General features: G+C 71.2%; 55 protein-coding genes and 1 pseudogene (2 of these 56 running past the window's edge). 27 read left to right on the forward strand and 29 right to left on the reverse strand.

The window, feature by feature from the left end:
- Window positions 1–652, reverse strand: partial view of a 2-hydroxyacid dehydrogenase gene (locus FF100_RS06645; RefSeq protein WP_139034754.1) — the 5' portion only. The gene continues 350 nt to the left of window position 1, outside the view; the window shows 652 of its 1,002 coding nt (coding positions 1–652); it begins with the start codon at window positions 650–652; its stop codon lies off the left edge, out of view.
- A 297-nt stretch (window positions 653–949) separates the two neighbouring features.
- Between FF100_RS06645 and FF100_RS06650 the strand changes: the two genes are divergently transcribed.
- Complete coding sequence (locus FF100_RS06650; protein WP_139034755.1) at window positions 950–1,606, forward strand: SH3 domain-containing protein; 657 nt, start codon at window positions 950–952, stop codon at window positions 1,604–1,606.
- Between the two features lie 184 nt (window positions 1,607–1,790).
- On the opposite strand, the gene irrA is transcribed toward FF100_RS06650, so the two are convergent.
- The gene (gene irrA, locus FF100_RS06655) at window positions 1,791–2,291 is read right to left on the reverse strand and encodes an iron response transcriptional regulator IrrA (RefSeq protein WP_048430708.1); all 501 of its coding nucleotides are present in this window, start codon (window positions 2,289–2,291) and stop codon (window positions 1,791–1,793) included.
- A 235-nt stretch (window positions 2,292–2,526) separates the two neighbouring features.
- On the opposite strand from irrA, the gene fabA reads away from it, so the two are divergent.
- From fabA to FF100_RS38310, 4 genes are all read left to right on the forward strand, one after another.
- Entirely contained in the window at window positions 2,527–3,081 is a 555-nt protein-coding gene (gene fabA, locus FF100_RS06660; protein WP_139034756.1) for a 3-hydroxyacyl-[acyl-carrier-protein] dehydratase FabA, read from the forward strand.
- A gap of 194 nt (window positions 3,082–3,275) precedes the next feature.
- On the forward strand, window positions 3,276–4,502 hold the full coding sequence (gene fabB / locus FF100_RS06665; RefSeq protein ID WP_139034757.1) for a beta-ketoacyl-ACP synthase I: 1,227 nt from the start codon (window positions 3,276–3,278) through the stop codon (window positions 4,500–4,502).
- Between the two features lie 102 nt (window positions 4,503–4,604).
- A complete protein-coding gene (fabI, locus tag FF100_RS06670; protein WP_139034758.1) occupies window positions 4,605–5,432 on the forward strand; it encodes an enoyl-ACP reductase FabI in 828 nt (275 codons plus the stop codon).
- Between the two features lie 150 nt (window positions 5,433–5,582).
- Window positions 5,583–5,837 (forward strand): lysozyme inhibitor LprI family protein, encoded by a 255-nt coding sequence (locus FF100_RS38310; RefSeq protein WP_139034759.1) that lies wholly within the window; start codon window positions 5,583–5,585, stop codon window positions 5,835–5,837.
- A 150-nt stretch (window positions 5,838–5,987) separates the two neighbouring features.
- Here FF100_RS38310 and FF100_RS06680 read toward each other — a convergent pair whose 3' ends face one another.
- On the reverse strand, window positions 5,988–6,680 hold the full coding sequence (locus FF100_RS06680; protein ID WP_139034760.1) for a L,D-transpeptidase: 693 nt from the start codon (window positions 6,678–6,680) through the stop codon (window positions 5,988–5,990).
- A 223-nt stretch (window positions 6,681–6,903) separates the two neighbouring features.
- Here FF100_RS06680 and FF100_RS06685 point away from each other — a divergent pair, with 223 nt between their 5' ends.
- Complete coding sequence (locus tag FF100_RS06685) at window positions 6,904–7,407, forward strand: DUF427 domain-containing protein (protein ID WP_139034761.1); 504 nt, start codon at window positions 6,904–6,906, stop codon at window positions 7,405–7,407.
- Between the two features lie 21 nt (window positions 7,408–7,428).
- Here FF100_RS06685 and FF100_RS06690 read toward each other — a convergent pair whose 3' ends face one another.
- From FF100_RS06690 to FF100_RS06715, 6 genes are all read right to left on the reverse strand, one after another.
- Window positions 7,429–8,478, reverse strand: coding sequence for an HD-GYP domain-containing protein (locus FF100_RS06690; protein WP_139034762.1), 1,050 nt, complete (start codon window positions 8,476–8,478; stop codon window positions 7,429–7,431).
- Window positions 8,479–8,653: 175 nt separating this feature from the next.
- Window positions 8,654–9,148 (reverse strand): RrF2 family transcriptional regulator, encoded by a 495-nt coding sequence (locus FF100_RS06695; protein ID WP_139034763.1) that lies wholly within the window; start codon window positions 9,146–9,148, stop codon window positions 8,654–8,656.
- An 8-nt stretch (window positions 9,149–9,156) separates the two neighbouring features.
- A complete protein-coding gene (dut, locus tag FF100_RS06700) occupies window positions 9,157–9,666 on the reverse strand; it encodes a dUTP diphosphatase (protein ID WP_171070070.1) in 510 nt (169 codons plus the stop codon).
- Window positions 9,663–10,532 carry an aldolase/citrate lyase family protein gene (locus tag FF100_RS06705; protein WP_139034764.1) on the reverse strand — a complete coding sequence of 290 codons (870 nt, stop codon included), beginning with the start codon at window positions 10,530–10,532 and terminating at the stop codon, window positions 9,663–9,665. Before FF100_RS06705 ends, dut begins: the two co-directional genes overlap by 4 nt.
- 130 nt (window positions 10,533–10,662) lie before the next feature.
- Window positions 10,663–11,283 carry an alpha/beta hydrolase gene (locus tag FF100_RS06710; RefSeq protein WP_246101943.1) on the reverse strand — a complete coding sequence of 207 codons (621 nt, stop codon included), beginning with the start codon at window positions 11,281–11,283 and terminating at the stop codon, window positions 10,663–10,665.
- Window positions 11,284–11,347: 64 nt separating this feature from the next.
- Window positions 11,348–11,962, reverse strand: a complete 615-nt coding sequence (locus FF100_RS06715) for a GntR family transcriptional regulator (protein ID WP_246101944.1) — start codon at window positions 11,960–11,962, stop codon at window positions 11,348–11,350.
- 169 nt (window positions 11,963–12,131) lie between these two features.
- Between FF100_RS06715 and FF100_RS06720 the strand changes: the two genes are divergently transcribed.
- Genes FF100_RS06720 through FF100_RS06735 form a run of 4 tightly spaced genes read left to right on the forward strand, consistent with a single transcriptional unit; the run spans window position 12,132 to window position 16,294 of the window.
- Entirely contained in the window at window positions 12,132–13,463 is a 1,332-nt protein-coding gene (locus FF100_RS06720; RefSeq protein WP_139034766.1) for an MFS transporter, read from the forward strand.
- Window positions 13,464–13,480: 17 nt separating this feature from the next.
- A complete protein-coding gene (locus FF100_RS06725) occupies window positions 13,481–14,161 on the forward strand; it encodes a DUF2848 domain-containing protein (RefSeq protein WP_139034767.1) in 681 nt (226 codons plus the stop codon).
- Between the two features lie 7 nt (window positions 14,162–14,168).
- Window positions 14,169–15,008: a hypothetical protein gene (locus FF100_RS06730; protein ID WP_139034768.1), complete on the forward strand. Its 840-nt coding sequence runs from the start codon at window positions 14,169–14,171 to the stop codon at window positions 15,006–15,008.
- The gene (locus FF100_RS06735) at window positions 15,005–16,294 is read left to right on the forward strand and encodes an amidase (protein ID WP_139034769.1); all 1,290 of its coding nucleotides are present in this window, start codon (window positions 15,005–15,007) and stop codon (window positions 16,292–16,294) included. The genes FF100_RS06730 and FF100_RS06735 overlap by 4 nt, the downstream gene beginning before the upstream one ends.
- Window positions 16,295–16,476: 182 nt before the next feature.
- On the opposite strand, the gene FF100_RS06740 is transcribed toward FF100_RS06735, so the two are convergent.
- A complete protein-coding gene (locus tag FF100_RS06740; RefSeq protein WP_139034770.1) occupies window positions 16,477–16,662 on the reverse strand; it encodes a DUF3606 domain-containing protein in 186 nt (61 codons plus the stop codon).
- A 233-nt stretch (window positions 16,663–16,895) separates the two neighbouring features.
- Here FF100_RS06740 and FF100_RS06745 point away from each other — a divergent pair, with 233 nt between their 5' ends.
- The 4 genes from FF100_RS06745 to FF100_RS06760 all read left to right on the forward strand — a co-directional run bounded on the left by FF100_RS06745 (window position 16,896) and on the right by FF100_RS06760 (window position 21,024).
- Window positions 16,896–17,966: an asparaginase gene (locus FF100_RS06745; RefSeq protein WP_139034771.1), complete on the forward strand. Its 1,071-nt coding sequence runs from the start codon at window positions 16,896–16,898 to the stop codon at window positions 17,964–17,966.
- A 354-nt stretch (window positions 17,967–18,320) separates the two neighbouring features.
- Complete coding sequence (locus FF100_RS06750; RefSeq protein WP_139034772.1) at window positions 18,321–19,079, forward strand: SDR family NAD(P)-dependent oxidoreductase; 759 nt, start codon at window positions 18,321–18,323, stop codon at window positions 19,077–19,079.
- 12 nt (window positions 19,080–19,091) lie between these two features.
- Entirely contained in the window at window positions 19,092–19,970 is an 879-nt protein-coding gene (locus FF100_RS06755) for a beta-keto acid cleavage family enzyme (RefSeq protein ID WP_139034773.1), read from the forward strand.
- A gap of 265 nt (window positions 19,971–20,235) precedes the next feature.
- Window positions 20,236–21,024 (forward strand): lytic murein transglycosylase, encoded by a 789-nt coding sequence (locus tag FF100_RS06760; RefSeq protein ID WP_139034774.1) that lies wholly within the window; start codon window positions 20,236–20,238, stop codon window positions 21,022–21,024.
- Between the two features lie 369 nt (window positions 21,025–21,393).
- Here FF100_RS06760 and FF100_RS06765 read toward each other — a convergent pair whose 3' ends face one another.
- The 6 genes from FF100_RS06765 to glmU all read right to left on the reverse strand — a co-directional run bounded on the left by FF100_RS06765 (window position 21,394) and on the right by glmU (window position 28,308).
- Complete coding sequence (locus FF100_RS06765) at window positions 21,394–22,521, reverse strand: DUF2778 domain-containing protein (RefSeq protein WP_139034775.1); 1,128 nt, start codon at window positions 22,519–22,521, stop codon at window positions 21,394–21,396.
- Window positions 22,522–22,816: 295 nt separating this feature from the next.
- Complete coding sequence (gene glmS, locus FF100_RS06770) at window positions 22,817–24,643, reverse strand: glutamine--fructose-6-phosphate transaminase (isomerizing) (RefSeq protein ID WP_139034776.1); 1,827 nt, start codon at window positions 24,641–24,643, stop codon at window positions 22,817–22,819.
- Between the two features lie 223 nt (window positions 24,644–24,866).
- On the reverse strand, window positions 24,867–25,421 hold the full coding sequence (locus FF100_RS06775; protein ID WP_139034777.1) for a fasciclin domain-containing protein: 555 nt from the start codon (window positions 25,419–25,421) through the stop codon (window positions 24,867–24,869).
- Window positions 25,422–25,547: 126 nt separating this feature from the next.
- Window positions 25,548–26,252 carry an anti-sigma factor gene (locus FF100_RS06780; RefSeq protein WP_139034778.1) on the reverse strand — a complete coding sequence of 235 codons (705 nt, stop codon included), beginning with the start codon at window positions 26,250–26,252 and terminating at the stop codon, window positions 25,548–25,550.
- Window positions 26,249–26,854, reverse strand: a complete 606-nt coding sequence (locus FF100_RS06785; RefSeq protein WP_139034779.1) for a sigma-70 family RNA polymerase sigma factor — start codon at window positions 26,852–26,854, stop codon at window positions 26,249–26,251. The genes FF100_RS06780 and FF100_RS06785 overlap by 4 nt, the downstream gene beginning before the upstream one ends.
- Before the next feature lie 116 nt (window positions 26,855–26,970).
- Window positions 26,971–28,308 (reverse strand): bifunctional UDP-N-acetylglucosamine diphosphorylase/glucosamine-1-phosphate N-acetyltransferase GlmU, encoded by a 1,338-nt coding sequence (gene glmU / locus FF100_RS06790; RefSeq protein WP_139034780.1) that lies wholly within the window; start codon window positions 28,306–28,308, stop codon window positions 26,971–26,973.
- A 208-nt stretch (window positions 28,309–28,516) separates the two neighbouring features.
- On the opposite strand from glmU, the gene FF100_RS06795 reads away from it, so the two are divergent.
- Together FF100_RS06795 and mdoH are read left to right on the forward strand one after the other, a co-directional pair.
- On the forward strand, window positions 28,517–30,100 hold the full coding sequence (locus FF100_RS06795; protein WP_139034781.1) for an OpgD/OpgG family glucan biosynthesis protein: 1,584 nt from the start codon (window positions 28,517–28,519) through the stop codon (window positions 30,098–30,100).
- Window positions 30,076–32,247, forward strand: coding sequence for a glucans biosynthesis glucosyltransferase MdoH (gene mdoH, locus FF100_RS06800; protein WP_139034782.1), 2,172 nt, complete (start codon window positions 30,076–30,078; stop codon window positions 32,245–32,247). The genes FF100_RS06795 and mdoH overlap by 25 nt, the downstream gene beginning before the upstream one ends.
- A 158-nt stretch (window positions 32,248–32,405) precedes the next feature.
- Here the strand turns inward: mdoH and FF100_RS06805 are convergent, their stop codons facing one another.
- Window positions 32,406–33,110, reverse strand: a complete 705-nt coding sequence (locus FF100_RS06805) for a class I SAM-dependent methyltransferase (protein WP_139034783.1) — start codon at window positions 33,108–33,110, stop codon at window positions 32,406–32,408.
- A gap of 104 nt (window positions 33,111–33,214) precedes the next feature.
- Between FF100_RS06805 and FF100_RS06810 the strand changes: the two genes are divergently transcribed.
- The 4 genes from FF100_RS06810 to FF100_RS36940 all read left to right on the forward strand — a co-directional run bounded on the left by FF100_RS06810 (window position 33,215) and on the right by FF100_RS36940 (window position 35,877).
- Window positions 33,215–33,862 (forward strand): GntR family transcriptional regulator, encoded by a 648-nt coding sequence (locus FF100_RS06810; protein WP_139034784.1) that lies wholly within the window; start codon window positions 33,215–33,217, stop codon window positions 33,860–33,862.
- Window positions 33,863–33,965: 103 nt separating this feature from the next.
- The gene (locus FF100_RS06815; RefSeq protein WP_139034785.1) at window positions 33,966–34,523 is read left to right on the forward strand and encodes a biotin transporter BioY; all 558 of its coding nucleotides are present in this window, start codon (window positions 33,966–33,968) and stop codon (window positions 34,521–34,523) included.
- Window positions 34,520–35,512 (forward strand): biotin synthase BioB, encoded by a 993-nt coding sequence (gene bioB, locus FF100_RS06820; RefSeq protein ID WP_139034786.1) that lies wholly within the window; start codon window positions 34,520–34,522, stop codon window positions 35,510–35,512. Before FF100_RS06815 ends, bioB begins: the two co-directional genes overlap by 4 nt.
- A 227-nt stretch (window positions 35,513–35,739) precedes the next feature.
- The gene (locus FF100_RS36940; protein ID WP_171070072.1) at window positions 35,740–35,877 is read left to right on the forward strand and encodes a hypothetical protein; all 138 of its coding nucleotides are present in this window, start codon (window positions 35,740–35,742) and stop codon (window positions 35,875–35,877) included.
- 690 nt (window positions 35,878–36,567) lie between these two features.
- On the opposite strand, the gene FF100_RS06825 is transcribed toward FF100_RS36940, so the two are convergent.
- From FF100_RS06825 to FF100_RS06845, 6 genes and pseudogenes are all read right to left on the reverse strand, one after another.
- Window positions 36,568–37,788, reverse strand: coding sequence for a DUF2336 domain-containing protein (locus tag FF100_RS06825; protein ID WP_139034787.1), 1,221 nt, complete (start codon window positions 37,786–37,788; stop codon window positions 36,568–36,570).
- A gap of 49 nt (window positions 37,789–37,837) precedes the next feature.
- A complete protein-coding gene (locus FF100_RS06830; protein ID WP_139034788.1) occupies window positions 37,838–38,866 on the reverse strand; it encodes a transglycosylase SLT domain-containing protein in 1,029 nt (342 codons plus the stop codon).
- 177 nt (window positions 38,867–39,043) lie between these two features.
- Window positions 39,044–39,226 (reverse strand): annotated as a pseudogene (locus tag FF100_RS38595) (type II toxin-antitoxin system RelE/ParE family toxin); the annotation flags it as partial.
- Window positions 39,227–39,241: 15 nt separating this feature from the next.
- Complete coding sequence (locus FF100_RS06835; RefSeq protein ID WP_342778985.1) at window positions 39,242–39,604, reverse strand: ribbon-helix-helix domain-containing protein; 363 nt, start codon at window positions 39,602–39,604, stop codon at window positions 39,242–39,244.
- Window positions 39,605–39,709: 105 nt separating this feature from the next.
- Complete coding sequence (locus FF100_RS06840) at window positions 39,710–40,336, reverse strand: flavin reductase family protein (RefSeq protein ID WP_139034789.1); 627 nt, start codon at window positions 40,334–40,336, stop codon at window positions 39,710–39,712.
- A gap of 98 nt (window positions 40,337–40,434) precedes the next feature.
- Entirely contained in the window at window positions 40,435–40,998 is a 564-nt protein-coding gene (locus FF100_RS06845) for a nitroreductase family protein (RefSeq protein ID WP_139034790.1), read from the reverse strand.
- Between the two features lie 182 nt (window positions 40,999–41,180).
- Here FF100_RS06845 and FF100_RS06850 point away from each other — a divergent pair, with 182 nt between their 5' ends.
- The 5 genes from FF100_RS06850 (at window position 41,181) to FF100_RS06870 (ending at window position 47,365) form a co-directional block, all read left to right on the forward strand.
- Window positions 41,181–43,622 (forward strand): YfhO family protein, encoded by a 2,442-nt coding sequence (locus FF100_RS06850; protein WP_139034791.1) that lies wholly within the window; start codon window positions 41,181–41,183, stop codon window positions 43,620–43,622.
- The gene (locus tag FF100_RS06855; protein WP_139034792.1) at window positions 43,594–44,508 is read left to right on the forward strand and encodes a hypothetical protein; all 915 of its coding nucleotides are present in this window, start codon (window positions 43,594–43,596) and stop codon (window positions 44,506–44,508) included. The genes FF100_RS06850 and FF100_RS06855 overlap by 29 nt, the downstream gene beginning before the upstream one ends.
- A gap of 168 nt (window positions 44,509–44,676) precedes the next feature.
- Window positions 44,677–45,219: a TadE/TadG family type IV pilus assembly protein gene (locus FF100_RS06860; RefSeq protein WP_139034793.1), complete on the forward strand. Its 543-nt coding sequence runs from the start codon at window positions 44,677–44,679 to the stop codon at window positions 45,217–45,219.
- Entirely contained in the window at window positions 45,219–45,935 is a 717-nt protein-coding gene (locus tag FF100_RS06865) for a TadE/TadG family type IV pilus assembly protein (RefSeq protein ID WP_139034794.1), read from the forward strand. Before FF100_RS06860 ends, FF100_RS06865 begins: the two co-directional genes overlap by 1 nt.
- Complete coding sequence (locus tag FF100_RS06870) at window positions 45,929–47,365, forward strand: pilus assembly protein TadG-related protein (RefSeq protein WP_139034795.1); 1,437 nt, start codon at window positions 45,929–45,931, stop codon at window positions 47,363–47,365. Before FF100_RS06865 ends, FF100_RS06870 begins: the two co-directional genes overlap by 7 nt.
- A 309-nt stretch (window positions 47,366–47,674) precedes the next feature.
- Here the strand turns inward: FF100_RS06870 and thrS are convergent, their stop codons facing one another.
- The 3 genes from thrS to FF100_RS06885 all read right to left on the reverse strand — a co-directional run bounded on the left by thrS (window position 47,675) and on the right by FF100_RS06885 (window position 50,683).
- On the reverse strand, window positions 47,675–49,687 hold the full coding sequence (gene thrS, locus FF100_RS06875; protein ID WP_139034796.1) for a threonine--tRNA ligase: 2,013 nt from the start codon (window positions 49,685–49,687) through the stop codon (window positions 47,675–47,677).
- 235 nt (window positions 49,688–49,922) lie between these two features.
- Window positions 49,923–50,240, reverse strand: a complete 318-nt coding sequence (gene yidD / locus FF100_RS06880) for a membrane protein insertion efficiency factor YidD (protein ID WP_139034797.1) — start codon at window positions 50,238–50,240, stop codon at window positions 49,923–49,925.
- Window positions 50,237–50,683: an iron-sulfur cluster assembly scaffold protein gene (locus FF100_RS06885; RefSeq protein ID WP_139034798.1), complete on the reverse strand. Its 447-nt coding sequence runs from the start codon at window positions 50,681–50,683 to the stop codon at window positions 50,237–50,239. The genes yidD and FF100_RS06885 overlap by 4 nt, the downstream gene beginning before the upstream one ends.
- A gap of 314 nt (window positions 50,684–50,997) precedes the next feature.
- Between FF100_RS06885 and folE the strand changes: the two genes are divergently transcribed.
- Together folE and hisI are read left to right on the forward strand one after the other, a co-directional pair.
- Window positions 50,998–51,657: a GTP cyclohydrolase I FolE gene (folE, locus tag FF100_RS06890; RefSeq protein ID WP_139034799.1), complete on the forward strand. Its 660-nt coding sequence runs from the start codon at window positions 50,998–51,000 to the stop codon at window positions 51,655–51,657.
- Window positions 51,654–52,091, forward strand: a complete 438-nt coding sequence (hisI, locus tag FF100_RS06895; RefSeq protein ID WP_139034800.1) for a phosphoribosyl-AMP cyclohydrolase — start codon at window positions 51,654–51,656, stop codon at window positions 52,089–52,091. Before folE ends, hisI begins: the two co-directional genes overlap by 4 nt.
- Before the next feature lie 100 nt (window positions 52,092–52,191).
- Here hisI and FF100_RS06900 read toward each other — a convergent pair whose 3' ends face one another.
- The 3 genes from FF100_RS06900 to FF100_RS06910 form a co-directional block, all read right to left on the reverse strand.
- Entirely contained in the window at window positions 52,192–52,608 is a 417-nt protein-coding gene (locus FF100_RS06900; RefSeq protein WP_139034801.1) for a gamma-glutamylcyclotransferase family protein, read from the reverse strand.
- A 10-nt stretch (window positions 52,609–52,618) separates the two neighbouring features.
- Window positions 52,619–54,622, reverse strand: a complete 2,004-nt coding sequence (locus tag FF100_RS06905; protein WP_139034802.1) for an acetyl-CoA carboxylase biotin carboxylase subunit — start codon at window positions 54,620–54,622, stop codon at window positions 52,619–52,621.
- A gap of 128 nt (window positions 54,623–54,750) precedes the next feature.
- On the reverse strand, window positions 54,751–55,006 hold the 3' portion of the coding sequence (locus tag FF100_RS06910; protein WP_139034803.1) for a hypothetical protein. 194 nt of this gene lie beyond the right edge of the window; 256 of the gene's 450 nt are visible here — the last part of the coding sequence; the start codon falls outside the window, past its right edge — the gene reads right to left on this strand; the stop codon is at window positions 54,751–54,753.

Below are 55,006 nucleotides of genomic sequence, written 5' to 3' on the forward strand. Positions count from 1 at the left end.
GCGGGCAGTTGACCGACACGATGTCGACCCGCGCCAGCATCTGGTCGAGGGATTCCCAGTAGGTCGCCTCGAGGTCGCTCTCGATCTTGGCGGCGACCCGGCGGCGGTTGTGGTAGTGGATCGACAGGCCGAAGGCCTTGGCGCGCCGTGCCAGCGCCTGGCCGATGCGGCCCATGCCGACGATGCCGAGGCGCTTGCCGGTGATGCGGCGGCCGAGCATCCAGGTCGGCGACCAGCCGCCGCTCCAGGCATCGTCCGGGATGATCCGGGCCCCCTCGGTGACCCGGCGCGCCACCGAGAGGATCAGCGCCATCGTCATGTCGGCGGTGTCCTCGGTCAGCACGCCCGGCGTGTTGGTGACCGTGATGCCGCGCTGGAGCGCCACCCCGACGTCGATGTGGTCGACGCCGTTGCCGAAATTGGCGATCAGTCGCAGGTTCGGCCCGGCCTGGGCGAGGAGCGAGGCGTCGATCTCGTCGGTAACCGTCGGCACCAGCACGTCGGCCTCCTGCAGGGCCTGCGCCAGGGCGCCGCCGGTGAGCGGCGCATCCTCGTGGTTGAGACGCGCGTCGAACAATTCGCGCATCCGCGTCTCCACGACGTCCGGCAGGCGCCGGGTGACCACCACGAGCGGCTTGCGCTTCAACGACATGATCCCTCCCTCGCCCGCGGGCGACACGGCGTCCGGCCGGTCCCTGCGTGACACGCGATACGACGCTCTGCGCCACGATAGGCGACGCGGCGACCCGGCGGAAAGCCCCGCCTTGGTGTGAGCCACAGGCGCCGATACGCTCCGTTAACCATGGTCCGGCGATACGAGCCGGACGACGATCCTCCGGGGCGTACCCGTGCCTTCACCGGGTATTCCCTTGCGGGCCTCTCTAGCAGAGGCCGACCGGAAGACAATCCGCGCCGCGGCCGCCGCCGCGGGATGGGAGACCGACCGCCGATGCGCCATCCGCACCCGTTCGGCAGGCTCGCGTTGGCAGCCCAACGCCTTGCCCGCGCCACGCCTCGACCGATCGCCGCCCTGTGCCGCCACACCGGCGTCGCGGCGCTGATCCTCGGCGCCCTGGCGAGCCCGGCCGCCGCCGCGCCGCCGGCCCCCGCCGCCAATTCCCCCGCCGGCGAGATCGGGGTCACGATCGGCCCGGCGACAAAGCTGCCGCTGCCGCGCTACGTCAGCCTGAAGACCGACCGGGTGAACCTGCGCGAGGGGCCGTCCAAGGACCACCGCACCCTGTGGGTGTTCCAGCGCGCCGGCCTGCCGGTCGAGATCATCGCCGAGTACGAGACCTGGCGCCGCATCCGCGATTCCGAGGGCACGGAGGGCTGGGTGCTGCACTCGCTGCTCTCGGGCCGGCGCACCGCCGTGGTGCTCAATCGCGGCGCCGACAAGGGCGCGCCGGTGCCGCTCTACGACCGGGCCGACGCGGGGAGCGGCGTGGTCGCCCAGCTCCAGGCCGGGGTGATCGGCAGCGTGAAATCCTGCGACAAGACCTGGTGCCGCCTCGTCGTGGCGCTGCCGCAGAAGCGCGGCGACGTCGACGGCTACATGCGCCAGGACCGGCTCTGGGGCGTCTATCCGGACGAGAAGGTGGACTGATAGCGCCGCCCCTTCGAACGCCCTCGTGCGAAGGTGCAAGGCAAGCCCGAACGGGCGTCGGCGCCGATGCGCCGGACGCCTTCGCATCGACGGGGCGATGGGAAGGCGCGAGGGTAGGAGACGCGAAAAGGGCCGCGCCCCCCTGGGAGCGCGGCCCTCTCGAAACCCCGTGCCGCGGCTCGGATCAGGCTCGGCCGGTGCGGCGGCGCAGGCGCACGATCACCTCGACGCCGGCGATCTCCATGCCCTCGGGGGCCTGGGGCAGCGAGTCGACGGTGATGCCGCAATCCGGCATGTCGAGCACCTGGCCCTCCTCTTCCAGGAAGAAGTGGTGGTGCTCGCTCGGGTTGGTGTCGAAATAGGCTTTGGACCCGTCCAGCGCGAGCTGGCGCAGCAGGCCGGCCTCGGTGAACTGGTGCAGGGTGTTGTAGACGGTGGCGAGGGACACCGGGACCTTGGCCCGCATCGCCTCGTCGTAGAGCATTTCGGCGGTCAGGTGACGGTCGCCCTTGCCGAACAGCAGCCAGCCGAGGGAGAGGCGCTGGCGGGTCGGACGCAGGCCGGCGCGGCGCAGGCGGTCGCGCAGCTCCGAGAGCGGGCAGCCGCGCCGCTGGCCGGCGGCGCCGGTCTCGAGGGCCGGGACGCGGGCGCCGAGGACGGCGCGCAGGGGCGACAGATCGTTCATCAGCGGAACTATCGACTCGTTAGACGGCGACAATGATACTCGCCGTTATAGGCGTCCCGCCCCGGCCCCGCAACCCGACCACGGCCGTTCCGGCGCAGATCAGAAGCGTTACAGACTAGGGCCTTCGCCCGGCTTTGAACAGTCCCGGGCCCTGTGTTAACGAGGCGCCACCCGCCGCGGCCCGCCTCCTTGCCGGAGCGTCAGCGGCATCCCGCACGAGGAAATCGCCCCCGACATGTCCGCCGACCAGACCTCCGCCCCCGACGCCCCGAGCCGGCCCTCGCATTTCTCCTACGAGGACCTGCTGGCCTGCGGCCGCGGCGAGATGTTCGGCGTCGGCAACGCCCAGCTGCCGCTGCCGCCGATGCTGATGTTCGACCGCATCACCTCGATCGGCCGCGACGGCGGCGCCTTCGGCAAGGGCCACGTCGTGGCCGAGCTCGACGTGCGGCCCGACCTCTGGTTCTTTCCCTGCCACTTCCAGGGCGATCCCGTGATGCCGGGCTGCCTCGGCCTCGACGCCCTGTGGCAGATGGTCGGCTTCCATCTCGGCTGGCTCGGCTCGCCGGGCCGCGGCCGGGCGCTCGGCGTCGGCGAGGTCAAGTTCAGCGACCAGGTGCTGCCGAGCGTCAAGAAGGTGGTGTACGGCGTCGACCTGAAGCGGGTGCGCCAGGGCCGCCTGGTGCTCGGCATCGCCGATGGCTGGCTCGAGGCCGACGGCCGCCGCATCTACGAGGCGCAGGACCTGCGCGTCGGGCTGTTCCAGGCCGCTTCCCCCGCCGGCGGCTGACGCCGACCGCCCCGGCGACGGGGCCAGTCCGGCTGACCCGTCGGCAGCCGGTCGAACGGATCGCCCGGACCCTTTCCCCGGATGGGCGGTTGAGATTAGTGCGCGGTGCGCCTAGGTGACACCCGCGGGCCAACGGCCGCCCGCGGGCGTCGACGGGCTTGTCCGTGGCGCCGCTCCGGAGGGTTCCGACGATCATGAGGCGTGTGGCAATCACCGGGATGGGCATCGTCTCGTCCATCGGCAATTCCACCCAGGAGGTGCTGGCGTCGCTGCGCGAGGCGCGGTCCGGCATCGTCCGCGCCGAGGACTTCGCGGCCCACGGCTTCCGCAGCCAGGTCCAGGGCGCGCCGACCCTCAACGCCGAGGAGGTGGTCGACCGCCGCGCGATGCGCTTCCACGGCGGCGGCACCGCCTGGAACCACGTCGCGATGGAGCAGGCGATCCGCGACGCGGGGCTGGAACAGGCCGAAATCTCGCACGAGCGCACCGGCATCATCATGGGCTCCGGCGGTCCGTCGACCCGCGCCCTGGTGGAAGCCGCCGACATCGCCCGCGCCAAGGGGCCGAAGCGCGTCGGGCCCTTCGCGGTGCCGAAGGCGATGTCCTCGACGGCGTCCGCCACGCTCGCGACCTGGTTCAAGATCCGGGGCGTGAACTACTCGATCTCGTCGGCCTGCGCGACCTCGAACCACTGCATCGGCAACGCCGCCGAGATCATCCAGGGCGGGCGCCAGGACATCATCTTCGCCGGCGGCTGCGAGGAGCTGGACTGGACCCTGTCGGTCCTGTTCGACGCGATGGGCGCCATGTCCTCGAAGTACAACGAGACCCCGGCCCGGGCCTCGCGCGCCTACGACAAGGCTCGCGACGGCTTCGTGATCGCCGGCGGCGCCGGCGTGCTGGTGCTCGAGGAACTGGAGCATGCCCGTGCCCGCGGCGCGCGGATCTACGGCGAGGTCGCGGGCTACGGCGCCACGTCCGACGGCCACGACATGGTGGCCCCGTCCGGCGAGGGCGCGGTGCGCTGCATGCGCCAGGCGATCGAGGGCCTGAAGGGTGCGAAGATCGACTACATCAATCCGCACGCCACCTCGACCCCCGTCGGCGACGACAAGGAGATCGAGGCCATCCGCGAGGTGTTCGGCACCGGCGACAATTGCCCGCCGATCGCCGCCACCAAGTCGCTGACCGGCCATTCGCTCGGCGCCACCGGCGTGCAGGAGGCGATCTACTCGCTCCTGATGATGAACAACGGCTTCATCTGCGAGAGCGCGCATATCGACGAGCTCGATCCGGCCTTCGCCGACATGCCGATCCTGCGCGCCCGCAAGGACGACGCACAGCTCGGCCACGTGCTCAGCAACTCGTTCGGCTTCGGCGGCACCAACGCCACGCTGGTGCTCAAGCACGTCGACGCCTGATCCGAGGGACCTGGAGCCAAGGGCCCTGTTCCACGGAACGTGGACAGGACCCGGCCCGACGCGTAAAGGCCCGGTCCACCGAACAACAGCGGAGGATCGGGCGTGACGGGTTTGATGGCAGGCAAGCGCGGGCTCGTGATGGGCGTCGCGAACGACCACTCCATCGCCTGGGGCATTGCCCGGGCCCTGGCGGGCCAGGGTGCCGAACTGGCCTTCACCTACCAGGGCGAGGCGCTCGGCCGCCGGGTCGGGCCGCTGGCACAGACCCTCGGCTCCTCCCTCGTCGTCCCCTGCGACGTCGAGGATCTGGCCAGCGTCGACGCGACCTTCGCCGCCCTCGACGAGGCCTGGCCCGAGGGGCTCGACTTCGTCGTCCACGCCATCGGCTTCTCCGACAAGGCGCAGCTGAAGGGCCGCTACGTCGACGCCACCACCCGGGAGAATTTTTCCCGCACGATGGTGATCTCCTGCTTCTCGTTCACGGAAGTGGCCCAGCGGGCGGCCAAGCGCATGCGCCCCGGCGGCGCGCTCCTGACGCTGACCTACGGCGGCGCGACCCGCGTCATGCCGAACTACAACGTCATGGGCCTCGCCAAGGCGGCGCTGGAGGCCTCGGTGCGCTACCTCGCGGCCGATCTCGGTCCGCAAGGGATCCGGGTCAACGCCCTCTCGGCCGGCCCGGTCCGCACGCTCGCCGGTGCCGGCATCGCCGATGCCCGGCTGATGTACAACCATCAGGCCGCCCACGCGCCCTTGCGCCGCACCGCGACGCTGGAGGATATCGGCGGCTCGGGCCTCTACCTGCTGTCGCCGCTCTCGGGCAGCGTCACCGGCGAGGTCCATTTCGTCGATTCAGGCTACAACATCATCTCGATGCCGCGGCCGGACGTGCTGAAGGCGCAGGATGCGGCAGGCGTGACCGACGCGTAGCAGCCCATCGAGGGCACCTGTTTCCATGGCACAAACCCCCGGCAAGCCCGGGGGCTTTCTTGTATGGTCTGCCGTGGGTAGCCGACGAAGCATCATCGCTGCATCTCCTGCCGAGATCACCACCCAGATTTCTAAGTTAATTTTGGGAAATTGCGTCGTAAAATATCTTATGATCACGGCCATCGGCATGACGATCGGCACATTCGTGCTTCGAGCCATGTCGATCATACGATTTGTGACGGTCCGAGATTACTGAAAGCCGACGCGGCTATGGGGAAGGCTTACACGGCGCTTCTCGAGATCGTACCGAAACCATCGATCTACGCCATGCTGGTTGCCAGCCAGAAGCGATGGATTGCTGCCCGTGATACGCAGTTCGGCAATCTTGTCGGAACTCTGATTTGAAAGCCTGTCTGATGCGCGAGGATTTTTCTCCCGGATAATGCGTTCGCTGCCCGTCATGCCCTGTGACAGGTTGCAATCCCGGGCGCCGCTCCACGGACCCGGGACGACGGGAGAAAATGTGGATGTGATCGACCAGCCCGGACAGACGAGCTACGCCGGCAGTACCACCACCTTCGTCTTCACCGGCGTCTGATTGTACAGGTGGATCATGTCCTGGCTCAGCAGCCCGACGCAGCCGCTGGTGATCCCGGAGCCGATCGATTCGGGATCGCTGCTCGCGTAGATCGTGTAGAGCGTGTAGGCGCCGTTCTGGTAGAGATGCAGGGTGCGGGCGCCCAGCGGGTTGTCGAGGCCGCCGGGCATGCCGCGGGCGTACTTGGCGGCTTCCGGCTGGCGGCGGATCATCTCCGGGGGCGGGGTCCAGGTCGCCCACTCGCTCTTGCGGCCGACATAGGCGTCGCCGCTCCAGCGGAACCCGTCGCGGCCGACATTGGCGCCGTAGCGGGTCGCGAGGCCGCCCTCCTCGATCCGGTAGACGTAGTAGTTCTTCGGATCGACGACGATCGTGCCGGGCGCCTCCTTGGAGGCGTATTGCACCGTGCGGCGGTAGTATTTCGAATCAACCTTGCTGAGGTCGACCGCCGGGATCGGGAATTTCTCCGTCGGCACCGGGCCGTAGAGCGCCGAGGCCTCGGCGAGGCTCATGCCGTCGGTGGTCTTGCAGCCGGCCACCCCGAGGGCACCGAGGCTCGCGGCGGAGCCGAGCAGGAAGGAGCGGCGGTGGAGGTGCCCGCAACGCGGCGCGAGCACGCCCGCCTCTTCAGTCTTGGTCTCGACGATCATGGTTGCGGACGTCCCGTATCGTGCCGTTCGACGCGAGAGGGGCCCGGCATCCTCCGTCGAACAATCGTTCCGGGCGGAAAGTGCCGCCAACCGGTGCAGCTTGCAAGCTCAAGCTTGCCACCTGCGCTGGCGCGACGACGGTTCGTCTCGACCCCACGCCGTCGCGGCACCACATCCGGGCTGCGTGGCGACGATCCACGGGCAATGAGGCAGGAGCGCGACGATGCCGTACGGCCATCCCCGGCCCGACCCGGTCGGTCCCGGGCAGGAGAGCGTGTGGGACTATCCCCGGCCGCCGCGGCTGGAGCCGGTGCCGGAGCGCCTGCGCGTCGTGTTCGACGGGGTGACCATCGCCGACACCGTGCGGGGCTGGCGGGTGCTGGAGACCTCCCACCCGCCGAGCTACTACCTGCATCCGGACGACATCCGCCCAGGCGTCCTCGTCCCGGCCGGCGGCGGGTCCGTCTGCGAGTGGAAGGGCCGCGCGCTCTACTTTGACGTGGCCGGCCCGACACGGCGGGCGGAGCGGGTCGCCTGGGCCTATCCGCGGCCGACCAACGCGTTCGCGGCGCTCGCCGGCCACGTCGCGTTCTATGCCGCACCGATGGACGGGTGCTTCGTCGGCGACGCGCGCGTCACCCCGCAACCCGGCGGCTTCTACGGCGGCTGGATCACCGACAGGATCGTCGGTCCGTTCAAGGGCGAGCCCGGCTCGATGGGCTGGTGACCAGCCGCCCTCCCCTCGCTCTCACGCCGCCCGGTCCGCCGGTCGCTCCTCGACCAGGGCGACGACGTCGTCCCAGCGCGACAGGAAGGCCGCGACGCAATCCGGGTCGAAATGGGCGCCGGACTGCTCCTCGAGAAAGCGACGCGCCCGTTCCAGCGGCCAGCCGGGCTTGTAGACCCGGGCCGAGATCAGGGCGTCGAACACGTCGGCGACGGCGGTGATGCGGCCGGGCAGCGGGATCTCGGTGCCCTTCAGCCCCTGCGGGTAGCCGGCGCCGTCCCAGCGCTCGTGATGGGTCAGGGCGATCTCGGCGGCGAGGCGCAGCAGGCGCGACGGGCTGTCGTGCAGCATGCGGTAGCCGCGCAAGGCGTGCTGCATCATCTCGCAGCGCTCCGGCTCGGTCAGCGGCCCGGGCTTGTGCAGGATGCTGTCGGCCACGCCGATCTTGCCGATGTCGTGCATCGTGGAGGCGAGCGCGATGTCGTTGCCTTCCTCCTCCGGCAGGCCGAGCCCGTCGGCGATGGCGAGCACGCAGCCCGCCACCCGGGTCAGGTGGTCGCCGGCCTGGTCGTCGCGGAACTCGGCGGCCAGCATCAGCCGGCGGATGATCTCGCGCTCGCGCTCCTGGCTCTCCGCGGCCGCCCGCTCGACCTCGCGGGCCAGCGTCCGCGCCTGGGTCTCGACCGCGCCCTTCGCCCGGGCCAGGGCGATCAGGTTGCGGCCGCGCAAGGAGAGATCCGAGAAGTCGACGGGGGGCAGCACCACGTCGGTGGCGCCGGCCTCGAGCGCCTGCCGCCGGCTCTCCGCCGGCTCGCCGGCGGCGATGAGCAGGATCGACGTATGGGCGAGGGAGGGCCTGAGACGGAGGCCGCGAATCAGCGCGAGGGCGTCGAGCCCGGGGCCGGCCTCGATCAGCACGAGGTCGGCAGCCCGCCCGGCCAGGGTCGCGAGGGCCGCCTCGACCTCCGGCACGACGACGACCGGGACGCTCGCCGCGAACAGCCCCGTCAGCCCGCCGGGGTCGGGCCGGGCCGTGACGACCACGACGGCGGGATCGGCTGCGTTGGTCATGGTCCCCGGAAGTCCTTTCCGCACCGGATGGTCGCTCAAACTAACCCGATTTGCTGAAGCATCCATTAAGCTTCCGCACCACCTCGATCGCGCGACGGCGGCGATTCGGCCCGGTGCAGAACCCTGAAGGTGCATCGTGTCCTTCCCAATACCAGTTTCGGCGGGGGAAGAGTGCTTAGATGGTGAAGTCCGGACCGGCCCTGGGGCCGGCGACCTTGGCGGCTTCCGCGCGGCCGCAGAGATCCTCGACCGTGACCGCGTCGAGCGCCGCAAGGTAAGCTCCGGCGGCTTCCGCCACCAGGGGGGCGACGACGATCCCCGCCACCTCGCTGCCGGAAAACGCGGCCTCCGCCGCCGGGTCCGGACCGAGCACCGCCCGGGCGACATCGCCCGCACTGATGCGGCGGCGCTCCCGGGCGAGCTCGTAGCCGCCATGCGGCCCGCGCAGGCCCTTCAGCAGGCCGTGATGCACCAGCGCCTGCAGCACTGCCTCGAGGTGCCGGGGCGGCAGGGCGTGGCGGGAGGCCAGCGCCTTGGCGCTCACCGGCTGGGGCCGCGCATGGAGCGCGATGTCGACCATCGCGGCGAGCGCCAGCGCCAGGCGCGGCGGGGCCAGCACCGAGCCCGCGAGCCGGTGCGGCCCGGCCGGATGGGGCACGACCGCGTCCATGGGCGCGGTCAGCCGCGCCCGGTGGAGCCGAAGCCGCCGGCGCCCCTGGCCCCGACACCGCTCTGCGGAAACGCCTCGACCACCCGCAGGGCGGGCCGGACCACCCGGGTGAACACGGCTTGCGCGATCCGTTCGCCCGGGCGCACCGTGAGGGAGGTGCTCCCCGGCGGGTTGCGGTTCCAGGCCGAGATCATCAGCGGACCCTCGTAATCGGCGTCGATCACCCCGACCGTGTTGCCGAGCACCAGCCCGTCGCGGTGGCCGAGGCCGGAGCGCGGGTAGATCATCGCGCACCAGCCCGGATCGCGGATCGAGAGGGCGAAGCCGGCCGGGATCAGCACCGGCGGGCCCTGCGGCGCCAGGATCGCGGGCTCGTCGAGGCAGGCATGGAGATCGAGCCCGGCGGCGAGCGCCGAGCCCCAGCGCGGGAACCCCCAATCCGTCAGGCGGGGATCGAGGATCTTGATCGCCACCTCGAGGCCCACCTCCCCGAGGTCCATCACGTCGCGGCCGCTCATGCGGAGCGGCCCGGGCGGGACGCCACCGCCTCGGCGAGCCCGACCAGCCGGCGGGCCTCGTCGGCCTCGCGCCGCAGCACCGTTCGACCGAGATGGGCGATCCCGGCTTGGCCGCGGTTCTCCGGCGCCTCGAAGGCCGCGACCAGCGTCCGGGCCGCCGCGAGCGCGTCCGCGTCGGGGGCGAAGGCCGCTTCGGCCCGGCGGGCGCCGGCGGGCGAGGTCACCACCGCCCCGTCGAAGCCGAGGCCGCGGGCGCGGCCGATATCGAGCCGGTCGGCGGGATCGAGCAGCACGTCGAGGTCGTGGGCCCGGGCCGCGGCGAGCGCCGTCGCGAGCCAGGCCAGCAGCGGCCCGGCCTCCGGCGCGCCCGGGGGCAGCCGCCCCTCGCGGGCGAGCGCCCCGGCATCGACGACGAGGCAGGCGAGCCGCGCATCGACGTCGCGCACCGCGCTCGCCACCGCCTCGGCGCAGAGGATGCCGAGCGGCGTGTCGAGGCAAGCCCAGAGCCGGACCCGCTCCGGGGCGTGGAGCCGGCGCAGGCGGCTGCCGATGCCGGCCAGATCCTCCGGCTCCTCGATGCGCGGCACCAGCACCGCGTCGGGGCCGGCTTCCGCCACCGCGGCGAGGTCGGCCTCGCCCCAGGGCGTGTCGGGGCCGTTGACCCGCACCACCAGCTCGGCGGCGGCGAAGCCACCCGCCTTCAGGGCGGCGGCGATCAGCGTCCGTCCCGCCTCCTTGTCGGCGGGCTTCAGCGAATCGGCGAGATCGAGGATCAGGGCGTCGGCGGGCTCGGACCGTGCCGCCGCGAGGGCGGGCGCGGTGGCCGGCACCAGGAGGGCGCTGCGGCGGGGGCGGATGTCGGTCATCGGTCGCGTGACTCCCCGGATGGCGGCGCATCTATGCCCCGGGGAAGGGCGGGATGGCTATAGGGCTGTGACGTCCCGGGACGTGGTCGGCGTCTTGCGGCCCCTCCTCGACGAGGCGGCCGGTCGCGGGTCACGGGCGACGGCCCAGCCATTCGCGCGTCAGGCGACGGTCCGCGCCCGTCCGGTCCAGGCCGTGGCCGGCGGGGAGAACCCGCGCGGTGACCCGGGCCCCGGCCTGCCGGAATTGTTCGGCCAGGGCGGGTGTATCGACGGGGTGTCGGCGCGCGTCGGTCGCTCCGCCGAGCAGCAGGACGGGGTAGCCGCCGAGCGCCGGAAACCGCTCCGCCGGACGCGGCGAGAGCGGGCGCAGCAGGACGGCACCGGACGACAGCGCCGGTGCCGCGAGGATGGCGGCGGCCGCCATGACGGCACCGTTCGAGTAGCCGACGAGGAGGGGCGGCCGGTCGCCGGCCGGGGCGAGACGGCGCAGGAGGCCGCAGAACTCGACGCATCGCGCGGTCAGGTCGGCGGAATCGAGAGTCCGGTCAGGATTGCGCCTGAAGAACGCGAATCCTTCCTCCCATGGGACCCGTCCGCGCACGAGGATGCATGGGCGACCGGCCGCGACACCGAGCCCGAATCGTCTCAGCGACTCCTCCGACCCGCCGCTGCCGTGGAGCAGGACGACCGGAGCGAGGCGGCGTGCGGCATCACCGGACCGCACGACGTGGAACCCCGAGATCTCCGCCATGCCCCGTCCCCGCTCCGTGCTCGCCGGCGATCGCCTGGGCATCGCCATGGATCGTCGCCGGGGCTCAAGCGAGCCGCGAGGCGAGCGTGCGGGCAAACGAGTCGATATGGGCGGTCATCGCGGCGGACGCCGCCGCCGGGTCGCGCCGGTGCAGGGCATCGAGGATCGCGCTATGCTCCTCGGCCACCTCGGCGAGGTGATGGCCGGTGGCGAGCGACAGGGCCCAGAACCGCACCGAGCGCCCGTGCAACCCGGCCAGCACCTCGGCGAGCACCCGGTTGCCCGAGGCCTCGGCGATCAGCGCGTGGAAGCGCCGGTCCGATTCGAGGATCGCGTCGAGGCCGTCGGGCGTGGCGGCGAGCACGGCGCCGAGCTGCTCCAGTGTGCCGTCGCCGATTCTCCCGGCGGCGAGCGCGGCGCAGGCCGGCTCGGTCAGGCGGCGCACCTCGATCAGGTGGGCGAACTCGTCCATCGAGAGCGGCTGCACCAGCACCCCCTTGCGGGGCAGGATCCGCACCAGCCCCTCGTGCATCAGCCGGTGCAGGGCCTGGTTCACCGGCGTGCGGCCGAGGCCGAGCTCGGCGCAGAGGCCCGCCTCGTTTAGCGCATCGCCGGGCTTCAGCCGCAGGGACACGATGTCGTCCTTCAGCCGCCGATAGGCGCGCTCGTTCTGCGACAAGGTTGGGCATGAACCTGCACGCGCTGTGGCCACCGTCACCGCTCCGCTCGACCTCTGCCCCCTTACCACGGGGCACGCTCCGCTTGGACCGACTTGTGAAATATCACAGGCATGGTACTTGCAGAATCACACGCCGGGCGGCCGGTTCGCGGACCGCGGGAGAAGAGCGATGACGAGGGTGGACGGGGTGAGCGTGCCCGCATTGGGCCTGGGCGAACTGGACGAGGGCTACCGTCGGGCGACGCTCAGGCTGATTCCGTTCCTGGTCTTCCTGTTCATCCTTGCCTGGATCGACCGGGTGAACGTGGGCTTCGCCAAGCTGCAGATGCTGTCGGACCTGAAATTCAGCGAGGCGGTCTACGGCTTCGGTGCCGGCATCTTCTTCATCGGCTACTTCCTGTTCGAGGTGCCGAGCAACCTGCTGCTCGAGCGCATCGGCGCCCGCAAGACCCTGGCGCGGATCACCATCCTGTGGGGGCTGGCCTCGATGAGCCTCGCCTTCGTGCGATCGGAATGGGCGTTCTACGCCATCCGCTTCCTGCTCGGGGTGTTCGAGGCCGGGTTCTTCCCGGGCGTGGTGCTCTATCTGACCTATTGGTTCCCGAGCGCGAAGCGCTCGCGCATCAACGGCCTGTTCATGACCTCGTTCGCCATCGCGGGCGTGGTCGGCGGGCCGCTCGCCGGGCTGATCATGGGCACGATGGGCGGGGTCTCGGGCCTCGCCAACTGGCAGTGGCTGTTCATTCTCGAAGGCATCCCGTCGCTGGTCGCTGGCGCCGCGGTACTGGCCTTCCTGCCCGACCGGCCGAAGGACGCGCCCTGGCTCAAGCCTGAGGTCGCCGCCGCGATGACGGCGATCGTCGAGGCCGAAGGCCAGGCCGCCGGCAAGGAGGCGAGCTTCAAGGCGGCGCTCCGCGACGGCCGGGTCTGGCTCTGCGCACTGATCTATTTCTGCATCGTCAGCGGCAACGCCACGATCGCGTTCTGGACGCCGTCGATCATCAAGGAGATCGGCGTCTCGGGCGCGATCGCGATCGGCTTCCTCGCTGCCGTGCCGTTCATCGCCGGCACCGTCGCGATGGTCTGGACCGGCGCGCATTCCGACCGCACCGGCGAGCGCCGGCTGCCCTGCGCCATCGCCAGCCTGATCGCCGCCGCGGGGCTCGCCGCCACCGGCGCGCTGATCGGCCACGCGGTTCTGGCCTTCCTCGCCCTCACGGTGGCGGCGGTTGGGATCCTGGCGGCCTTCCCGGTCTTCTGGTCGCTGCCGCAGACCTTCCTCGCCGGCACCGCGGCGGCCGGGTCGATCGCGGCGATCAACTCGATCGGCAACCTCGCGGGCTTCGTCGCCCCCTACGTCGTCGGCCTGTCGAACACGTTGACCGGCACGTCGAGCAACGGGCTCTATTTCGTCGCCGGGCTGGAATTGCTGGCCGGCATCCTGGTGTTCGGCTTCGCCCGCTGGCGCGAGGCCGCCGCCGACCTGGCTCCCGCCGAGTGATCCGGAGACCGAGACCCATGCTGACCTTCCATCGCGACGCCGCCGGACGGCGGGACACGATCGCGCTCTCGCCCGAGACCCTGGTCATCGCCGGGTGGGCCGGACGGGACGAGGCGGCGATCCGCCACCACATCGACGAATTGGCGGCGATCGGCGTGCCGCCGCCCTCGTCGGTCCCGGTCTACTACCGCGCCGCCGCGGCGACGCTGACGCAGGCGCCCCGCCTCGACGTGCTCGGTCCCGATTCCTCGGGCGAGGCCGAGCCGGTGATCGTGTCGCTCGCCGACGGCCTCTGGCTCGGGCTCGGCTCCGACCACACCGACCGCAAGGCCGAGACGGTCGGCATCGCGCTGTCCAAGCAGCTCTGCGGCAAGCCGGTCGGCACCGGGCTGTGGCGCCTCGACGAGGTCGCGCCGCATTGGGACGAGCTGATCCTGCGCGCCTACGCCACCATCGCGGGCGAGCGGGTGCTGTACCAGGAGGGCCGCTTGACGGCTCTGCGCACCCCGGGCGACCTGATGGCGCGCCGTCCCGGCGGGCCCGATCTGCCTCCCGGCACGGTGATGTTCGGCGGCACCCTCGGGGCGATCGGCGGCATCCGCCCGGCCGACCGGTTCGAGATGGAGCTGGAGGATCCGGTGCTCACGCGCACCCTGACCCACGCCTACGACATCGCCGTGCTGCCCGTGGTCGCCTGAGCCGGCGATGGGGGTCCTGACCGCGTTGGTCGAGATCGGGGACGCCGCCTTCTGGGCGGCGCTCCTCGCCAAGATGCTGGCCAGTGCCGCGATCGTGGTGCTCGCCTCGCTGGCGGTCGAGCGGACCGGGCCCCTCGTCGGCGCGATGATCGCGACCCTGCCGGTCTCGGCCGGCCCGGCCTACATCTTCCTCGCCCTCGACCACGACGCCGCCTTCCTGCGCGCCAGCGCGGTGGCGAGCCTGCCGGCCATCGCCGCCACCGCCCTGTTCATCGCGGCCTACGCCGCCCTGGCCCGGCGCCACGGCGTCGCGCTCTCGCTCGGCGGCGGCCTCGCGGTCTGGATCGTCGCGGCGCTCGCGCCGACCCGGATCGGCGGCGGGCTCGCCGGTGCCGGCCTCCTGACGATCCTGGTGATCGTCGCCTGCATGCGCGTCTGCCGGCGCTGGCGCGGGGGCGGCCCGGTGCTGGCGCGGCGCAAGCGAGGGAGCGATACCCTGATCCGGGCCGGCATCGTCATGGCTCTCGTCGTCGCGGTGGTGCTGGCCGGGCGGCTCGCCGGTCCGGGCGCTGCCGGGATCCTCGCCTTCGCGCCCGTCGTGATGGTGAGCCTGGCGGTGATCCTGCATCCGCGCCTCGGCGGGGCGGCGACCGCGACGGTGCTGGTGCTGAGCCTTCCCGGGCTCCTCGGCTTCGTGGCGGCCCTGTTCGCCCTCGCCCTCACGGTCGAACGGATCGGGCCCGCCTGGGCCCTGCCGCTCGCCCTCCTGATCACACTCGTGTGGAATGGCGGGATCCTGCTGGCGAGCCGCCGGCGCCCCGCACCGACCCCAGAGACCGACCGATGAGCACCGTCCGCGCCGACCTGGAACGCCGTCTCGCCCTGATCGAGGCGCCGGCGAGCCGCCACGTCTTCACCAAGCTCTATCCGGAGGCCGCCCGCGCCGCCGCCGACGCCGCCGATGCGCGGCGCAAAGCCGGTCTGTCGCTCGGGGCCCTCGACGGCACCATCGTGTCGATCAAGGACCTGTTCGACGTCCAGGGCGAGGCGACCACCGCCGGCTCGTCGATCCGGCGTCGGGCCGAGGCGGCGTTGCAGGACGCGCCCGTCGTCGCCCGCCTGCGCCGGGCCGGCGCGGTGATCGTGGGCAAGACCAACATGTCCGAGTTCGCCTTCTCGGGGCTCGGGCTCAACCCACATTGGGGCACGCCGGGCAACGCGAGTGACCCGAGCCTGGTGCCGGGCGGCTCGTCCTCGGGTGCCGGCGTCTCGGCGGCGCTCGGCACTTCCGACATCGCCATCGGCACCGATACCGGCGGCTCGGTCCGCATCCCGGCGGGGCTCAACGGCGTGGTCGGCTTCAAGCCGACGGCCCGCCGGGTGCCGCTGGCCGGTGCCTTCCCGCTGTCGCCCTCGCTCGATTCGATCGGTCCCCTCGCCCGCTCGGTCGAGGCCTGCGCGGCGGCCGACGCGGTGATGGCCGGCGAGGAATACCGCCCGCTGAAGGCCGCGCCGTTGCGCGACCTGCGCATCGGCGTACCGCGCGGCCTCCTGTTCACCGAGACCGACCCGATGGTGGCGCAGGCCTTCGAGGCCGCCCTCTCGACGCTCGGCGCTGCCGGCGCCCGGATCGGTGACACCCCGTTCGACGACCTCCTCGCCCGCATGGCCGAGGCGACGGCCGGCGGCCCGATCGCGTCGGTCGAGGCGGCGGAGATCCACGCCGACTGGCTTGACGCCGAGGCGGCGGGCTTCGATCCGCGGGTTCATGCCCGCATCACCCGCGGCCGCACGGTGACGGCGGCCGCCTATATCCGGATGATGCGGGCGCGTGCCGTGCTGATCGAGGCCGGCGACGAGCGTCTCGCCCCCCTCGACGTGCTGGCCCTGCCGGCGACCGCGATCCCGGCGCCCAGCATCGCCTCGGTGGCGGAGGACGACGCGGCCTTCGGCCGGATCAACCTCCTGATGCTGCGCAACACGATGGTGGGGAACCTGTTCGACCTGACCGGCATCTCGCTGCCGATCCCGGGACAGGCGAAGCCCGTCGGCCTGATGCTGCTCGCCCGGCATGGGCATGACCGGCGGTTGCTGGAGATCGCCGCGGGGGTGGAGGCGGCGTTGCGGGGCTGAGGATCGGGAAGCGGCGGCCGAAGCCCGGTGCCTGATACTCTCGTCGTCATCCCGGATGTCGCGTCGCGGCCCCGGGATGCCGCCGAGGGCGTTGGGAACAAGGGCGCGACCGCCAGGGCTTGGGAACGAAAAACGCCGCGGACCGTCTCTGGCCCGCGGCGTCTGCTCTGGACGGGCGTGAGTTACGCCGCTTGGCGCCCAAGATGCGCCGCCACCGTGGTGACGCGTGACCCGACCATCTTGACGGCATCCTTCAGCTCATCGCCGCTGACCCCGAATTGTTCGGCCCAATAGGCGCGATCGTCGGGGCAATGGATGTCGATGTGCTGCGCGAAACGCGGCTTGAGAATATCCTGAGGCCCGGACATGGTGATTTCCTGAAATCTTGGCTGACCAGTCGCCGCTGGCACGGAACGCGGGGGCGTCGAGTATCAGGACAACGCTCGATTCTGCGAAAAGTTGCCGGGTCGCCATCCGGATCGCTGCGGCATCGGGCGCATGGCTGGCGGGAAACGGCCGAGGCTGCTACCCGCTCTAGGGCCCGATTCCGTCTTCACGAGGAACGACCATACGCTCCCTCCGCCCTGTCCTGGCGGCCCTGATGCTCGCAGGCTTGCCGCTCGCCGGCAGCGCCCTGGCCCGCGAAATGCCGACCACGGCGACGACCGCGCCGGCCTCGGCCCGGAAATCCAACGTCGTGATCCTCGCCACCGGCGGCACCATCGCGGGGGCAGGCGCCGACGCCAGCAACAGCGCCACCTACCAGGCCGCCAAGGTGCCGGTGGACAAGCTGATCGCCGCCGTGCCGTCCCTCGGGGACCTCGCCAACGTCCGCGGCGAGCAGGTGTTCCAGATCGCCTCCGAGAGCTTCACCAACGCCCAGCTGGTGCAGCTCGCCAAGCGCGTCTCGGCGCTCCTCAAGCAGGACGACGTCGACGGCGTGGTCATCACCCACGGCACCGACACCCTGGAGGAGACCGCGCTGTTCCTCGACCTCGTTGTGAAGAGCGACAAGCCGATCGTGGTCGTCGGCTCGATGCGGCCCTCGACCGCGATCTCGGCCGACGGCGCCCTCAACCTCGCCGACGCGGTCGCCACCGCGGCGAGCCCGGCCTCCAAGGGCAAGGGCGTGCTGGTGACGATGAACGACGAGATCCAGGCCGGCCGCGACGTCACGAAGCGCGTCAACATCAAGCCGAGCGCCTTCACCAGCCAGTGGGGCCCGCTCGGCATGGTGGTCGAGGGCAAGACCTACTGGTTCCGCGCCCCCGTGAAGCGGCACGGCACGACCTCCGAGTTCGACATCGACACGATCGACACCCTGCCGGAGGTCGCCATCGTCTACGGTTCCGGGAACATGAACCCGGCCGCCTACACCGCCGCCGTCCAGGGAGGCGCCAAGGCGATCGTGCATGCCGGCACCGGCAACGGCTCGGTGGCGGGCTACGCCGTCGATACGCTCAAGGACCTGCGCGCCAAGGGCACGGTCGTCATCCGCTCCTCGCGCGTCGGCGACGGCTTCGTCCTGCGCAACGCCGAGCAGCCCGACGACCAGTACGACTGGGTCGTGGCGCACGACCTCAATCCCCAGAAGGCCAAGATCCTGGCGGCGGTCGCGCTGACCAAGACGAACGATACGAAAGAGCTGCAGCGCATCTTCTGGGAGTATTGAGCGGTCATGGCATAAATTGACGCTCATTCCTGCGATCTCAATCTGAGGTTTCGGTCGATCGACGATCGAGCGACCTCGAGGCGGGCTCCAGAAGTCTCCACGATTCCTGGAGCCCTCCGTCCAGGCTGCCGCAAGCGGCCGCACGTCGGGATGAGGTCGCGGTTGGGAGGAGAATCATGTCGGGGGTGCGGCTCGCAGACGCCGACGGTTTCGGCCCGACCCCCGATGATGCCACGGCGCCGGTCCCCGTCGAGGCCCGCGGCAGCGCACCTCCGATGCGCGGCTCAAGCTGGACAAGGCCGCCCCGGCCCGCCACTCTCCCGCGAAATACAATTTCGCAGGGTGGAAACGTCGATGATCAGTGCCAAGTTGGATGGGCGCCGCGTGCTCGTCACCGGCGGCGCCTCGGGGATCGGGCTCGCCGCCGTCACGCTGTTCGCCCGGTGCGGCGCCGAGGTGATGCTCAACCACCTCGCCGAGGATGCCCGCGGGCCGGAGGCGGCCGCGCGCCTCTCCGCCGAGGGCCTGAAGGTCCGGGCGCTTCCCGGGACCGTCTCGGTGCCGGGCGAGGCGGAGGCCATGGTGGCCCGGGGGATCGACGCGCTCGGCGGCCTCGACATCCTCATCAACAATGCCGGCACTCCGGCCTCCACGGTGCCGATCGAGTTCGCCGACCTCGACGCGATGACCGAGGAGTTCTGGCAGACGATCCTCGCGACGAACCTGATCGGCCCCTATCGCTGCGCCCATGCGGCGGCGCCGGCTTTGCGCCAGGCCAAGGGCGCCATCGTCAACACGGCTTCGGTCGCCGGGCTCGGCCGGCGCGGCTCCAGCATCGCCTACTCGGCGAGCAAGGCCGGGCTGGTGAACCTGACGCGCAGCCTCGCCCGGGCGCTCGCCCCGGAGGTGCGGGTCAACGCGGTGGCGCCGGGCCTCGTCGAGACGCCGTGGACCGCCACCTGGCCGGACGAGCGCAAGGCCGAGTCTGTCGCGCGCACCCTGCTCGCCCGCATGGCGCGACCGGAGGACATCGCCGAGGCGATGCTGTTCCTCGCGGCCGGCGCGGCCTACGTCACCGGCGAGACCCTGGTGGTCGACGGCGGCATGCTCTGAAGGGAGGCACCCATGTCGCGCAAGACTGTCATCACGTGCGCCCTCACCGGCTCGTTCGATACGCCGTCGAAGAACCCCGCCGTGCCGGTGAGCCCCCAGGCCATCGCGCAATCGGCGCTCGAGGCTGCCGCGGCCGGCGCCGCGGTGGTCCACATCCACGTCCGCGATCCGCAGACGGCCAAGCCCAGCATGGAGCTCGCCCTCTACCGCGAGGTGGTGGAGCGGATCCGGGATAGGAACGCGGACGTGATCCTCAACCTGACCACCGGCGCGGGCGGACGCTACGTCGCCGGCGATCCCGACCCGGCCGTGGCGGGCCCCGGCACCACCCTCGCCTCGCCGGAGGCGCGCACCCGGCACGTCACGGCGCTGAAGCCCGAGATCTGCACCCTCGACGTGGCGACGATGAATTTCGGCGAGCACGCCTTCATGAACACCCCCGCCCATCTGCGGGCGATGGGGGCGATGATCCGCGCGGCCGGCGCGAAGCCCGAGATCGAGGTGTTCGACCTCGGCCAGATCGAGCTCGCCCGCCATCTCCTGGCGGAGGGCCATCTCGATTCGCCGCCGCTGTTCCAGATCTGCCTCGGCATCCCCTGGGGAGCGCCGGCGACGCCCGAGACCCTGCTGCAGATGCGCGACCGCCTGCCGAAGGACGCGGTGTGGTCGGCCTTCGGCATCTCCCGGGCCGAGTTCCCGATGGTGGCGCTCGCCGCCACCGCCGGCGGCCACGTCCGGGTCGGGCTCGAGGACAACCTCTACCTGTCGCGCGGCGAACTCGCGCCGAGCAACGCGGCCCTCGTCGCGAAGGCCGTGAGCCTGCTCGCCCATCTCGATTGCACGCCGGCGAGCCCCGCCGAGGCGCGGGCGATCTTCGGGCTGACCGCCTGACGCCTCACCGCGTGGCCTTCCGGCCACGCCGTCCGGCTTTCTAGCCTGGGCTGCCGCCCTCGGCCCTACATCCAGCCTCGACGAGGCCGGCCGTATCTTCCCGTGGAAGGCGAGGATAGGGCGAGTTGCAATCCCGCCGTAAAGATTCCGCAGACGGCCGGGAGTGTAACCTCGCCCATCGGGCAGGCATGGATTGCTGAAGAACGGAAGTCGCGGCGGCCCGACGTCCCGAGGCCTGCGGCGCGGCTCCGAGGGAGTGTGTGGGATGACAAGAAGCGGTTACGGGCGGGCCCTGATCGCCGCGGGCCTCGCGGTGCTGGCCGGTGGCGCGCAGGCCGCGCAGTGCGGCAACAGCGCAGCCGGGTTCGAGGCCTGGAAGCGAGACTTCGCCGACGAGGCCCGCGGGCGGGCGAGCCCGGCCGCCCTCTCGGCCCTGGCGGGGACCTCCTACTCCACCGCCACCATCGCGGCGGACCGGGGCCAGAAGAGCTTCAAGCTCTCCCTCGACCAGTTCATGGCCAAGCGCGGCGCGGCGGCGATCGTCGCCCGCGGCCGGGCGATGAAGCGCTCGCAAGCCGCCCTGTTCGACTCGATCGAGCAGCGCTACGGCGTGCCGCCGGGTCCGCTCCTGGCGATCTGGGGCATGGAGACCGGGTTCGGCGCCGTGAAGGGCAACGTCAACACCCTCTCGGCGGTCGCCACCCTGGCCTATGATTGCCGCCGCTCGGCCTTCTTCACCGACCAGCTCTACGCCGCCCTGACCCTGGTCGACCGCGGCATCCTGACCGCCGGCACCCGCGGCGCCGCCCATGGCGAGGTCGGCCACACCCAGTTCCTGCCGAAGAACGTGCTGAATTACGGCACCGGCGGCAGCCTCGACAACGCGTCGGTGGCGCTGAACTCGACCGCGAACTTCCTCAAGGCCCATGGCTGGCGCGCCGGCGCCGGCTACCAGCCCGGCGAGCCGAACTTCGGGGCGATCCAGGGCTGGAACGCGGCGTCCGTCTATCAGCGCGCCATCGCGATCATCGGCGCCAAGATCGACGGCGAGTGATCGACGGCGAGTGATCGACGGGAAATGAGTGCACCTCCGGGAGCGCGGCTTCCGGAGGTGATCCCGCGATGGCTCGAATCGGGACCGGCACTGCATCGACGCAGCGCTGACACGCTACCCGCGATATCATCCTGAGGTGCCGCGACGCGGCCACGAAGGAGGGCTTCCGAAATCGCGAGGCTTCTGGAGCCCTCCTTCGAGGCCAGTCCATTGTCGATGCACTGATACCGCCGCGCCGTCGAACGGGCGCCGGCGCTGACGCGCCGGACGCCTTGGCATCGACGTGTCGAAGCCAAGGCGCGGGGGTATGACACCTCAGGACGAGGGCGCGGGATGGACGGCCACGACGCCGTTGCTCCTTTGCGCTTCTCAGCCCCGCGTCGCGCGGTCCGCCGGGCCGCCCCGGCCGATCCGCGGCAGGTCGCTGGCGCCGGCGCCCGGCACCACGACGAGGCGACGGACCTCGCCGCGCAGGAAGGCCTGCAGGAAGCGGTCGTAGTTGCGGAACGAGACGCAGCCGTTCGAGGCGCCGCTCGGGCCGAGCATGTAGGTGTGCGCCAGGAGTCCGACCCGGTTGTGGATGGCGCCGCTGCCGCCGACCGGGTTGAGCCGGATCGCCCGCACGCCGTGGAACAGGGCCTCGCGCTCGGTGAGGTCGTAGGTGCCCGGCGGCGTGGCGCCGCGCATCTTCAGGTGGACGTTGCGCGGATCGTCCATGTGCGGCCCGAGGCCCGAATGCGCCTCCAGCGACTCGCCGCTCGGCAGCGTCACCGTGCGGGCGCTGATGTCGTAGACCGCGATGCCGGGGCTCGCGCTCAGGCGCGGGCGCGGGGTGGAGTCGAGATTGCCCGGCGCGGCATAGGCCAGGGTCTGCGACGGGGCGGTGCCGCCCCCTCCCCCGAAGATCCGCTCGAACAGCGACGGCTCCTCCGGGAGCGCCGCCTTGAACACGCTCTGGGTCGAGGCGATCGCCTGAACCGGCCGCCGCGGCGCGCGGGTCGCCAGCACGGTCGGCGTCGGGCGCAGCTCGGGCGGGCGCGGCACCGGCAGGGGGATGGCGGCGAGGGGCGCCGGAGCCGGAACCGTGGCGGCGGTCGGGCCGGAGGTCGGCGGCGTTTGCACCGGAGCGGCCGGTACGGCCGCGGCGAGGCGCATCGGCGCCGGGGAGACGGGCTCCGCGACGAGCGGGGCGGCCGCGAGCGGCGGGCTGCTCGCCGGCAGCGTCTCCCGGATGAAGCCTGCTGCCTCGGTCCCCAGGGTGGCCTGCGGCGCGAGCATCCAGCCGAGTTCGGCCGGGGTTACGGCGGCCTGCCTCTCGGGCACAGCCGGCTTGGCCGGCGCCGCCACGGGCAGCGCGGCGTCGTCCCGCGGCATCAGGCCGGCGGCGGCACCGATGCCACCGAGCAACGCGGCGATGCCGAGGAGCCGCCGGTTGCGGCGGCGGCGACGGACGGAGGCCGGGGCGAGGCGACCGGACGAATACGCGACGAGGTCCATGCGGCCTGTACTCGATGGCTTGTCCCGCACGGATCCGCCCGGCCGGGCCGCCGGCGCGGGGGCACGGCGGGCCGGTGGAGTTCGGCCGTTTAGGAAAGGATCAACCTTAAGCCTTCGTATTGAACGGCGCTTTGGTTAATCCCGGCTAAATGACATCGAGGAAATCGGAAGAATTCATGGCGCCGTCATGGCGGCCGCACCGGCGCCGTGCTTGAGCGCCCCTCGAACGCGAAAGCGCGCCGCCCCGGGGGGACGGCGCGCTCCCGAATGAGACGAGGCCGAGGCGGCCGCTCGATCACTCCACCGTGACGGACTTCGCCAGGTTGCGCGGCTGGTCGACGTCTTTCCCCAGCACCACGGCGGTGTGGTAGGCGAGCAGCTGCACCGGCACCGCGTAGACGATCGGCGCCACCACCGGGTCGAGGTCGGGCATCATCAGCGTCGCCAGCGTGTCGAGCCCGGCGGCGTCGGCGCCCCGCGCATCGCCGATCAGCACGATCCGGCCGCCGCGGGCCGCCACCTCCTGCATGTTCGAGACGGTCTTCTCGAAGGTCGCGTCGTGGGGGGCGATCACGATCACCGGCACCGCATCGTCGATCAGCGCGATCGGACCGTGCTTCAGCTCGCCAGCCGCGTAGCCCTCGGCGTGGATGTAGGAGATCTCCTTCAGCTTCAGCGCGCCCTCAAGCGCCATCGGGTAGGCGGTGCCGCGGCCGAGATAGAGCACGTCCCGGGCCTTGGCGATCTCGCGGGCCAGGACCTCGATCTCCTCCTCGCGCTTCAACGCCTCGGCCATCAGGCCCGGCACCTTGATCAGCGCGTCGACGAGGCGCTTCTCCCCCGCCTCATCGAGGGTGCCGCGGGCCCGGCCGGCGGCGAGCGCCAGGCAGAGCAGCACCGTGAGCTGGCACGAGAACGCCTTGGTCGAGGCGACGCCGATCTCGGGGCCGGCGAGCGTCGGCACCACAGCCGAAGCCTCGCGGGCGATGGTCGAGGTCGGCACGTTGACGACCGCGAGCGTGTGCTGCCCTTGCGACTTGGCGTAGCGGAGCGAGGCCAGGGTGTCGGCGGTCTCGCCCGATTGCGAGATCACGAGGGTCAGCCCGTCCTTCTCCAGCGGCGGCTCGCGGTAGCGGGTCTCGGAGGCGACGTCGATCTCCACCGGAAGGCGGGCCAGGGTCTCGAACCAGTACTTGGCGACGAGGCCGGCATAATAGGCGGTGCCGCAGGCGGTGATCGAGATCCGGCTGAGCTTGGCGAAGTCGAAGGGCAAAGCCTCCGGCAGGGCGACGCGGCCGGCGGCGAGGTCGACGTAATGGGCGAAGGTGCGACCCACCACCCCGGGCTGCTCGTAGATCTCCTTCGCCATGAAGTGGCGGTAATTGCCCTTGTCGACCAGGAAGGCCTGGGTGGCGATCTTCTGGCGCGGGCGGGCGACGACGTTGCCGGCGGCGTCGCGGATCTCGGCGCCGTCGCGGGTCAGGATGGTCCAGTCGCCCTCGTCGAGATAGGTGATCTCGTCGGTGAAGGGGGCGAGGGCGAGCGCGTCGGAGCCGAGATAGGTCTCGCCGTCGCCGAAGCCGAGGGCGAGCGGCGCGCCGTGGCGGGCGCCGATCAGGAAGTCCTCCTCGCCGGCGAACAGGAAGGCCAGCGCGAAGGCGCCGCGCAGGCGCGGCAGGGCCGCCTCGACCGCCGGGACGGGGCCGAGGCCGGTCCGCATCAGGTGGCTGACGAGCTGGGCCACCACCTCGGTGTCGGTCTCGGTCTCGAAGACGCAGCCCTCGGCCTGAAGCTCGGCCTTCAGCTCCCTGAAATTCTCGATGATCCCGTTATGGACCACCGCCAGGCGCTCGGTGGCATGCGGGTGGGCGTTGGTCTCGTTGGGGCGGCCATGGGTCGCCCACCGGGTGTGGCCGATGCCGATCGCGCCGGCGAGCGGGTTCTGGAGCAGCTTCAGCTGCAGGTTCGACAGCTTGCCCTCGGCGCGCCGACGCTCCAGCCGGCCGGATTCCAGGGTAGCGATGCCGGCCGAATCATAGCCGCGGTATTCGAGCCGGCGCAGCGCGTCGACCACCTGTCCCGCAACGGCATTCCGGCCGACGATTCCAACGATCCCGCACATGCTCACCGCCTCACGTCTCGCCCGCAGAGTGTCCCGCCGCGGGACCCCCCGGCCCTATCGCGGAGCATTGCGGCAGGATTCCTGCCGCACCGCACCCGCCCGGGTCGGGACTCCTCTAGCCAACCGGCCCGAGGCCCGGCGAATCAACTTGCGTAACGGTTTGTGACGGCCAAGGTTCACCTGTGCGGCGGCCGGGCGGGTCCCCGCCCGGCGCCGTGGGCGATCAGGGCATCAGCACGGTGTCGATGACGTGGATCACGCCGTTCGACTGCATCACGTTGCCGATCGTCACCCGGGCGGTGTTGCCCTTGTCGTCGGCCACGAACAGGCGCTTGCCCTTCTGCATCACCGTCAGGGTCTGGCCCGCCGCGGTCTTCAGCTCGGCCTGGCCGCCGCCCTGCTTCACCAGCCCCATCAGGTCCTTGGCGGTGTAGGTGCCGGGCACGACGTGGTAGGTCAGGATCTTGGTCAGCGTCGCCTTGTTCTGCGGCTGGACCAGGGACTCGACCGTGCCGGCCGGCAGCTTGGCGAAGGCGGCGTTGGTCGGGGCGAACACCGTGAACGGGCCGGGGCCGGACAGGGTGTCGACGAGGCCGGCGGCCTTCACGGCGGCGACCAGGGTGGTGTGGTCCTTCGAGTTGACCGCGTTCTCGACGATCGTCTTCGAGGCGTACATCGGCGCGCCGCCGACCATCGGGTTCTTCGCCTGGGCAGCACCGGCGGCCGTCGCGAGCGCGAGGGCGAGAACCAGGGTGCGGGCATGATTCCGGATCGTCATGGGGTGTCGTCCCGTCTCTCGTGTCAGCCCCGCTCTCGTCGGGGTCGAGGGCCGGTACGGAGGGCCGGACGGGAAAGTTTCGGATCCTCGCGATTTTTTCGGGCAGCCCCCGAATTTTTTTCGCGCCTACTCGCGCACCAGGCGGCCGCTATAGACCGCCGGCCCGGTCGGGGCGCCCGAGGGCGAGCCGCCCGGCGGCTCCAGGGTGACGGCGAGGCTGGCGCCCTCGAGGAGCGCCCGGTCGGCGGCCGGCAGGGGCAGACGGGTGCCGGCCGCGTCCTGCACCACGCCCAGGGAGCGCGGGGCGCCGGAGGCCGGCACGACCCAGAGTTCGAGGCTGCGGTCGCGCGGCGCCTCGGCGGCGAGCGCCCGGACCTGAACCGTGCCGGCCCCTGGATCGACCCGCACCACCAGGGCCGGCAGCTCGCCGCCCCGGTTCACCACCGCGAGATACTGTGCCTGCTCCGGGCGCGGCGCGAGGCGCTCGACGGCGATGAACAGGGCGAGGCCGGCGGCCAGCCCCCCCGCGGCGAGAGCGGCGCGGCGCCAGCGCCGCAGCGCCGGGCGCAGGTCGATGACCGGGGCGGCCGCCCTCCCCGGCAGCCGGGCGGCGATGCCCTCCCAGGCGCCGGGCGGCGGGGTCATCTCGGGCACCGCCTCGGCCAGGGGCGCGAGGCGCGCCTCCCAGGCGCGTTCGGCCGCTTGCAGGGCGGGGGAGCCGGCGCGCTCGCGCCGATAGGCCTCGCGCTCGGCAGCGGTCAGGGTGCCCAGCACGTACTCGGCGGCCCGCAGGTCGGTTTCGTCGGGCGGAGTCTCGTGGGGCGCGCTCATGCGGCGGCATCCAGGCAGCCGCGCAGCGAGGCGAGCCCGCGATGCAGCCAGGTCTTCACCGTGTTGACCGGCCGGTCGTAGCGCAGGGCCAGCTCCTCCCGCGACAGCCCCTCGCAATAGGCCAGGACCACGCAGTCGCGCTGGGCCGGCTCCAACCGGCCGAGGCAGGCGAGGAGCGCGTCGCGGTCCAGGAACGCGGCCTCGCTGTCGCGCGGATCGGCGATGCGGGCGAGCCAGTCCTCGTCGTCGTCCTCGCTCACCGGCATCGGCACCTCACCCTTCCGGCGCACCAGATCGATGGCGCGGTGGCGCGCGATCGCGGCAAGCCAGGCCATCGGCCGTCCCGCCTCCGGGGCGTAGCCCGCCGCGCCCTGCCACACCCGCAGATAGGCGTCCTGCAGCACGTCCTCGGCCGCGCCCCGCTCCCGCACGATACGCAGGATCACGCCGAAAAGTTTCGGGGCGGTGCGGTCGTATAGCGCCCGCAGGGCCTCCTGGCGGCCCTCGGCCACCCCGGCGATCAGCGTGGCCAGAGCGGCATCGCCGTCGGCGGCCTCGCGGCCGGGCGTTGCCCGATGGGGACGATCCTCGACGCGCACCATCGCTCACATCCACGGGCGGCGCACGGCACGCCCCTCGCCTCCCGCCATAGATCAATCGCGCGCGAAGAACCACGGGGCGAGGGTCCGTCCACAGCCCGGCCGGGCCGGCGCGATCCTCACCCCTTCGTCGGCTTCGTCCACCCGGTCTTCACCACCTGCCGGCCCCGGCCGATCGCGAGCGCGCCCGGCGGCACGTCGTCGGTGATCACCGAGCCCGAGCCGACGAAGGCTCCCGCCCCGACCGTCACCGGCGCCACCAGCGCCGAGTTCGAGCCGACGAAGGCGCCGGCGCCGATCATCGTGCGGTGCTTGTTCACGCCGTCGTAGTTGCAGGTGATGGTGCCCGCCCCAAGGTTGGCGCCCGCCCCGACCTCGGCATCGCCGACATAGGACAGGTGGTTGATCTTGGCGCCGGCCCGGATCGCGGCGTTCTTCACCTCGACGAAGTTGCCGATGCGGGCGCCGGACTCCAGCACCGCCCCAGGGCGCAGGCGGGCATAGGGCCCGATCTGGACGCCGTCGGCGAGACGGGCCTGCTCGAGGTGCGAGAAGGCGTGGACGGTGCAGCCGTCACCGACGACGACGCCGGGGCCGAACACCACGTTGGGCTCCACCACCACGTCGCGGCCGAGCGCCGTGTCGTGGCTGAGGAACACCGTCTCGGGAGCGATCAGGGTGGCACCGCCGAGCATCGCGCGCCGGCGCAACGCCGCCTGCACCGACGCCTCGGCGGCGGCGAGCTGCACCCGGTCGTTGACCCCCTGCGCCTCGGCCTCGGCGACCGGCACCACCGCGACCCGGTGCCCGTCCGCCACCGCGAGCGCCACCGCGTCGGGCAGGTAGTACTCGCCCGCCGCATTGGCGTTGCCGATCCGCTCCAGCAGGCCGAGGGCGTGGGCGCCCGACAGCGCCATCAGGCCGGCATTGCACAGGGTGACGCGGCGCTCGGCCTCGCTCGCATCCTTCTCCTCGCGGATCGCCGTGACCCGGCCGCCCTCGACCAGCACCCGGCCGTAGCCGGTGGGGTTCCCGGCCTCGAAGGCCAGCACCGCCACGGCGGCGCCCTCCGCCAGAGGGGCGCGCAGGCGGGCATAGGTCTCCGGCGTGACCAGCGGCGTGTCGCCGAAGGCCACCACCACGTCGTCGGCGCCCTCGGCCAGTGCCCGGCGCGCGGCCAGGACGGCGTGGGCGGTGCCGAGGCGCTCCTCCTGCGGGTAGGTCTCGGCGCCGGCAAACCCCGCCACCACCCGGGCGACGTCGTCGCGGCCCGGCTCGACCACCACGGCGAGACGCCCGGCCCCGGCCTCCGCCACGGCGGCGAGCACGTGGGCGAGCATCGATCGGCCGGCGATCGGGTGGAGCACCTTCGGCAGGGCGGAGCGCATCCGCGTCCCCTTGCCGGCGGCGAGCACGACGGCGAGAAGGGAGCGGGCGGGCTTCGGTATCGCGGTCATCGGCGGCCTTTCGTTCCGGCGGGGCTGCGCGTTCGCTGCGAGCGTCAATCGGCGTCCCGACCGTCTAGCCGATCACCCCGTGAGAACAAGCGCCGGTGCAGCCTGATGCGAGGGTGCAACCCGTCCGATTCTTAACCCCCGGTTCAGCCCGGTTCGTGGTAAACGGCCGACGCCCCCTCCCGATTCCGGCTCGGTACGACCTCCCTCGATGACGCAAGCCCCCACCGCCCCGCCCTCCCGCACGGCCCTCGACCGACGCACGGTGCTGGCGCTCGCCGGCGGTCTGGCCGCGACCACGGCGGCGGGCGCGCAGCCGACGGAGCCGGCGCCCCTGTCGGACGGGCAGCGCTTCGATCCCGGCCAGGTGGTCGAGCTCGCCCGCGCACTGGCGAAGAAGCCCTACGCGGCGCCGGCCGCCGACCTGCCCGACCCGTTCAAGGACATCACCTACGAGCAGTATATCGGCGTGCGGGCGCAGCCCCAGGCCCTGCTCTGGGCCGGCGAGGGCCGCGGCTTCGTGGTCGAGCCGCTGCATCGCGGTTTCGTCTTCACCACGCCGGTGGCCCTCCACGCCGTCGAGGACGGGGTGGTGCGCCGCCTGGCCTACGACCGCAACCGCTTCACCTTCGGCAAGCTCAAGGCCCCGGACGAGGGCCGCGACATCGGCTTCTCGGGCTTCCGGCTCTACGCGAGCTTCAACGGCGCGCAGCCCACCGATTGCGCGATCTTCCAGGGTGCCTCGTTCTTCCGGGCGCTTGCCGCCGGGCAGAGCTACGGCGTCACCGCCCGCGCCCTCACGCTGAGGCCCGCCGAGGCCAAGGGCGAGGAATTCCCGCTGTTTCGCGCCTTCTGGCTCGAGCGGCCGGGACCCGGCACCGGGCAGATCGTGATTCACGCCCTGGTCGATTCCGAATCCGCCACCGCGGCCCTGCGCATGACCTTGCGGCCGGGCGACGCCACCATCGTCGATATCGAGGCGACGCTCTGCCCGCGCACGGCGCTGGAGCATGTCGGCATCGCCGGCATGACCGGCGCCTACCTGTTCGGGCCGACCGACCGCCGCGGCGTCGACGATGCCCGGCCGGCCGCCCACGAGGTCGACGGCTTGCAGATCCGCAACGGCTGGGGCGAGGCGATCTGGCGCCCGGTCCAGAATCCCGAGACGTTGCAGATCTCCGCCTTCATGGACCAGGATCCGAAGGGCTTCGGGCTGATCCAGCGCGCCCGCGCCTATGCCGATTACCAGGACGACGTGCAGCGCTGGGAGAAGCGGCCGAGCCTGTGGATCGAGCCCCTCGGCAGCTGGGGGCCGGGCGTGCCGCAGCACGGCTGGGGCGCCGGCGCGGTCCAGCTGATCGAGATCCCGAGCGAATCCGAGGTCAACGAGAACGTCCTGGCCTATTGGCGCCCGAAGGAGCCGGTCGCCAAGGAGACCGCCTTCAGCTATCGCCAGTTCTGGTGCTGGTCGGTGCCCGGCGCACCGCCGCTCGCCACCTGCTCCGGCACCCGGGTCGGCAAGGGCGCAGCGGGCAAGCGCCGGCTGTTCCTCGTCGACTTCACCGGCGAGGCGCCCTTCGCCGAGGGGATCGATCCGAACACGCTCCAGGCCGCCCTGCATACCGCGCCCGGCAGCATCCTGCGCCCGCGGGTCTACCCGTATCCCGAGCGCAAGACCGTGCGGGTGGTGTTCGAGCTCGATCCCGGCAACGACACGTCCTGCGAGCTGCGCCTGATCGTCAAGGCCGGCGACAAACCCGTGACTGAGACATGGCTGTACCGGTGGACCCCGTGACCCTCGCCCCCGATCTCGACACACTCCGCCGCGACGCCCAGCCCCTCGCGGTCGCGCCGGCGGTGCCGCCCGAATCTCGCCTCGCCATGCCGGTCCAGGACCTGCGGAACTGGTCGGAGGACCAGGCCCACAAGGTCCCGGGGCGGCGCACGCCCTGGGGCGCCCGCGCCTTCGTCTTCGGCGGCGGCGCCCTGCTCACCGCCTACGGCGCGGTGCAGATGTACGAGGTCGTGTCGGTCGCCGGCTCGACCACCTGGCTGCAGTGGCTGCTGCTGGCTCTGTTCACCCTCAACTTCTCGTGGATCGCGCTCGCCTTCACCTCGGGCCTGCTCGGCTTCCTGGCGCTGCTGCGCCGGCGCCGGCCTGAGGTGCCGCAGGCCCCCCTCACCACCCGCACCGCCGTGGTGATGCCGGTCTACAACGAGGCCACCGCCCGCACCTTCGCGGCGGTCGAGGCGATCCGTGAATCGATCGAGGCCACCGGCGAGGGGAACGCCTTCGATTACTGGATCCTGTCCGATTCGACCCAGGCCGATGCCTGGATCGCCGAGGAGCGGGCCTATCTGGCGCTGCGGTCGCGCCTCGGGGACGGCGCCCGGCTCTATTACCGCCACCGGCAGAAGAACCACCACCGCAAGGCCGGCAACATCGCCGACTTCGTCACCCGCTGGGGCGGCCATTACGACCACATGCTGGTCCTCGACGCCGACAGCCTGATGAGCGGCGACTGCGTGGTGACGCTGGCCCGCGCCATGGAGGCCGATCCGGATTCCGGCATCATCCAGTCGCTGCCCCTGATCATCAACCGCAACACCCTGTTCGCCCGGGTGCAGCAATTCGCGGCCCGCATCTACGGTCCGGTCATCGCCACCGGCCTCGCCCTGTGGTCGGGCCGCGACGGCAATTACTGGGGCCACAACGCGATCATCCGGACGAAGGCCTTCGCCGACCATTGCGGCCTGCCGGATCTCAGCGGCAAGCCGCCCTTCGGCGGTCACGTGCTCAGCCACGACTTCGTCGAGGCGGCGCTGATCCGCCGCGCCGGCTGGAGCGTCTACATGCTCCCCGAGCTGCAGGGCTCCTACGAGGAGAGCCCGCCCTCGCTGATCGACGTCGCGATCCGCGACCGGCGCTGGGCGCAAGGCAACCTCCAGCACAGCCGCATCATCGGCACGGCGGGCCTCAGGCTCGCCTCGCGCCAGCACTTCGCCACCGGCATCGCCGGCTACCTCGCCTCGCCGCTCTGGGCGGCCCAGCTCGTGGTCGGCATCGCGCTCTCCTTGCAGACCGCCTATATCCGCCCCGAATACTTCTCGACCGAGTTCCGCCTCTACCCGGTCTGGCCGCGCTTCGACCCCGTCCGCGCGCTCCAGCTGTTCGGGATCACCATGGCGATCCTGCTCGCGCCGAAGCTGTTCGGGCTGATCCTCGGCCTCCTCGACGGCAAGGTCCGGCGGGCGAGCGGCGGCGGCCTGCGGCTGGTGCTCTCGGCCCTGATCGAGACCCTGCTCTCGGCGCTGATCGCCCCGATCGCCATGCTGGTCCAGTCCGGCTCGGTGATCCAGATCCTGCTCCGCCGCGATGCCGGCTGGAACCCGCAAAGGCGCGACGACGGCTCGATCCCGTTCTCGGACATCGTGCGCCGGCACCGCTGGCACACCATCCTCGGGCTCGTCGCCGGCGTGTCGGCCTTCGCCATCGCGACCTCGCTGTTCCTGTGGATGTCGCCGACCATCCTCGGCCTGGTGCTGGCGATCCCGATCTCGTGGGCGAGCGGGCAGCTCTTCCTCGGCCTCGCCCTCAAGCGCGCCGGCCTGCTGATGACGCCCGAGGAGCGCGAGCCTCCGGCGATCGCCACCGCCGCCAAGGCGATCGAGGCGCAGAACGCCGCGCTCGCCTACGACGATGCCGACGGCCTGCGGGCGCTCCACGCCGATCCGGACCTCCAGGCCGGCCACCTCGCCTTCCTGCCCCCGGCCGAGCGCCGGCCCCGCGGCGCGCCCCAGCCCGACCACGTCATGGCCCAGGCCAAGGTCGTCGAGGCCGAGACCATCGACGAGGCGGCCGAGTGGCTGAACGCCAAGGAGAAGATGGTGCTGCTGCACGACCGGGCGCTGCTCGACCGGCTGACGCGGCTGGGCGGGTAGCCATTCGCCGCAATCGACCTCGGACCCCCCGATCACTCGCCCACATCCTCGGCGTCATCCCGGGGCTTGGCGCAGCCGAGAACCCGGGATGACGGACGAGAGATGGTGACCCCGTCGCGCGACGCTCCCCAGCGGCCCGAGATGCGCCGTGGCCCGCCTCACCCCGCCGACTTCTCCCACTCCATCACGTGAAACCACGGCACCCGCCGGTAGCGCGCGACCTTCGCCGGATCGCCGTCATGCGGCACCGGCTCGTCGAAGTGGTGCAGCACCAGCCCCTCCCCGAGCAGCAGGCCCATGTAGAGCGATAGCGGCCGGTGCCAGTTGTGGACGCGGATGTTGTGCCACTCCGCCCACTCGGCCCGCTCCTCCAGGTAGTCGTCGATCCGGAATCGGCGGTTCCCGTCATCGTCCTGCGTCCAGCGGCCGGCGGTGGCGAAGCTGGTGAGGTTGGCGATCAGCAGCGTCCCGCCGGGCGCGAGCACCCGGGCCATCTCGGGGATCGCCCCGCGGATGTCGGGAATGTCGATCAGCGTCAGGTAGCTGACCACGAGGTCGAAGGCGCCGTCGGCGAAGGGCAGCGCCTCGGCGCGGCCGGGACGGTAGTCGCCGTCCGGGTCGCGGGCCTGGGCCTGGCGCAGCAGCGCGTCGGTCGGGTCGATTCCGGTCGCCGCAATCCCGAGATCCCGCATCCGGCGGCAGAAGCGGCCCTCGCCGCAGCCGACATCGAGGGCACGGCGAAAGCCCCGGCCGCGCAGGCGCGCGAGCATCGGGGCGTCGAGCACGCAGGCGCGTCCGAAATCGCCCGCCTCGCCCATATCGGTGATCCAGGCGGAGGCGGATTCGTCCCAGCCGTTGCTCATCGGACATCTCCTCGCTGATTCCCCAACGGAACAGCGTCGCATGCCGGTGCAAAGCCTGCCATGCCCGGCGTGACCTCGGGGTGCCGCTGGATTATCGATAATCCATGACGACAGCCAGAGACGAACCGATCGCCGTGCGGATCAGCCGGGCCCTCGCCGAGCGCATCATCGCCGGCGCCCTGGCGGCGGGGTCGCGGCTGCGGCAGGACGCCATCGCGGAGGAGTTCGGGGCGAGCCACGTGCCGGTGCGAGAGGCGTTTCGCCGCCTCGAGGCGCAGGGGCTGGTGGTGAGCGAGCCGCGGCGCGGCGTGCGGGTCGCCGGGTTCAGCCCGGCGGAGGTGCGCGAGGTCGCCGAGATGCGCGCGGCCCTGGAGGTGCTGGCCCTGCGCCACGCCGCGCCGCACCTCACGCCGGCGATCCTCGACCGGGCCGAGGACGCGACCCGGGCCGGCGACCGGGCCGGCGACGTGCAGGCCTGGGAGGAGGCCAACCGGAGCTTCCATCGCCTCATCCTCGCCCCCTGCGCCATGCCTCGCCTGCTCAAGGCGATCGACGATCTCCAGGCCGCCAGCACCCGGTTCCTCTTCGCCGGCTGGCGCGCCGAGTGGGAGGCGCCGACCGACCGCGACCACCGGGCGATCCTGGTCGCCCTGCGGGCCGCCGATGTCGATGCCGCGACGGCGATCCTGGCCCGCCACGTCCAGTGGGTCGGTCACCGGCCGGGCCCGATCGCGCCACGCGGCCGCCTCTGATTGCAAAATTATCTATTATCGACTCGATGTGTTGCCTTCATGGCCGCCTTGTGGATCTCTTCGCCTGTCGAGTCGGCAAAATTATCTATAAAATGGAGGTCCGATGAACGCTCTCGTGCTGGATGGCGCGCCCCTGCGCGCGGCTCGCAGTGCCGCCATACTCGTGTCGGGCGTGCTGCTGATCACGCTCGCAGCCAAGATCCAGGTCCCGTTCTGGCCGGTGCCGATGACGCTGCACACCCTCGTCATCATGGCGCTGGCCCTCACGCTCGGCCCGCGCCTCGCAGCGGCGACCGTGCTGTCCTACCTGGCAGCCGGCGCGGCGGGCCTGCCGGTCTTCTCCGGCACGCCGGAGCGCGGCCTCGGCCTCGCCTACATGGCGGGCCCGACCGGCGGCTACCTGGCGGGCTACCTCGTCGCCGCCGGCCTCGTCGGGGTCCTCGCCGCCGGGCGGGGGCTGCTCGGCCGGATCGGCGCGATGCTGGTGGGCCTTGCGGTGATCTACGGCTTCGGCCTCGCCTGGCTCGCCGTCTTCGTGCCGGCGGATCGCCTCCTCGCCGTCGGCGTAGGGCCTTTTCTCATCGGCGACGTCGTCAAGGTCGGCCTCGTCGCGGCCGGCATGCCGGCCCTGCGCCGGGCTCTCCGGAGCATCGCCCGATGAGCCGGGACCTGGCGGATGGAGCCGTCCGGTACGATTGGACGCTGGCGGAGATCGAGGCTCTGCACGACCTCGCCCTGCTCGAACTGGTCGGGCGGGCCAACGCCGTCCACCGGCGCCACCACGACCCGAACCGGATCCGCAAGGCGAGCCTCCTGTCGGTGAAGACCGGCGGCTGCCCGGAGGACTGCGCCTATTGCCCGCAATCGGCGCATCACCGGGCGGTCGACCTGACCCGCGACCGGCTGATGGATCCGCCGGCCGTGCTGGCGCTCGCCGCGAAGGCCAAGGCGGCGGGGGCGGAGCGCTTCTGCATGGGGGCGGCCTGGCGGCAGGCGCGGGACGGGCAGGAATTCGACGCCGTGGTGGCGATGGTCGCGGGCGTGCGGGCTCTGGGGATGGAGGCCTGCGTCACCCTCGGCATGCTGGAGGCGCATCAGGCGGCGCGCCTCGCCGAGGCCGGGCTGACGGCCTACAACCACAACCTCGATACCGGCCCGGATTTCTACGACCGGATCGTCACCACCCGCCGTTACGAGGACCGGCTCGACACCCTGGCGACGGTGCGGGCGGCCGGCATCGGCCTGTGCTGCGGCGGCATCCTGGGCATGGGCGAATCGGTGACGGACCGGGCCGGCCTGCTCCAGGTGCTGGCGGGGCTCGATCCCCATCCCGAGAGCGTGCCGATCAACGCCCTCGTGCCGGTGGCGGGAACCCCGCTCGCCGACCGGCCCCGTCTCGATCCGCTCGATCTGGTGCGGATGGTCGCGACGGCACGCCTCGTCCTGCCGGGCTCGGTCCTGCGCCTGTCGGCCGGCCGGGCGCAGCTCGGGCGGGAGGCGCAAATCCTGTGCTTCCTCGCCGGGGCGAACTCGGTCTTCTCCGGCGATACCCTGCTGACGACGCCGAATGCCGAGCACGACGACGACGCGGCCCTCTTCGCGGCCCTGGCGCCGCGGGGATCCACCGGCCGCGAAGCCGTCGGCGCCTGAGGCCATGGCGAGGCCTCGCTGGCTCGGGGCGGACGATCTCGTCTCCCCGGGCCGGTGAGACCGAACCGATCCACGGTCCGTCGGGACGGGCCGATGCATGCGCCCACGCACGGATTGCCGGGTGGAATCCATCCGGCTCATCCTGCGCGACCATGATCTCCAGCCCGCTTGCCCGCTCGGGACGGTCTATCGTAGTTTCGTCCCGACAAGCGATTCGGGAGGCCTTGATGAACGTCACCGCCCATTTCGTTCAACCAATCTACCTTCAGGCCCTGCACGTCTCCCTGGCCGGATATCTTGCGGCGGCCGTCATGTGCGCCGACCGGCGGACGTCGCCGCACACGCCGTGCATGTCCCAGGGCTGACGGCAGCCGGCCTGTCCCGCCGGTCAGCGGCCTGTCGTCATGAGCCCTCTCGAAGATCCGGCGCAAGGTCGTTAGGGTCATCCATCAGGGCCGTGAGTCGGTGCTCGTGATCGCCGGACGCATCGGGCGATCGCGACGCGATCCGGCCGATGCTCCGGATGTCCGGTCAGGTCCGGGGCGAGCCCGTATCGGCCTCGCCGGCAATGGCCTCGAAAACGGCCTCGGGATACGCATCATCCCCGGTCCCTCGGTTCGCTGGAACAGGAGGGCGGCATCGTGCAAATGCGCTGCGTGCAATTTGCTGTCGATCACGAGCATCATGCGCGTATCGTCAGGATGCCACCTTGCGTGACACCAGCATCGTTGAGCACGACGATGATCTCGTAAGAGCGGTCTTTTGATATCAGATCATTTATAAGTAATCGTGAGAAAAAATAATCCGGCCACCGCGAAAAAATGATATCCGGTAATTTTAAGACTGATTTATGAATTTTTGATTTGGATTTAAGAAGGATCCAAGTCAGCAATAGTTGATCTTGAGGAAGTTGTTCAGGCGTCTCGTGCCGCTTCCCGAGACCCCGGTCCGACCGCGGTGCCGTCGGGCCGTGTCCCTGGTTTCCGGTTGCGCCGCATGTCCTGCGACGAACGGGCCGTCCTGGCGCCGAACATGGAACCGGGCTTGCTTGAGTCTCAGGCCGCGAGCCGCAGCCGGTCGTCGTGGTAGCGTGCCATCAGCTCGGCCGGAATCGTATCGAGCACCGCTTCGACGGCGGCCTCGCTCGCCAGGGCGCGGGCGAGGATCCGGGCCTCGTCGCGGGCCGCCTCGGCGTCGAAGCGGTTGAGCAGGGCGACGATGGCGTGGGCCTCCGCGAAGGGCAGGCGCTCGCAGGCGGTGACCGCGCGCTCGATCATCCGCCGCGACAGGCCGGCGCCGCCGCTCTCGCTGAAGCCGCTCGCCTCCTCGTGCCACGCGGACATCGCCGCCGCGAAGGCCGGCTCGAGGGCGGGCGGCAGGCCGGCGCGACGGTACAGGGCCGCCAGGCCGCTGCCGCGGGGATCGTGCAGCAGCCCCGCCACCCGCTCCGCGGCCAAGCCGGAGAGGTCGGCGAGCGCCGCCTCGGTGAAGGCCATCCGGCCCGACAACATCGCCCGCAGGATCAGGCCCGGGGTGAGCTGCCCGGCGGCGCGCAGGTAGGCGACGAGGCGACGCAGGTCGCCTCCGTCCGATCCTTTCGCAAGCCCGAGGGTCGCGCGCTCCCGCGCCTCGCGGGTCACCCGCTCGCTGCGCTCCGGCGAGAGCCAGCCGCAGCCGGTCACGAAGGCCGAGAGCGCGCTGGCGAGGCGGGCGGTCACCGCCTGGCGCACGTCGACGGGCAGGCCGGGCCGGGCGAGGAGCGCCTCGCGCAGGGCCGCGTCGTCGCCGTGGCGCTCGACGATCCGCATCAGGCTGCCGCGGGTGATCTCGGCGCCCGCATTGGCCGCGAGGGCCTGCAGGGCGACCGCGCCGGCGATCTCGGCCAGCGCGCCGCACAGCATCGCCGAGAGGTGGGGCCGGTTCGCGATGGCGATCCGCCCCGCCTCGTCGCCGACCGCGGCACAATCGACGAGGTCGGCATCCGACAGCACCGGCGAGCGGGCGAGGACGAGGCCGGCGATCTCCGGCTGGTCCTGGGCGAGCGCCACCACCAGGGTCCGGGGCGCCTCGACCGCGTTGGCGCAGGCCTCGGCCAGCGCGCGGCGGACCAGGGGCGAAGGATCGTCGAGGAGCGCGATGATCGCCGTCTTCGCCTCCCAGCGCGCTGCGGGATCGAGCTTGGCGTAGAGAAAGGCCCGGGCGAGCGACGAGGCCGCCTCGGCCCGCCGGCCGGCGGATTCGTGCTGCGTCCAGAGCAGGAACTGGCGGATGATCATCGGCGCGGCTCCGTGACGGGGGTCGGGCGAGGTCTCGGGATTCGAGGGCTCAGGATTCGGTCGACGTGGCGGCGAGGGCGGCGCGGTGGCGCCCGCCGCCATATTCCCGCGGCCGCGCCGGCGGCAGCGGCGCTCCGTCCGGAAACACCTCCGGCCGCGTGGCGGGAGCCGCGGCGGTCGGCGCGTCGACCGTCGCAGCGGGCGCGGCGGAGGCGACCGCCGCCCCTTCGTTCGAGCGCGGGAAATAGGTCGGCGCGGAGGCGCCGGCGCCGCGGCCGCCCCACAGGCGGGCGACGCTGTCGGAGACCGGACCGCGACGGGCCTCGGTCTGGAACAGCGTGCGCAGCCCGGTCCCGGTCCCGGCCTCGGCCGCGTAGGCCGTCGGCTCGGCCGCCCGCGCGCTGGCGGTGGCCGTCGGGACGCCCGGGCTCGTGCCCAGCACGGCATAGAGCTCGGAGGCGCTGCGGGCCCGGCCGGTCCGGTCGTAGAACAGGCCGCGATTGCCGGCGGCCGCCTCCGGCAGGTCGGCGGCGGCGGAGCGGCCGGGGGCGTTCTCGGCGGCGCGGATCAGGGTCAGTGCCCCACGCACCCCGAGGAGGTGGGCAGCGTAGAGATCGGCCTTGTTCGGCTCGCGGCCGAGCGCCTCCGAGAGCGCATCGGCGTTGCGGCGGGTGAGCGCACCGGCCATCGCGGAGGCGATCTCGGGATCGCGGCGCAGGTCGAGGATCGCCTGCCGCGCCGCCGGGTCGCTTACCGCGTAGCCGCCCGAAGAGCGGGCGGTGATCGCGTCGGCGTAGGAGCCGAGACCGAGCGACGGCCCGTCCTGCTTCATCACCCCGAGCCAGGTCTGCTCGATGAACTGGAACAGGCCGGTGGCCGAGGACGTGCCGGCTTTGGCGCTCGGGTTGAGGCTCGATTCGCGCTGGGCGGTCGAGAGCAGGTAGTCGAAGGCGGCCCCGGTCTTCTCGGCGCCCTGGCGGATCGCGTCGATCACCGGGTTGCCCGAGGCGGTACGACCGGCACTCGCGGCGCCCGCACTGGCAGTTCCTTGCGACGGCGTGCTGGTGAACAGGAACATGGCGGCCCGGTGGAGCAGCCTCGCGACGCGCGGGCCGGCTCTCTCATGGGGCCGAGGATGTGGGGTTATGGTAAAGGAAGACTGAAGCGGGGAAGGGTGTGGGCGTCTCGCCGTCGCCTCCGCGTCGTCGTCCGGCCTGCCATCGCGGTACAGCGCCTCGAAGGTCTGGCCGCCGTAGAGGACGTTGGTGACCAACACCCGGTCTGCCTCGACCCGGTAGGCGATCACGGCACTGTGCTCGACCGGCAGGTTGCGCAGACCGGGCTCCAGATCGTCCCGTCGGCGCCCGCCACGCGGAGCATTGCCGATGCGATGGCATCGGTCCCTGATCCGGCGCACGAAGCCTTTCGCCGTCGTCAGGTTGCGGCTGGCTTGCTAGACGACCCGAAAGATGTCGGCCAAGTCAGCCACCGCCTCGGGCTGAAGCTCGACGCGCAATCTACGCACGGCGGTCGTCTTTCTGGGCTTTGTCCGCTTCGGCAAATAATTGTTCGAGGTGAGCGTCGACTTGGTCGAGCGTGAGTGCGGGACGCGGATCGTCCAGCGACCGGCGGATGCGAGCGCGGATGGCATCCAGGCGTTCGGCATCCTCCTGCCGCTGCCGCTGCCGCTGCCGCTGCCGCAGGCGCAGCGCATCACCTCGCTGGTCGACGCATACTCGCCCGCGGCCACGCTCTCGCGCACCGCGCGGGGCTGCTCGGACGTGACGGTGATGCTGATCTTCTCGGCGGCCTGCATGGCTGGATCCTCTGCCCGCATCGATCCCGACGGGAGCACAAAATCCGATCCTCTTCACGGGCCGCCGATCCCGCGATCACGCCCCGCACGGCGGGGCGGCTCCCCTCACCGCTTCGGCACGTCGCCCCCGCCGGCCGGCCGGCGCATCTCGAAGCGGTTCTCGGGCTCGACGGTGAAATAGTCGAAATAGCCGCCGCGCATGATCGGCCGCATCGCCCCGGTATCGACCCGGCCCTCCGGGGTGACGAAGCGGTCGTCGATATACATCGACACCACCTGGCCGATCACCATGAAGTAGGCCGCCTCGCCGCCTTCGGCCGGGACGAGCGGGATGGTCTGGAGCCACTTGCATTCGAGGGCGGCGGGCGCATCCGCCACCCGCGGCGGGCGCACCTTGCGCGACGGCGCGGTGGCGAGATGCGCGAAATCGAATTCGCTCTCGCCCCGCGGCAGCGGCGCCGAGGATTGGTTCATCCCCTCGCGGAGGTCGAAGGTGGCGAGGCTGCAGACGAACTCGCCGCCCTCCTCCGCGAAGGTGAGCGCGTCCTTGCGGCCGAAGGAGGCGAACATCACCATCTCGGGATTATCACCGACGCCGTTGAAGAACGAGTACGGCGACAGGTTGAGCTGACCCGAGGCGCTGAGCGCACTGACCCAGCCGATCGGGCGCGGCGCCACCAGGGCCTTGAACGGGTTGTGCGGCAGGGTGCGGGTCTCGGCGTCGTAATGCATCGGCGGCCCCGGGATGCGTGGGAAACGGCGGCTCGCCCATGCGGGCCGTCCGCCGCCAGTTAGAGCAACCCCGGGGCGCGGCGCCAGCCCGCTCGGCCTCAGTACCGCGTCACGATCTCAGGCAGCGCCGGCCGCGGCCGGTCGGGGGGCACCTCGCCGGCCCGGCCGACATGGACGAAGCCCGCCAGACGCTCGGACGGATCGAGGCCGAGGGCGTCGAGCACCCGGCGGTCATAGGCCATCCACTCGGTGAGCCAGGCGGTGCGGAAGCCCAGGGCGTTGGCGGCGACGATCAGGTTCATCGTGGCGGCGCCCGCCGACAGCACCTGCTCCCAGTCCGGGATCTTCACGTGCGGGCCCGCCCGCGACACCACGGCGATCACCAGCGGCGCCAGCGCCAGGCGCCCGGCCTCGAGGGCGAGACGCTTGGCGTCGGCCTCCGGGTGGTCGGCCCGGTAGGCCTCGGCGACCACCCGGCCGATGCGCGCCTGGCCCTCGCCCTCGATCACGATGAAGCGCCAGGGCGCGAGCTTGCCGTGATCCGGCACCCGGGAGGCGGCGGAGAGGATCGTCTCCAGCTCGTCGACGGACGGGCCGGGGCCGGCGAGCTGGACGGGGGGCACCGAGCGACGGGTGCGGAGGAGGTCGAGGGTTGCGTTCATCTCGGCTTCAGTGGCTTGAGCTATCACGAGCGGGACCGGACGGCCGGCTGCCACAAGGGCAGGCTGCCTTTCTGGCGCCCCGATGGTCCCTTTAAGCACCTTTCCGCCACGGACGGCCATGTCCGGGGCGTGACGACTAGCCGGGCGCCGGGAGAGCCGGTGCCGAGGACGCCGCCCGCATCATGACGCGCTCCCCCGCTCCCCCCGCCCACCCGCCACTCGCCCGCGACTGGACTCCCCGGGAGTTCTGGCTGGCCCTTGCCGCCGTGCTGCTGTTCTGGGCCGCCGCCGCCGCGGTCTGGCCGCTCACCGGGACGGTGGTGCCGTGGGATTCCAAGAACCACTTCTACCCGATGCTGCGCTACCTCGGCGCCGCGCTGGCGAACGGCGAATTGCCGCTGTGGAATCCCTACCACTTCGCCGGCCACCCCTCGGTCGCCGATCCGCAATCGCTCCTCTTCACCCCGACCATGCTGCTCTTCGCGTGGCTCGACCCGTCGCCGTCGATGGAGCTGTTCGACGCGGTGGTGTTCGCCCACCTGATTCCCGGCGCGGTCGCGATGCTGCCGCTGTTCCGCCGCCGCGGCTGGCACGCCGCCGGCGCGGTCGCGGCCGCGATGGTGTTCGTGCTCGGCGGCTCGGCCTCGGCCCGGCTGCAGCATACCGGCATGATCATCTCCTACGGCTTCGTGCCGCTGGCGTGGTGGCTGCTGGAGGAGGCGCTGGCGCGCCGCTCCTACGCCTACGCGTTCGCCTTCGCGGTAGTGGCCGCCGTGATGACGGTCGGGCGCGACCAGGTGGCGTTCCTGTGCGGCCTGAGCCTGATCGGCGTCGCGGTCCATGCCGTGCTCACCGCCCCGGCGCCGGTCGCCTACCTGCGCGCCCGGATCGGCGTGCTCGCCGTGATGGCGCTGGTCGGGGGGGCGCTGCTCGCCGTGCCCTCGCTTCTCACCATGCAGTTCCTGATGACCTCGACCCGGCCGTCTTTCGGCTACGGCGCCGCGATCATGGGCTCGCTGCCGCCCTCGAGCTTCGCCACCGCCTTGTTCGCCGACGTGTTCGGCTCGCTGCGCTGGACCTACGATTACTGGGGCCCGGACTGGCAGTCGATGGACGGCAACACCTGGACCGACCGGGCGGTGAACTACCTGTTCGCCGGGACACTGCCGGCCGTGCTGATCCTGTGGCACGGCATCGCCGGCGGGCGCCTCGCCGCCCGGGAGATCCGCTATCCGGTCATCGTGCTCGGGGCCGCGACGCTCTACGCGCTCGGGCGCTACACCCCGCTCTTCGCGCCGGTCTTCGACCACATGCCGGGCGTCGACCTCTACCGCCGGCCCGCCGATGCGACTTTCGTCATCAATATCGGGCTCGCCCTGACCGCCGGCTACCTCGTCCACCGCTACGTCACCGAGGGCGCGCCGCGTCTCCCGGCCGGCGCCGCCGGTCTCGCGCGCACCCTCCGCCTCGCCCTGCCGGGCGCGGCGCTCGCCATCCTGGCGGGGATCCTGTGGGTATCCTACCGCTACGCGGCGAAGGCCCACCACCTGCCCGACGCCCTGCGCGACGGGCTGATCGGCACCGGGATCGCGGTCGTCGCCGTCCTGGTGATGCGGCGCGCCGGCCCGCAAAGGCGGGTGGTGGCGGCGTCCTGCCTCGTCGCGCTGCTCGGCGCCGAGCTGGTCTGGCGCAATGCCGGCTCCTCGCTCAACGCCGAGCCGGCGGGCCGCTACGCGGTGTTCCAGCACCTGCCGCCGGAGCAGCTCCAGGGCTTGACGATGCTCAAGGCCGAGCTCGATGCCCGCCATGCCAAGGGCGAGCACCCGCGGGTCGAGATCCTGGGCCTCGGCGGCGCCTGGCAGAACGCCTCGATGGTGCTCGGGCTCGAGGACACGATCGGCTACAACCCCCTGCGGCTGGCCGATTACGAGCGCGCCGTCGGCCCCGGCGAGAACGCCGCCGACCCGAACCTGCGCCAGTTCCCCGGCCTGTTCCGCGGCTACCGCTCGCGGCTCGCCAGCCTGCTCGGCCTCGAATACCTCGTGCTCGACCGCCCGGCCGAGCGGCTGCCGCGGCACTTCCCGCAGCTGACCGGCGCCAAGCTCCTCTACGGCTCGGGCGAGATGTGGATCTACCGCCTCGACCCGGCCAAGCCCCGCGCCTACCTGGCGACCCGCCTCGTCCCGGTCGATTCCGAGAGCGTGCTCAGCCAGGACGAGCTGCCCGAGTTCGAGGGCAGCGAGACGGCCCTCGTCGACCAGGACAGCGTACCGAAGATCAAGGGCGAGTTCGGGCTCAAGGACCCGGCCGCGCCGGTCGCCGCCGCCCGGGGGACGGCGACGATCCTCGCCTATCGCCGCAATGTCGTCACGGTGGAGGTCGAGACCGACCGCGACAGCGTGCTGGTGCTGCACGACATCTTCTATCCGGGCTGGCAGGCCCGGGTCGACGGTGCCCGTCGCCCGATCCTGCGCACCAACCTGCTCTTCCGCGGGGTCGAGGTGCCGGCAGGCAAGCACGTGGTCGAGTTCAAGTTCCGGCCGCTCTCGGTCGGCAACCTGATGGCGGCGGCGAGCGAATTGTTGGCGAGGGACGATGACGCGGGCGAGACGGCTGTTCGGTAAGGCTCCGGCCCTCGCGCTCGCGCTGGCCGGCGGATCCGCGCTCGCCCAGGCGCTGCCGCCAGGGAACCCCGTGCCGGGCGTCGCCCCGCAAGGCGTGACGCAGGGCCCACCCCCGGCGCCGGCCCCCGCCGAGGCCAGCCTGTCCTTGCGGGCGGTGCTCACCAGCGAGGCCAAGCCCCTGCGCGGCGGCCTGACCTGGCGAATCTACGAGGACCGGCCGGAAGGCGGCAAGCCCGTGGTGCTCGCCCGCTCCGAGGAGGCGCAGCCGACCTTCCGGCTGCCCCCTGGCAGCTACCTCGCCAACGTCACCTACGGCTTCGTCAGCACCTCGAAGCGCGTGACCCTGAATGCGGGGGCGGCCAGCGATCAGCTCACCGTCAATGCGGGGGCGCTCCGCCTCGCCGGCGCGGTCGGCGAGGCCAGGATCGCACCGGGCCAGCTCGCTTTCGCGGTCTTCGTGCCGATCGGCAACAACCCGGAGGGGCGGCTGGTGCGCGACGGCGTCAAGGCCGGCGAGGTCGTGCGCCTGCCGGAGGGCACCTATCACGTCGTCTCGACCTGGGGTGATTCCAACGCGATCCAGCGCGCCGACTTGAAGGTCGAGAACGGCCGCCTCACCGACGCGACCCTGAACCACCGCGCCGCCACCGTGACCCTGAAGCTCGTCGCCTCCCCCGGCACCGAGGCCTTCGCCGGCACCGCCTTCAGCGTGCTGACGCCGGGCGGCGATACGATCCGCGAGGCGATCGGCGCCTTCCCGCAGGTGACTCTCGCCGAGGGCGAGTACCAGCTGATCGCCCGCCACGACGGCAAGGTCTATACCCAGGACTTCAAGGTCGAGAGCGGCGCCGACCGCGACATCGAGGCAATTGCCAAAGACCCATGACCGAGAAGTCCCCGTGTGCGGGACCCCTGTTCCGTTAGGCCTTTAGGCCTAGCGACATCGACGGTTATTGAATAGTTAGCGCTATGGCGGAACACTATCGTGCCGAAGCGCCCGAATCTCCACGATTCGATTACCGGGTCTTTAACCCGCTGACGCTAGGTTGGCGGCATGCGAAGCCTGCCAAACCTCATCCGTGACGAGAAGGGATCGACGACCGTCGAGTTCGCCCTGGTCGGCATGATGTTCATCGCAACCCTCCTGTTCACGATGGTTGTGGCTGAGATCATGTATTTCAATCAGAAGCTGGATTATGCCATCGAGCAGGCCTCGCGGCAGGTCATCGTCGGCAACGCGCAGAAGATGAATCCGCAGCCGACGCTGGCGACCTTCACCCAGGCCTTGTGCGCCCTGCTGCCGCCGGCGGTCTCGTGCGGTGACCTGATCGTCAACCTGTACGTCGTCGACCCGGGCTCCGGCTACTACGGCTACGTGAAATCCGACCAGAGCGGGCTGAAGCTGCCGGCGCTGACGCCTGGGAACGGCCAGTTTACCCTCGGCACACAGGGTCAGTACCAGTACCTCCAGGTCATCTACCCCATCACCTTCCTGCCGTCGGCCCTGACCTCCTGGCTCGACGCCTCGGTGACCTACAAGGACAAGCCGGCCTACCTGCTGATCTCGACCGCCGCCTTCCGCGTCGAGCAGTACTGATGCGCCGGCCTCTCTCCCGCCAGGTCCGGTGCTTCCGCTCCGCCGAGGACGGAATCGCCGCCGTCGAGCTGGCGTTGATCCTGCCGGTGCTCCTGACACTCATGATCGGGGGCATCCAGGTCATCGCCTACATCAACGCGGTGCGCAAGATCGAGCGGGTGGTCGAATCGATCAGCCAGATGGTCTCGCAGACCCGACCCGTCGGCAATTCCAGCATCGCGACCGTCAACGCGAGCGACCTGCATTTCAGCTTCGACGCCGCCATGGTGCTGTTCCCGTACCTGATGGCCGAGGGCAAGCGTCAGAACCGTAGCTGGTCGAAGGTCATCACGATCAACTATGCCGGCATCATCTTCACCCAAACGGCGAAGAACTGCGCCGATTCCGCCGACCAGAGCGCCTGCTACCGCGCCGACGTGAGCTGGACCAGCATCGGCACGCAGCAGCCGTCCACCGGGCCGGTCTACCGGCCCTGCGGCACCCCCCAGATCGCGGCGGACAACAAGGCCCCCCCGACCCGGACCGCCTTGCCGCGCTCGCTCTTCGGACCGGCCTCGATGGTGGTCATCGACGTCGAGTTCACCTTCACGCCGACCTTCGGCGCCCGCTACCTGCCCTCGATCCGCATCGCGCGCTCGGCCTACGTACAGCCGCGCTACGCCACCCGCGTCGATTACGACCCCACCAACAACGATGGAATCGCCACGACATGCTGACCTGCGCCTCCCGGTTCGCCGCGACCGCGGCGTCGTTCGTCAAAGCCCGCGACGGCGGCATCAACGTCCTGTTCGGGCTCAGCCTGATTCCGATGGTCGGCTTGATCGGGCTCGGCATCGATTACGGCATGACCGTCACCAACCAGGCGCGGCTCGACCGGGCGGCAGATGCGGCCGCGATGGCCGCCATCGTCACCGCCAAGGCCTATGTCGCCGCCCATTCGGGCGAGGCCAACGTCGCCAGTAACGCCGAAAAGGCGGGCCAGACCCAGGCGATCAACACCTTCAACGTCAATGCCGGCAGCGTCCCTTTGTCGAGCGTGAACCTGCCGACGCCGGCGGTGACGATCAAGGGCCAGACCATCACCTCGACCGTCACCTATACCGCGACGGTCCAGAACAGCGTCGCGAAGCTGTTCAGGGTGCCGACCTCGACGGTGAACAACACGGTCACCGCCTCGGTCGATCTGCCGAGCTACTTCGACTTCTACCTGATGGTCGACGTGTCGGGCTCGATGGGCCTGCCCTCGACGGCGGACGGGATGACGAAGCTCGCCAAAGACAACACCGACATGATGGACGACTACAAGCAGGGCTGCCAGTTCGCCTGCCACTTCCCAGGCAACGTGGGCTGGGGCCTGGCGGCGGGCAAGATCCAGCTGCGGTCGGATGCGGTGAACAACGCCGTCTGCAAGCTGCTCCAGCGGGCCGGCACCCCAACCGTGCCGAACCAGTACCGGATCGGCATCTACCCGTTCATCAACCAGCTCGCCACGCTCGCCGGGCTCACCGGCGACGTCAACTCGCTGAACACTGCGGCCCAGTGCGCGCAGACCTGGCCGCTGGCCTTCACCAACCTCCTCGATACCGGCGCGACGCAGCTCAATAGCCCCGGTGATCCGACCACCGGCACCGGCTCCGGCGGAACCCATTTCGAGACCGCGTTCCCGCAGATGAAGGGGATCGTCGGCATCAACGGGTTCGGCGACGGATCGAGCGCCACGAACCGCAAGCCGTTCGTGTTCCTGGTCACCGACGGGATGCAGAACGGCCAGCACTTCTTCACGTCTAGCAACGGCAAGTACGCCTATCCGGGCCGACCGTCCAAGTTCTCCGGCTACAAGGACGCCTGGTGGGACGGTTCGCAACCGTCGCAGATCGACGCGAAGAACTGCGACGCCTTGAAGGCGGCCGGTGCGACGATCTCGATCCTCTATATTCCCTACAACCAGATCAGCTTCGTCGACAAGGGCGGCGGCGTCGCCTGGGAGAACAACCGGGTCAACGGCTTCAGCCCGACCCTGGCCAAGCCGCTGCAGGACTGCGCCTCGCCCGGCTACTTCAAGACCGCCGACAGCCCGGACAACATCACCGCCGCCCTGAACGCGATGTTCGACCAGGCGCTCAAGATGGCGAGACTCACCGAGTAGGAAAGGCCGGTCCAGCGGAGGCCCGCCCCGAACACGCCGGAGCGGCCCGGCGGCCGGTTCACGCGCGTGCCGGTGCGCGTGGGCCTTCCTCTCCGCCGGCTGCAGCTTGCACGGTTCGGATTGACACTCGTGATCGCGGCTGGAACGCCATCGGACAGGCGCAAGGCCCGGCGCGAGCGCAGCAGCACGATGCCGGCGAGACGACGTCCGTCACCATCGTCGCGACCGTTCCGAAGGCGGGACTCCCGTCTTGCGCTCCACGTTGCGGAGCACCCTCCCCCGCGGACGGGGGAGGGCTTTGCCGGCGCCCTACGGCACCGGCTCTTCCCCATGCTGCCCGTCGAGGGTGACGCCCCCGCTCGGCACGCTGTCGGCCACGGCTTGCGCCCGGCGCAGGTCCGGGAAGGTCGCCTCGGCCACCAGCTCGGCGAGCGCCTGGTCGAGCGGCAGGGTGCGGCTCTGCGGGCTGCCGAGGCGGCGGATCGAGACGGTGCGCTCCTCGCCCTCCTTGCGGCCGACGACCAGCATCACCGGCACCTTGGCGTGGGAATGCTCGCGGACCTTGTAGTTGATCTTCTCGTTGCGCAGGTCCGCCTCTGCCCGCAGGCCCGCCGCGTCGGCGGCCTTCAGAACCTCGCGGGCATAAGGGTCGGCCTCACCGGTGATCGTCGCCACGACGACCTGGAGCGGCGCCAGCCAGAGCGGGAAGTGGCCGGCGAAATGCTCGATCAGGATGCCGGTGAAGCGTTCCATCGAGCCGCAGATCGCCCGGTGGACCATCACCGGGGTCTTCTTCTGGCCGTCGGCATCGACGAAGAAGGCGCCGAACCGCTCGGGCAGGTTGAAGTCGACCTGCGTTGTGCCGCATTGCCAGTCGCGGCCGATCGCGTCGCGCAGCACGTACTCGAATTTGGGCCCGTAGAAGGCGCCCTCCCCCGGGTTGATCGCGGTCTTGATCCGTCCGCCGGATTGCTCCTCGATCTGGGCCAGCACCCGGGTCATCACCTCCTCGGCATGGTCCCACAGGGCGTCCGAGCCGACACGCTTCTCCGGCCGCGTCGAGAGCTTCACCACGATCTCGTCGAAGCCGAAATCGGCATAGGTCGAGAGGATCAGATCGTTGATCTTCAGGCACTCGGCCGCGAGCTGGTCCTCGGTGCAGAAGACGTGGGCGTCGTCCTGCGTGAAGGCACGCACCCGCATCAGGCCGTGCAGCGCCCCCGACGGCTCGTAGCGCGAGACCGCGCCGAACTCGGCCAGCCGCAGCGGCAGGTCGCGGTAGGACTTGAGGCCGTGCTTGAAGATCTGGACGTGGCCGGGGCAGTTCATCGGCTTGATCGCGAAGACGCGCTCGTCCTCGGTCTTCGTGACGAACATGTTCTCCCGGTACCAGTCCCAATGGCCCGACGTTTCCCAGAGGGCCTTGTCGAGGATCTGCGGCGCGTTCACCTCGGCGTAGTCGCCCTTCAGGCGCCGGCGCATATAGGCGATGAGGGACTGGAACAGCGTCCAGCCCTTCGGGTGCCAGAACACCACGCCCGGCCCCTCCTCCTGGAAATGGAAGAGGTCCATCTCGCGGCCGAGCTTGCGATGGTCGCGGCGCTCGGCCTCGGCCAGGCGGTTGAGGTAGGCGTCGAGATCGGCCTGGTTGGCCCAGGCGGTGGCGTAGATCCGGCTCAGCATCGGCTTCGTCGAATCGCCGCGCCAATAGGCGCCGGCCACCTTCATCAGCTTGAAGGCGCTGCCGATCTTGCCCGTCGAGGTCATGTGCGGGCCGCGGCAGAGGTCGAACCACTCGCCCTGGCGGTAGATCCGCAGGTCCTCGCCCGGCGGGATCGCGTCGACGAGCTCGACCTTGAAGTGTTCGCCCTTCTCGGCGAACAGGTTGCGCACGTCGTCGCGGGCCCAGACCTCCTTGGTGAAGGCGGCGTCGCGGGCGATGATCTCGCGCATCCGCGCTTCGATCGCCGGAAAGTCCTCCGGCGAGAACGGGGTCTCGCGGTGGAAGTCGTAGTAGAAGCCGTTCTCGATCACCGGACCGATCGTGACCTGGGTCTCCGGCCACAGGGACTGCACGGCTTCCGCGAGCACGTGGGCGCAATCGTGCCGGATCAGCTCGAGCGCCCGCGGGTCGCTGCGGTCGAGGAACTCGATGCGGGCATCGGCCGCGATCGTGTCGTCGAGGTCGCGGACGGTGCCGTCGAGGGCCATCGCCACGGTGCGCTTGGCCAGCGACTTGGCGATGCCTTCGACCACGGCGCGGCCGGTCACGGCACCGTCGAAGGACCGCGTGGCGCCATCGGGAAAGGTCAGGATCGGCATGGTCTTCTGAGGACTCCTCGGGGCTCACTCCTGCGCACGGTGCAGGTAAGCCGGGTGATGGACGGGGTCCGGCAGCCTTGAGCATCATTCGCCGACGGGGTCACCGGTTCGGCAGCGACAATGATGCACCAACGAGACCCTCGGCAGAGCTGCACCATGCCGCTTTGCCGAGGTCCCCGTACCGGACGGCGCCGTCATAGCAGCGCGGGCGCGAAATGACAGCGTTCGCCGCGCGTCAGCCCTCGACGCGCTCGCAGAGCGGCGGCGGGGCGTTGACCCCGCGCCAGCGGGCATAGGCCCAGGGCCGGTGCCAGGCTGCGCCGGGCGGCGTGGTCTCGGGCACGAGGTCGATGCCGTGGGTGCCGAGCGGGCCGCAGCGGCAGATGCGGGCCAAGCCCATCCAGCCGCCGGCCCAGAGGCCGTGGCGCTGGATCGCCTCGTCGGTATAGGCCGAGCAGGAGGGCCAGTGCCGGCACTGGCGCCCGACGAGACCCGACAGGCCGAGCTGGTAGCCGCGGATGGCGAGATGCGCCGCGCGGCGGGTCGGGCTCACGCCGGCACCACTTCTTTCTCGGCGGCGATCTGGTCGAGGGCGTCGACCACCGCGTCGAAGGTGAGCAGCGTCGAGGCGTGGCGCGCCTTGAAGTCCCGTACCGGCTCCAGCACCGCGAAATCCGCGAACTTGCCCGCCGGCGCCGGCCCGCCCTCCTTCAGCATCCGCCGCACGTCCTCGCGCAACGCGCGCAGTTCCGCGGTGCTGGCACCGACGACGTGGCGGGCCATCAGCGAGGAGGCGGCCTGGCCGAGCGCGCAGGCCTTCACGTCGTGGGCGAAGTCGGTGACGATGTCGCCCTCGGTCACGAGGTCGACCGTCACGGTCGAGCCGCACAGCTTCGAGTGCTTGGCGGCGCTCGCCTGCGGGCTCGGCAGCCGGCCGAGGCGGGGAATGTCCGCCGCGAGGGCGAGGATGCGGGCGTTGTAGATGTCGTCGAGCATGGCATTCGTACTTTGGACGAGAGGGGCCGCGGGACGGACGAATCGGGCTTGACCGGGTGGGTCGGACTTGGGTTTGACGGACTTGGGTTTGACGGACGTGGGTGTGCCGGACTTCGGTTTCGACGCCCGGACGGACGGGAGAGCGCGGGGACCTGCTGCGCGCCCGGCGCATTGCGTGCCCGGGCCGGATTCCCGATATAGGCGGCATTGCCCGGCGGTGCGAGGCGCGGCCGGATCGGGGCGCATCTCTGGTCCCGGCATGGCTGGCCCGGTATGGCGGCCCAGATCTCGGCAGCCCTGATCTTGGAGGCGTGATGGACGCGGTGCTGAAGTCCTTGTCGGTCCGGGCCCCGGAGGCGGCCGACAAGCGCAGCGACGCCCCCCGGCCGGAGCGCGTCACCGAGCGGCCGACCCGCCAGGAGGCCGAGGCCGCCGTGCGCACCCTGCTGCGCTGGGCCGGCGACGACCCGGAGCGCGAGGGCCTGCTCGAGACGCCGCAGCGGGTGGTGAAGGCCTACGAGCAGATCTTCGGCGGCTACCGCCAGGACGCCGACGCCATCCTCGACCGGGTGTTCGAGGAGGTCGAGGGCTATTCCGACATCGTGCTGGTGCGCGACATCCCCTTCCACTCCCATTGCGAGCACCACATGGTGCCGTTCATGGGGCACGCCCACATCGCCTATTATCCCCGCCGCGGCGTCGTCGGCCTGTCGAAGCTCGCCCGCGTCGTCGATGCCTTCGCCCGCCGTCTCCAGACCCAGGAGACGATGACCGCCCAGATCGCCGACACGATCGACACGGTGCTGCATCCCCGCGGCGTCGCCGTGATGGTGGAGGCCGAGCACCTGTGCATGGCGATGCGCGGCGTCCAGAAATCCGGCGTCTCGACCATCACCACCCAGTTCACCGGCGTGTTCAAGCAGGACCCGACCGAGCAGGTCCGCTTCCTGACCCTGGTCCGTGACCGGCGATGACCAAGCGTCCCGAATTCGACCCTCCCGGCGACAAGCGTGCGCTGGAAGAGGGCGCGGCCTTCACCCCGCGCTTCGGCGCCGACGGCCTCATCACGGCGCTCGCGGTCGATGCCGATTCCGGCGCGGTTCTGATGCTCGCCCACATGAACGCCGACTCGCTCGCCCGGACGCTGGCGACCGGCGAGGTCTGGTACTGGTCGCGCTCGCGCGGGGAACTCTGGCACAAGGGTGCCACCAGCGGGCAGATCCAGACCCTGGTCGAGATGCGGGTCGATTGCGACCAGGACGCCCTGCTGCTGCGGGTGCGCGTCGGCGGCGATGGCGGCTGCTGCCATACCGGGCGGCGGGACTGCTTCTATCGCAGCGTCGCGTATGACGCCGAGAGCGGGGCTGTGACGCTGGTTCCCCGGTCCTCCCGAGGCGCCGAGGCGTAATTCTCGCCCCGCTGCGGGAGGGGCCCCGCGTCAGCAGGGGCCGGGAGACGGGCGGCGCGACGGTTCAGGGCTTGGCGCCTCTCGCCATGCGTCGTCTGGCTCAGCGCTTCAGCGCGGCGAGCCCCTTCAGGTACATCTCCGGCAACCCGTTCTCCCGCCCGGCCGCGATCACGCCCTCGAGGTAGCCCGGGCGCGGCACGCCGCCGTTGCCGCGGCCGAGATAGACCAGCGCGCGTCGCACCCCGCCCTCGGTCGAGACCGGTTGCTGCGCCTTGACGTAGAGCCCGCTCGCCACGCCCTCGTAACGGTCGAGGGCGGGAACGTCGGCGAGCGCCAGGTCCCACAGCACGCCCCAGACCGTACCGGAGGGCCAGCGCTCCACCGAGGCGTAGCCCTCCCGCATGATCACCAGGCGGTGTCGGTTGAGCCGGCCGAGGCCGAGCAACCGCGAGGCGGGGCAGCGCCGGGCCATGGCGGCCCGGTCCATGTTGGAGCCGTAGGCGAAGTAGAGCGGCACGGACGGCCGCTCAGGCGAATTCGAGGATCACCGCGTCGACCGCCAGGCTGTCGCCCTCCTTGGCCTGGATCGTCTGGACCGTGCCGTCGCGCTCGGCCCGCAGCACGTTCTCCATCTTCATCGCCTCGACGACCGCCAGCGGCTCGCCCGCCTTCACCTCGTGGCCCGGGGTGACCATGATGCTCTTCACAAGGCCCGGCATCGGGCAGAGCAGTTGCTTGCCCGACCCGCCGACCTCCTTGAGCGGCATCAGGGCGGCCAGCTCCGCCTCGCGCTTCGTATAGACCCGGGCCTCGGCAGCAGCGCCCGCATGGTGCAGCAGCGCGCCGTTGAGGAGGGGGCGGACCTGGATCGCCACCGGCTCGCGGTCGATCATGCCGGTCCAGACCGGCTCGCCCGGCAGCCAGTCGCTCTCGACCATCCACTCGGTCCCGTCCGCGAAGGCGACCGCGACCCCGTCATTGGTCGACTCGACGATCGCCTCGAAACGCTGGTCGCCGAGCAGCACCACGCGCTCGTGCTCGAAGCGCAGCAGGTACGGCTCGCGCATCTGGCCCGAGATGCCGCGCTTGCGCTCGTTGAGCAGGTGGTCGATCGCCGCCGCCGCCGCCGCCATGCGGCGCGCCACCTCGCCCTCCGGCCGCGGCGCCTCGAAGCCGTTCGGGAATTCCTCGGCGATGAAGCCGGTGGAGAGCCGGCCCTCCTGCCAGCGCGGATGGTGCATCAGCGCCGAGAGGAACGGGATGTTGTGGCGGATGCCGTCGATCGCGAAGGCGTCGAGGGCCTGGGCCTGCGAGGTGATCGCCTCGGCGCGGGTCGGGGCCCAGGTGACGAGCTTGGCGATCATCGGGTCGTAATGGATCGCGATCTCGCTCCCCTCCTCGACGCCGGTGTCGTTGCGCACGAGGGCCTCGCCGAGCGGGCCCTCCTCCGGCGGCCGGTAGGTGGTGAGCCGGCCGATCGACGGCAGGAAGTTGCGGGTCGGATCCTCGGCATAGACGCGGCTCTCGACCGCCCAGCCGTTCAGCTTGACGTCGTCCTGAGCGAGAGGGAGCTTCTCGCCGGCCGCGACCCGGATCATCAGCTCGACGAGGTCGAGCCCGGTGATCATCTCGGTCACCGGATGCTCGACCTGGAGCCGGGTGTTCATCTCGAGGAAGTAGAACGACTTGTCCTGGCCGGCGACGAACTCGACGGTGCCGGCGGAATCGTAATTGACGGCCTTGGCCAAAGCCACGGCCTGCTCGCCCATCTTGCGCCGGGTCGCCTCGTCGAGGAGCGGCGACGGCGCTTCCTCGATGACCTTCTGGTTGCGGCGCTGGATCGAGCATTCGCGCTCGCCGAGATAGACGACGTTGCCGTGCTTGTCGCCGATGACCTGGATCTCGATGTGGCGCGGATCGGTGATGAACTTCTCCACGAAGACCCGGTCGTCGCCGAAGGACGAGGCGGCCTCCGAACGGGCGCGGGCGAAGCCCTCCGCCACCTCGCCGGCCGAGTGGGCGATGCGCATGCCCTTGCCGCCGCCGCCGGCCGAGGCCTTGATCATGACGGGATAGCCGATCTCGTCGGCGATGGTGACGGCGTGATCCGGGCTCTCGATCACCCCGAGGAAGCCCGGCACGGTCGAGACCTGGGCCGCCGAGGCCGCCTTCTTCGACTCGATCTTGTCGCCCATGGCGGCGATGGCACCGGGATTCGGACCGATGAACACGATGCCGGCGGCCTCCAGCGCCTTCGGGAAGGCCTCGCGCTCCGACAGGAAGCCGTAGCCGGGATGGACGGCCTGCGCGCCGGTCTGCCGGCAGGCTTCCACGATCTTGTCGATGACGAGGTAGGACTGGGCCGCGGCGGCCGGGCCGATATGCACCGCCTCGTCGGCCATGGCGACGTGGAGCGCGTCGCGGTCGGCGTCGGAATAGACCGCCACCGTCTTGATCCCCATCCGGCGCGCCGTCTTGATGATGCGGCAGGCAATCTCGCCGCGGTTGGCGATCAGGATCTTGTCGAACATCGGAGCGCGCACTCGAGCCTTGAGGAGAAGCCGGGCCCGGGTGGGTCACACCCAAGCTCATCCCCGTTAAAGCATGGCGCGCGCGACGCAAAGCCGGCTGTTCTCGGCCAAACGGGCGAAGCCGCCCCTCAAGCGGCGACCGCGTAGGACAGGATCTCCTCGACCTCCTCCTCGGCGCCGGCCCGGGCCCGGTTGGCCTTCAGGGCGAAGCTGATCAGCGCCGGATCGTTGGTCTCGGCCTCGCGCACCACCTCGACGGCGATGCGGGCGCCGGTCGCGGTCGGGCCGCGGCCGCAACCGAGCGAGGCGGCGAGCCAGTGCGCGGTGTCGGCGTCGATATGGCCGGTCGGGCGCTCGCCCCACACCGCGAAATCGACGGTCGCC

The sequence above is a fragment of the Methylobacterium terricola genome, from assembly GCF_006151805.1.
Taxonomy (GTDB): domain Bacteria; phylum Pseudomonadota; class Alphaproteobacteria; order Rhizobiales; family Beijerinckiaceae; genus Methylobacterium; species Methylobacterium terricola.

Coding starts and splice junctions, on each gene's coding strand:
- FF100_RS06735 (WP_139034769.1), top strand. CDS start 15,005: ATGAGCACCGTCCGCGCCGACCTGGAACGCCGTCTCGCCCTGATCGAG.
- fabA (WP_139034756.1), top strand. CDS start 2,527: ATGTCCGCCGACCAGACCTCCGCCCCCGACGCCCCGAGCCGGCCCTCG.
- FF100_RS06840 (WP_139034789.1), bottom strand. CDS start 40,336: ATGCATTACGACGCCGAGACCCGCACCCTGCCGCACAACCCGTTCAAG.
- FF100_RS06825 (WP_139034787.1), bottom strand. CDS start 37,788: ATGATCATCCGCCAGTTCCTGCTCTGGACGCAGCACGAATCCGCCGGC.
- FF100_RS06835 (WP_342778985.1), bottom strand. CDS start 39,604: ATGCAGGCCGCCGAGAAGATCAGCATCACCGTCACGTCCGAGCAGCCC.
- glmU (WP_139034780.1), bottom strand. CDS start 28,308: ATGACCGCGATACCGAAGCCCGCCCGCTCCCTTCTCGCCGTCGTGCTC.
- FF100_RS06710 (WP_246101943.1), bottom strand. CDS start 11,283: ATGGCGGAGATCTCGGGGTTCCACGTCGTGCGGTCCGGTGATGCCGCA.
- FF100_RS06760 (WP_139034774.1), top strand. CDS start 20,236: ATGACAAGAAGCGGTTACGGGCGGGCCCTGATCGCCGCGGGCCTCGCG.
- FF100_RS06860 (WP_139034793.1), top strand. CDS start 44,677: ATGCGAAGCCTGCCAAACCTCATCCGTGACGAGAAGGGATCGACGACC.
- FF100_RS06815 (WP_139034785.1), top strand. CDS start 33,966: ATGAACGCTCTCGTGCTGGATGGCGCGCCCCTGCGCGCGGCTCGCAGT.
- FF100_RS06830 (WP_139034788.1), bottom strand. CDS start 38,866: ATGTTCCTGTTCACCAGCACGCCGTCGCAAGGAACTGCCAGTGCGGGC.
- FF100_RS06845 (WP_139034790.1), bottom strand. CDS start 40,998: ATGAACGCAACCCTCGACCTCCTCCGCACCCGTCGCTCGGTGCCCCCC.
- FF100_RS06775 (WP_139034777.1), bottom strand. CDS start 25,421: ATGACGATCCGGAATCATGCCCGCACCCTGGTTCTCGCCCTCGCGCTC.
- FF100_RS06725 (WP_139034767.1), top strand. CDS start 13,481: ATGCTGACCTTCCATCGCGACGCCGCCGGACGGCGGGACACGATCGCG.
- dut (WP_171070070.1), bottom strand. CDS start 9,666: ATGAGCGGCCGCGACGTGATGGACCTCGGGGAGGTGGGCCTCGAGGTG.
- FF100_RS06745 (WP_139034771.1), top strand. CDS start 16,896: ATGCTCGCAGGCTTGCCGCTCGCCGGCAGCGCCCTGGCCCGCGAAATG.
- FF100_RS06905 (WP_139034802.1), bottom strand. CDS start 54,622: ATGTTCGACAAGATCCTGATCGCCAACCGCGGCGAGATTGCCTGCCGC.
- glmS (WP_139034776.1), bottom strand. CDS start 24,643: ATGTGCGGGATCGTTGGAATCGTCGGCCGGAATGCCGTTGCGGGACAG.
- FF100_RS06750 (WP_139034772.1), top strand. CDS start 18,321: ATGATCAGTGCCAAGTTGGATGGGCGCCGCGTGCTCGTCACCGGCGGC.
- FF100_RS06870 (WP_139034795.1), top strand. CDS start 45,929: ATGCTGACCTGCGCCTCCCGGTTCGCCGCGACCGCGGCGTCGTTCGTC.
- fabB (WP_139034757.1), top strand. CDS start 3,276: ATGAGGCGTGTGGCAATCACCGGGATGGGCATCGTCTCGTCCATCGGC.
- FF100_RS36940 (WP_171070072.1), top strand. CDS start 35,740: ATGAACGTCACCGCCCATTTCGTTCAACCAATCTACCTTCAGGCCCTG.
- FF100_RS06720 (WP_139034766.1), top strand. CDS start 12,132: ATGACGAGGGTGGACGGGGTGAGCGTGCCCGCATTGGGCCTGGGCGAA.
- FF100_RS06730 (WP_139034768.1), top strand. CDS start 14,169: ATGGGGGTCCTGACCGCGTTGGTCGAGATCGGGGACGCCGCCTTCTGG.
- FF100_RS06795 (WP_139034781.1), top strand. CDS start 28,517: ATGACGCAAGCCCCCACCGCCCCGCCCTCCCGCACGGCCCTCGACCGA.
- FF100_RS06865 (WP_139034794.1), top strand. CDS start 45,219: ATGCGCCGGCCTCTCTCCCGCCAGGTCCGGTGCTTCCGCTCCGCCGAG.
- irrA (WP_048430708.1), bottom strand. CDS start 2,291: ATGAACGATCTGTCGCCCCTGCGCGCCGTCCTCGGCGCCCGCGTCCCG.
- FF100_RS06680 (WP_139034760.1), bottom strand. CDS start 6,680: ATGATCGTCGAGACCAAGACTGAAGAGGCGGGCGTGCTCGCGCCGCGT.
- FF100_RS06885 (WP_139034798.1), bottom strand. CDS start 50,683: ATGCTCGACGACATCTACAACGCCCGCATCCTCGCCCTCGCGGCGGAC.
- FF100_RS06695 (WP_139034763.1), bottom strand. CDS start 9,148: ATGGACGCGGTCGTGCCCCATCCGGCCGGGCCGCACCGGCTCGCGGGC.
- bioB (WP_139034786.1), top strand. CDS start 34,520: ATGAGCCGGGACCTGGCGGATGGAGCCGTCCGGTACGATTGGACGCTG.
- FF100_RS06805 (WP_139034783.1), bottom strand. CDS start 33,110: ATGAGCAACGGCTGGGACGAATCCGCCTCCGCCTGGATCACCGATATG.
- thrS (WP_139034796.1), bottom strand. CDS start 49,687: ATGCCGATCCTGACCTTTCCCGATGGCGCCACGCGGTCCTTCGACGGT.
- FF100_RS06690 (WP_139034762.1), bottom strand. CDS start 8,478: ATGACCAACGCAGCCGATCCCGCCGTCGTGGTCGTCACGGCCCGGCCC.
- hisI (WP_139034800.1), top strand. CDS start 51,654: ATGACCAAGCGTCCCGAATTCGACCCTCCCGGCGACAAGCGTGCGCTG.
- FF100_RS06685 (WP_139034761.1), top strand. CDS start 6,904: ATGCCGTACGGCCATCCCCGGCCCGACCCGGTCGGTCCCGGGCAGGAG.
- folE (WP_139034799.1), top strand. CDS start 50,998: ATGGACGCGGTGCTGAAGTCCTTGTCGGTCCGGGCCCCGGAGGCGGCC.
- FF100_RS06810 (WP_139034784.1), top strand. CDS start 33,215: ATGACGACAGCCAGAGACGAACCGATCGCCGTGCGGATCAGCCGGGCC.
- FF100_RS06855 (WP_139034792.1), top strand. CDS start 43,594: ATGACGCGGGCGAGACGGCTGTTCGGTAAGGCTCCGGCCCTCGCGCTC.
- FF100_RS06740 (WP_139034770.1), bottom strand. CDS start 16,662: ATGTCCGGGCCTCAGGATATTCTCAAGCCGCGTTTCGCGCAGCACATC.
- FF100_RS06780 (WP_139034778.1), bottom strand. CDS start 26,252: ATGAGCGCGCCCCACGAGACTCCGCCCGACGAAACCGACCTGCGGGCC.
- FF100_RS06785 (WP_139034779.1), bottom strand. CDS start 26,854: ATGGTGCGCGTCGAGGATCGTCCCCATCGGGCAACGCCCGGCCGCGAG.
- FF100_RS06765 (WP_139034775.1), bottom strand. CDS start 22,521: ATGGACCTCGTCGCGTATTCGTCCGGTCGCCTCGCCCCGGCCTCCGTC.
- FF100_RS06850 (WP_139034791.1), top strand. CDS start 41,181: ATGACGCGCTCCCCCGCTCCCCCCGCCCACCCGCCACTCGCCCGCGAC.
- FF100_RS06650 (WP_139034755.1), top strand. CDS start 950: ATGCGCCATCCGCACCCGTTCGGCAGGCTCGCGTTGGCAGCCCAACGC.
- FF100_RS06705 (WP_139034764.1), bottom strand. CDS start 10,532: ATGACCGACATCCGCCCCCGCCGCAGCGCCCTCCTGGTGCCGGCCACC.
- mdoH (WP_139034782.1), top strand. CDS start 30,076: ATGGCTGTACCGGTGGACCCCGTGACCCTCGCCCCCGATCTCGACACA.
- FF100_RS06755 (WP_139034773.1), top strand. CDS start 19,092: ATGTCGCGCAAGACTGTCATCACGTGCGCCCTCACCGGCTCGTTCGAT.